50 protein-coding genes and 2 pseudogenes (1 of these 52 cut by a window edge) are annotated in these 56587 nt (G+C 66.8%); 23 read left to right on the top strand and 29 right to left on the bottom strand.

The features are described 5' to 3' along the window. Together OE647_RS15780 and acs are read right to left on the bottom strand one after the other, a co-directional pair. Window positions 1–447: the 5' portion of an adenylate kinase gene (locus OE647_RS15780; RefSeq protein ID WP_263722721.1), read on the bottom strand. 231 nt of this gene lie to the left of the window's left edge; the window shows 447 of its 678 coding nt (coding positions 1–447); it begins with the start codon at window positions 445–447; its stop codon lies off the left edge, out of view. Window positions 448–451: 4 nt separating this feature from the next. Beyond that, entirely contained in the window at window positions 452–2425 is a 1974-nt protein-coding gene (acs, locus tag OE647_RS15775) for an acetate--CoA ligase (protein ID WP_263722720.1), read from the bottom strand. 423 nt (window positions 2426–2848) lie between these two features. Between acs and OE647_RS15770 the strand changes: the two genes are divergently transcribed. Next, complete coding sequence (locus OE647_RS15770) at window positions 2849–3337, top strand: HugZ family pyridoxamine 5'-phosphate oxidase (RefSeq protein ID WP_263722719.1); 489 nt, start codon at window positions 2849–2851, stop codon at window positions 3335–3337. A gap of 60 nt (window positions 3338–3397) precedes the next feature. On the opposite strand, the gene OE647_RS15765 is transcribed toward OE647_RS15770, so the two are convergent. Then, the gene (locus tag OE647_RS15765) at window positions 3398–5695 is read right to left on the bottom strand and encodes a right-handed parallel beta-helix repeat-containing protein (protein WP_263722718.1); all 2298 of its coding nucleotides are present in this window, start codon (window positions 5693–5695) and stop codon (window positions 3398–3400) included. Between the two features lie 280 nt (window positions 5696–5975). Between OE647_RS15765 and OE647_RS15760 the strand changes: the two genes are divergently transcribed. Next, window positions 5976–6854: a CHAD domain-containing protein gene (locus tag OE647_RS15760; protein ID WP_263722717.1), complete on the top strand. Its 879-nt coding sequence runs from the start codon at window positions 5976–5978 to the stop codon at window positions 6852–6854. On the opposite strand, the gene OE647_RS15755 is transcribed toward OE647_RS15760, so the two are convergent. Beyond that, window positions 6851–8431 carry a lysine--tRNA ligase gene (locus OE647_RS15755; protein WP_263722716.1) on the bottom strand — a complete coding sequence of 527 codons (1581 nt, stop codon included), beginning with the start codon at window positions 8429–8431 and terminating at the stop codon, window positions 6851–6853. The genes OE647_RS15760 and OE647_RS15755 overlap by 4 nt on opposite strands. 112 nt (window positions 8432–8543) lie before the next feature. Here OE647_RS15755 and OE647_RS15750 point away from each other — a divergent pair, with 112 nt between their 5' ends. Both OE647_RS15750 and OE647_RS15745 read left to right on the top strand, forming a co-directional pair. Continuing rightward, the gene (locus OE647_RS15750; RefSeq protein ID WP_263722715.1) at window positions 8544–8966 is read left to right on the top strand and encodes a tellurite resistance TerB family protein; all 423 of its coding nucleotides are present in this window, start codon (window positions 8544–8546) and stop codon (window positions 8964–8966) included. Window positions 8967–9067: 101 nt separating this feature from the next. After that, window positions 9068–10336 (top strand): annotated as a pseudogene (locus tag OE647_RS15745) (D-amino acid dehydrogenase); the annotation flags it as partial. Window positions 10337–10340: 4 nt separating this feature from the next. Here OE647_RS15745 and OE647_RS15740 read toward each other — a convergent pair. The 3 genes from OE647_RS15740 to OE647_RS15730 form a co-directional block, all read right to left on the bottom strand. Further along, a complete protein-coding gene (locus OE647_RS15740; protein ID WP_263722713.1) occupies window positions 10341–11804 on the bottom strand; it encodes a D-alanyl-D-alanine carboxypeptidase/D-alanyl-D-alanine-endopeptidase in 1464 nt (487 codons plus the stop codon). Between the two features lie 70 nt (window positions 11805–11874). Next, complete coding sequence (locus OE647_RS15735) at window positions 11875–12483, bottom strand: nicotinate-nucleotide adenylyltransferase (protein ID WP_263722712.1); 609 nt, start codon at window positions 12481–12483, stop codon at window positions 11875–11877. A 106-nt stretch (window positions 12484–12589) separates the two neighbouring features. Further along, window positions 12590–13525 carry a carbon-nitrogen hydrolase family protein gene (locus OE647_RS15730; protein ID WP_263722711.1) on the bottom strand — a complete coding sequence of 312 codons (936 nt, stop codon included), beginning with the start codon at window positions 13523–13525 and terminating at the stop codon, window positions 12590–12592. 143 nt (window positions 13526–13668) lie between these two features. Here OE647_RS15730 and ettA point away from each other — a divergent pair, with 143 nt between their 5' ends. Then, complete coding sequence (gene ettA, locus OE647_RS15725; RefSeq protein ID WP_263722710.1) at window positions 13669–15324, top strand: energy-dependent translational throttle protein EttA; 1656 nt, start codon at window positions 13669–13671, stop codon at window positions 15322–15324. Between the two features lie 60 nt (window positions 15325–15384). On the opposite strand, the gene OE647_RS15720 is transcribed toward ettA, so the two are convergent. Together OE647_RS15720 and OE647_RS15715 are read right to left on the bottom strand one after the other, a co-directional pair. Beyond that, window positions 15385–15642 carry a hypothetical protein gene (locus OE647_RS15720; RefSeq protein ID WP_263722709.1) on the bottom strand — a complete coding sequence of 86 codons (258 nt, stop codon included), beginning with the start codon at window positions 15640–15642 and terminating at the stop codon, window positions 15385–15387. Between the two features lie 331 nt (window positions 15643–15973). Beyond that, complete coding sequence (locus OE647_RS15715; RefSeq protein ID WP_263722708.1) at window positions 15974–18394, bottom strand: GcvT family protein; 2421 nt, start codon at window positions 18392–18394, stop codon at window positions 15974–15976. 99 nt (window positions 18395–18493) lie between these two features. Here OE647_RS15715 and OE647_RS15710 point away from each other — a divergent pair, with 99 nt between their 5' ends. Then, window positions 18494–19507: a LysR family transcriptional regulator gene (locus tag OE647_RS15710; protein ID WP_263722707.1), complete on the top strand. Its 1014-nt coding sequence runs from the start codon at window positions 18494–18496 to the stop codon at window positions 19505–19507. 219 nt (window positions 19508–19726) lie between these two features. Here the strand turns inward: OE647_RS15710 and OE647_RS15705 are convergent, their stop codons facing one another. After that, the gene (locus tag OE647_RS15705) at window positions 19727–20371 is read right to left on the bottom strand and encodes a Crp/Fnr family transcriptional regulator (protein WP_263722706.1); all 645 of its coding nucleotides are present in this window, start codon (window positions 20369–20371) and stop codon (window positions 19727–19729) included. A gap of 258 nt (window positions 20372–20629) precedes the next feature. Between OE647_RS15705 and OE647_RS15700 the strand changes: the two genes are divergently transcribed. Further along, window positions 20630–20836 (top strand): SlyX family protein, encoded by a 207-nt coding sequence (locus OE647_RS15700; RefSeq protein WP_263722705.1) that lies wholly within the window; start codon window positions 20630–20632, stop codon window positions 20834–20836. Window positions 20837–20920: 84 nt separating this feature from the next. Further along, a complete protein-coding gene (locus tag OE647_RS15695) occupies window positions 20921–21997 on the top strand; it encodes an AbrB family transcriptional regulator (protein WP_263722704.1) in 1077 nt (358 codons plus the stop codon). Here the strand turns inward: OE647_RS15695 and OE647_RS15690 are convergent. Genes OE647_RS15690 through OE647_RS15680 form a run of 3 tightly spaced genes read right to left on the bottom strand, consistent with a single transcriptional unit; the run spans window position 21994 to window position 27931 of the window. Further along, window positions 21994–23571 carry a phospholipase D family protein gene (locus OE647_RS15690; protein ID WP_263722703.1) on the bottom strand — a complete coding sequence of 526 codons (1578 nt, stop codon included), beginning with the start codon at window positions 23569–23571 and terminating at the stop codon, window positions 21994–21996. The genes OE647_RS15695 and OE647_RS15690 overlap by 4 nt on opposite strands. Beyond that, a complete protein-coding gene (gene dnaE, locus OE647_RS15685) occupies window positions 23568–27071 on the bottom strand; it encodes a DNA polymerase III subunit alpha (RefSeq protein ID WP_263722702.1) in 3504 nt (1167 codons plus the stop codon). The genes OE647_RS15690 and dnaE overlap by 4 nt, the downstream gene beginning before the upstream one ends. Window positions 27072–27118: 47 nt before the next feature. Then, window positions 27119–27931 carry a DUF6544 family protein gene (locus OE647_RS15680; RefSeq protein ID WP_263722701.1) on the bottom strand — a complete coding sequence of 271 codons (813 nt, stop codon included), beginning with the start codon at window positions 27929–27931 and terminating at the stop codon, window positions 27119–27121. 281 nt (window positions 27932–28212) lie between these two features. Here OE647_RS15680 and xdhA point away from each other — a divergent pair, with 281 nt between their 5' ends. The 7 genes from xdhA to OE647_RS15645 all read left to right on the top strand — a co-directional run bounded on the left by xdhA (window position 28213) and on the right by OE647_RS15645 (window position 37626). Further along, window positions 28213–29577 (top strand): xanthine dehydrogenase small subunit, encoded by a 1365-nt coding sequence (gene xdhA / locus OE647_RS15675; RefSeq protein ID WP_263722700.1) that lies wholly within the window; start codon window positions 28213–28215, stop codon window positions 29575–29577. After that, entirely contained in the window at window positions 29574–31964 is a 2391-nt protein-coding gene (gene xdhB, locus OE647_RS15670) for a xanthine dehydrogenase molybdopterin binding subunit (RefSeq protein ID WP_263722699.1), read from the top strand. Before xdhA ends, xdhB begins: the two co-directional genes overlap by 4 nt. Further along, window positions 31961–32929: a xanthine dehydrogenase accessory protein XdhC gene (gene xdhC, locus OE647_RS15665; RefSeq protein WP_263722698.1), complete on the top strand. Its 969-nt coding sequence runs from the start codon at window positions 31961–31963 to the stop codon at window positions 32927–32929. Before xdhB ends, xdhC begins: the two co-directional genes overlap by 4 nt. Then, window positions 32926–34455: an ABC transporter ATP-binding protein gene (locus tag OE647_RS15660; protein ID WP_263722697.1), complete on the top strand. Its 1530-nt coding sequence runs from the start codon at window positions 32926–32928 to the stop codon at window positions 34453–34455. Before xdhC ends, OE647_RS15660 begins: the two co-directional genes overlap by 4 nt. After that, a complete protein-coding gene (locus tag OE647_RS15655) occupies window positions 34442–35530 on the top strand; it encodes an ABC transporter permease (RefSeq protein WP_263722696.1) in 1089 nt (362 codons plus the stop codon). Before OE647_RS15660 ends, OE647_RS15655 begins: the two co-directional genes overlap by 14 nt. Then, window positions 35530–36462, top strand: a complete 933-nt coding sequence (locus OE647_RS15650; protein WP_263722695.1) for an ABC transporter permease — start codon at window positions 35530–35532, stop codon at window positions 36460–36462. Before OE647_RS15655 ends, OE647_RS15650 begins: the two co-directional genes overlap by 1 nt. 69 nt (window positions 36463–36531) lie before the next feature. Further along, a complete protein-coding gene (locus tag OE647_RS15645) occupies window positions 36532–37626 on the top strand; it encodes a BMP family ABC transporter substrate-binding protein (RefSeq protein WP_263722694.1) in 1095 nt (364 codons plus the stop codon). 245 nt (window positions 37627–37871) lie between these two features. On the opposite strand, the gene OE647_RS15640 is transcribed toward OE647_RS15645, so the two are convergent. From OE647_RS15640 to folK, 10 genes are all read right to left on the bottom strand, one after another. Then, window positions 37872–38213, bottom strand: coding sequence for a DUF1491 family protein (locus tag OE647_RS15640; protein ID WP_263722693.1), 342 nt, complete (start codon window positions 38211–38213; stop codon window positions 37872–37874). Further along, complete coding sequence (era, locus tag OE647_RS15635) at window positions 38203–39114, bottom strand: GTPase Era (RefSeq protein WP_263722692.1); 912 nt, start codon at window positions 39112–39114, stop codon at window positions 38203–38205. The genes OE647_RS15640 and era overlap by 11 nt, the downstream gene beginning before the upstream one ends. A 115-nt stretch (window positions 39115–39229) precedes the next feature. Further along, window positions 39230–39919 carry a ribonuclease III gene (gene rnc / locus OE647_RS15630; protein WP_263722691.1) on the bottom strand — a complete coding sequence of 230 codons (690 nt, stop codon included), beginning with the start codon at window positions 39917–39919 and terminating at the stop codon, window positions 39230–39232. Beyond that, window positions 39916–40698: a signal peptidase I gene (gene lepB / locus OE647_RS15625; protein WP_263722690.1), complete on the bottom strand. Its 783-nt coding sequence runs from the start codon at window positions 40696–40698 to the stop codon at window positions 39916–39918. Before lepB ends, rnc begins: the two co-directional genes overlap by 4 nt. A gap of 52 nt (window positions 40699–40750) precedes the next feature. Further along, window positions 40751–41182 carry a holo-ACP synthase gene (gene acpS / locus OE647_RS15620; protein ID WP_263722689.1) on the bottom strand — a complete coding sequence of 144 codons (432 nt, stop codon included), beginning with the start codon at window positions 41180–41182 and terminating at the stop codon, window positions 40751–40753. Then, window positions 41179–41919 (bottom strand): pyridoxine 5'-phosphate synthase, encoded by a 741-nt coding sequence (locus OE647_RS15615; protein WP_263722688.1) that lies wholly within the window; start codon window positions 41917–41919, stop codon window positions 41179–41181. Before OE647_RS15615 ends, acpS begins: the two co-directional genes overlap by 4 nt. A 91-nt stretch (window positions 41920–42010) precedes the next feature. Continuing rightward, a complete protein-coding gene (locus OE647_RS15610; RefSeq protein ID WP_263722687.1) occupies window positions 42011–42667 on the bottom strand; it encodes a DUF2062 domain-containing protein in 657 nt (218 codons plus the stop codon). Window positions 42668–42692: 25 nt separating this feature from the next. Continuing rightward, window positions 42693–44813, bottom strand: coding sequence for a RelA/SpoT family protein (locus OE647_RS15605; RefSeq protein WP_263722686.1), 2121 nt, complete (start codon window positions 44811–44813; stop codon window positions 42693–42695). A gap of 28 nt (window positions 44814–44841) precedes the next feature. Continuing rightward, window positions 44842–45195 (bottom strand): DNA-directed RNA polymerase subunit omega, encoded by a 354-nt coding sequence (rpoZ, locus tag OE647_RS15600; protein WP_263722685.1) that lies wholly within the window; start codon window positions 45193–45195, stop codon window positions 44842–44844. Between the two features lie 79 nt (window positions 45196–45274). Continuing rightward, a complete protein-coding gene (gene folK, locus OE647_RS15595) occupies window positions 45275–45841 on the bottom strand; it encodes a 2-amino-4-hydroxy-6-hydroxymethyldihydropteridine diphosphokinase (protein ID WP_263722684.1) in 567 nt (188 codons plus the stop codon). Between the two features lie 126 nt (window positions 45842–45967). On the opposite strand from folK, the gene OE647_RS15590 reads away from it, so the two are divergent. The 5 genes from OE647_RS15590 to OE647_RS15570 all read left to right on the top strand — a co-directional run bounded on the left by OE647_RS15590 (window position 45968) and on the right by OE647_RS15570 (window position 49244). Continuing rightward, a complete protein-coding gene (locus OE647_RS15590; protein WP_263722683.1) occupies window positions 45968–46543 on the top strand; it encodes a LabA-like NYN domain-containing protein in 576 nt (191 codons plus the stop codon). Between the two features lie 84 nt (window positions 46544–46627). Continuing rightward, on the top strand, window positions 46628–47575 hold the full coding sequence (gene ispH, locus OE647_RS15585) for a 4-hydroxy-3-methylbut-2-enyl diphosphate reductase (protein ID WP_263722682.1): 948 nt from the start codon (window positions 46628–46630) through the stop codon (window positions 47573–47575). After that, window positions 47572–48165 (top strand): class I SAM-dependent DNA methyltransferase, encoded by a 594-nt coding sequence (locus OE647_RS15580; RefSeq protein ID WP_263722681.1) that lies wholly within the window; start codon window positions 47572–47574, stop codon window positions 48163–48165. The genes ispH and OE647_RS15580 overlap by 4 nt, the downstream gene beginning before the upstream one ends. Next, window positions 48158–48637, top strand: coding sequence for a ribonuclease HI (gene rnhA / locus OE647_RS15575; protein ID WP_263722680.1), 480 nt, complete (start codon window positions 48158–48160; stop codon window positions 48635–48637). Before OE647_RS15580 ends, rnhA begins: the two co-directional genes overlap by 8 nt. Beyond that, a complete protein-coding gene (locus tag OE647_RS15570; protein ID WP_263722679.1) occupies window positions 48624–49244 on the top strand; it encodes a trimeric intracellular cation channel family protein in 621 nt (206 codons plus the stop codon). The genes rnhA and OE647_RS15570 overlap by 14 nt, the downstream gene beginning before the upstream one ends. Here OE647_RS15570 and OE647_RS15565 read toward each other — a convergent pair. From OE647_RS15565 to OE647_RS15550, 4 genes are read right to left on the bottom strand one after another with little or no spacing between them, the layout of a single operon-like run. Continuing rightward, window positions 49241–50752 (bottom strand): malonate--CoA ligase, encoded by a 1512-nt coding sequence (locus OE647_RS15565; RefSeq protein WP_263722678.1) that lies wholly within the window; start codon window positions 50750–50752, stop codon window positions 49241–49243. The genes OE647_RS15570 and OE647_RS15565 overlap by 4 nt on opposite strands. Window positions 50753–50806: 54 nt before the next feature. After that, on the bottom strand, window positions 50807–51592 hold the full coding sequence (locus OE647_RS15560) for a metal ABC transporter permease (protein WP_263722677.1): 786 nt from the start codon (window positions 51590–51592) through the stop codon (window positions 50807–50809). After that, window positions 51585–52382 (bottom strand): metal ABC transporter ATP-binding protein, encoded by a 798-nt coding sequence (locus OE647_RS15555; protein ID WP_263722676.1) that lies wholly within the window; start codon window positions 52380–52382, stop codon window positions 51585–51587. Before OE647_RS15555 ends, OE647_RS15560 begins: the two co-directional genes overlap by 8 nt. Beyond that, the gene (locus OE647_RS15550) at window positions 52373–52876 is read right to left on the bottom strand and encodes a transcriptional repressor (RefSeq protein WP_263722675.1); all 504 of its coding nucleotides are present in this window, start codon (window positions 52874–52876) and stop codon (window positions 52373–52375) included. The genes OE647_RS15555 and OE647_RS15550 overlap by 10 nt, the downstream gene beginning before the upstream one ends. Window positions 52877–52942: 66 nt before the next feature. Between OE647_RS15550 and OE647_RS15545 the strand changes: the two genes are divergently transcribed. Continuing rightward, entirely contained in the window at window positions 52943–53839 is an 897-nt protein-coding gene (locus OE647_RS15545) for a zinc ABC transporter substrate-binding protein (protein WP_263722674.1), read from the top strand. Between the two features lie 28 nt (window positions 53840–53867). On the opposite strand, the gene OE647_RS15540 is transcribed toward OE647_RS15545, so the two are convergent. Beyond that, complete coding sequence (locus tag OE647_RS15540) at window positions 53868–54188, bottom strand: antibiotic biosynthesis monooxygenase family protein (RefSeq protein WP_263722673.1); 321 nt, start codon at window positions 54186–54188, stop codon at window positions 53868–53870. Between the two features lie 70 nt (window positions 54189–54258). Then, window positions 54259–55071, bottom strand: coding sequence for an HTH-type transcriptional regulator BhcR (bhcR, locus tag OE647_RS15535; protein ID WP_263722672.1), 813 nt, complete (start codon window positions 55069–55071; stop codon window positions 54259–54261). A 176-nt stretch (window positions 55072–55247) separates the two neighbouring features. Between bhcR and bhcA the strand changes: the two genes are divergently transcribed. Both bhcA and OE647_RS15525 read left to right on the top strand, forming a co-directional pair. Next, entirely contained in the window at window positions 55248–56438 is a 1191-nt protein-coding gene (bhcA, locus tag OE647_RS15530; RefSeq protein WP_263722671.1) for an L-aspartate--glyoxylate aminotransferase BhcA, read from the top strand. A 16-nt stretch (window positions 56439–56454) separates the two neighbouring features. Next, window positions 56455–56587 (top strand): annotated as a pseudogene (locus OE647_RS15525) (threonine/serine dehydratase); the annotation flags it as partial.

Genomic DNA, 56587 nt, shown 5'->3' with positions numbered 1-56587 from the left:
CTTGAATTCGTCGTGATACCCTTCGCCGCAATCGGCGCAGGTGTAGCGGCCGGAAACCCGGCCCACCATCGCCGCGTCATCGACCTCCAGGCTGATGGCGGCGGTGACGCGGCCCCCGGCCTCGGCCAGCAGGCGGTCGAGCGACTCGGCCTGGCCCGCCGTGCGCGGGAACCCGTCGAGGATGACGCCACGGGATGTGTCGGGCTCGGCCATGCGGTCCTTGAGGATCGCCAGCACGATCTCGTCGCTGACAAGGCCGCCGGCCTCCATCACCGCCTTGGCGGCGAGACCCGCGGGCGTGCCCGCTGCGACGGCCGCGCGCAGCAGGTCCCCGGTGGACAGCTGGACGAGGCCGAATTTCTCTTCCAGCATGCGGGCTTGCGTGCCCTTCCCGGCGCCCGGCGGCCCAAGAAGGATCACGACGGCGGGTGCGTTCGAAGCGCCCATGCCCTCAGCCCCGATTCATGCGGTTGTCGATCAGATCGTCGACGACGGACGGATCAGCCAGCGTCGAGGTATCGCCCAGCGCGCCGAAGTCGTTCTCGGCGATCTTGCGCAGGATGCGGCGCATGATCTTGCCCGAACGGGTCTTGGGCAGGCCCGGCGCCCATTGGATGAGATCCGGCGAGGCGATCGGCCCGATCTCGGTGCGCACCCACTTGACCAGTTCCTTGCGCAGGTCCTCGGTCGGCTCAACCCCGTTCATCAGCGTGACATAGGCGTAGATGCCCTGGCCCTTGATCTCGTGCGGGTAGCCTACGACAGCGGCCTCCGCGACCTTGGCATGGGCGACAAGCGCGCTTTCGACCTCGGCGGTGCCCATACGGTGGCCCGAGACGTTGATGACGTCATCGACGCGGCCGGTGATCCAGTAGTAGCCGTCCTCGTCCCGGCGGCAACCGTCACCGGTGAAGTAGTAGCCCTTGTACTGCTGGAAGTAGGTTTCCTGGAAGCGCTGGTGATCGCCCCAGACGGTGCGCATCTGGCCCGGCCAGCTGTCGCCGATGCACAGCACGCCATCGACGCCGTTGCCTTCGACAACCTGTCCGCCCTCTGCGGTCAGGACCACGGGCTTCACCCCGAAGAAGGGCAGCGTCGCCGCGCCCGGCTTCGTCTCGATCGCGCCGGGCAGCGAGGTGATCATGTGACCACCCGTCTCGGTCTGCCAAAAGGTATCGACGATCGGGCAGCGGCCCTTGCCGACATGCTTGTCATACCAGACCCAGGCTTCCGGGTTGATCGGCTCGCCGACCGACCCCAGCACGCGCAGCGAGGACAGATCGTACTTCTCGACCCACTCCGGTCCCTGGCCCATCAGCGCGCGGATCGCGGTCGGGGCGGTGTAGAACTGGTTGACCTTGTGCTTTTCGCAGACGGCCCAGAAGCGGCCCGCGTCCGGATAGGTCGGCACGCCCTCGAACATGACGGTCGTGGCGCCGTTCGCCAGCGGGCCGTAGACGATATAGCTGTGCCCCGTGACCCAGCCCACGTCCGCCGTGCACCAGAAGATGTCGCCGTCCTTGTAGTCGAAGGTCATCTGCTGGGTCATCGAGGCATAGACGAGGTAGCCGCCCGAGCTATGAACGACGCCCTTCGGCTTGCCGGTCGAGCCGGAGGTGTAGAGGATGAACAGCGGGTCCTCGGCGTTCATGGCCTCTGCGGGGCAATCGGCGGAGGCGGCCCCCATGAGGGCCAGCACGTCGATGTCGCGGCCTTCGGTCCAGGTGGTCTGGTCGCCGGTGTGCTTGACGACCAGGCAACGCACCGAGTCCTTGCAGTGCAACAGCGCGGCATCCGCGTTGGCCTTCAGCGGTGTGCGCCGGCCGCCGCGCGGGGCGGTGTCGGCCGTGATGACCGCCTTGGCTTCGCTGTCGTTGATCCGGTTGGCGAGCGCGTCGGGCGAGAAGCCCGCGAAGACGATGGAGTGGATGGCGCCGATCCGCGCACAGGCCAGCATCGCGTAGGCGGCCTCGGGGATCATCGGCAGGTAGATCACGACGCGATCGCCGCGCTGGATGCCCTGATCTTTCAGGACGTTGGCCATGCGGCACACCTTGTCGTGCAATTCACGGTAGGTGATGTGCTTCGCGGGCGTCTCGGGCCCATCGGGTTCCCAGATGATCGCGACCTGATCGCCGCGGGTCGCCAGATGGCGGTCGATGCAGTTGGCGGCGACGTTCAGTTCGCCATCCTCGAACCACTTGATCGACACTTCGCCGAAGTTGAAGTTGGTGTTCTTCACCTTGGTGTAGGGCTTGATCCAGTCGATCCGCTTGCCCTGCTCACCCCAGAACGCGTCGGGGTCGGCCATCGAGGCTGCGTACATTTCCTTGTAGGCTTCCGGCGAGACCAGTGCATTCTCGAAGCCGGGCGGGATGGGATGCTTTGAAGCCGCCTCGGCCGTACCCTGATCTTTACCCGCCATCGTATGCTCCTTCGCTTAGCGTTCACCTACAGGGACACCCCGCCTCGCCGCTCGCTCGGTGCCGGGCGCGGTGTGTCAGGAGGCATTGTAAACCAATTCTTCGATTTTCCGTAACCCATTTTATTGATTGCATATTTCTGTAAATTATTTCACAAACAGTAACGCGTTTCTGTAAATTTATTGACTGCGCGCGAAAATCTCGTTGGATTTCCCGAAGCATGCCTGTTGCGGCATTGAAGGGATTTCGGCGGATTGCCGCCGGGTCGCGGAATCTTGAGAAGTTTCCGACTCCGAGGGGTCTTGAAAGCACGTCAAAGGTCGCAGCCCCTGTTAGCGATCTCAACGAATCAGTGATTCGCGGCAGGCTGGCGCCCCGTGCAGGTCGCTTGGTCCCGGTGCAGAAAAGGAAGCGAGGTCGCGGCGATGACCGACAAACCCTCTCCGATCCGCGAAACGAACGATGAGGCGCGGGCGCTGGCCGCGGCGCTTCTGCGCGACGCGCGCTTTGCGGCGCTCGCGGTCCTGCATCCCGATACCGGCGCACCCCACGTCACCCGCATCGGCTTCGGCCTGTCGCCCGATGGCGCGCCGGTCACGCTCGTCTCTGACCTGGCGCTCCACACGCGCGCGCTCTCTGCCGATCCTCGGGCGTCGGTGCTGGTGGGCGAGCCCGGGTCGCGCGGTGATCCGCTGACCCATCCGCGGCTGACCCTCTCGGTCGCCGCGCGGTTCGTGGGGCGCGGCACCGCGGAACATGACACGATCCGCGCCCGCTGGCTGGCCGATCATCCGAAGTCCGGGCTTTACGCCGACTTCGCCGACTTTCACTTCGTCCGCTTCGACATTACCCGCGCGGCGCTGAACGCGGGCTTCGGCAAGGCCTTTGCCCTCGGGCCTGAGGACCTCGGATAGCAAAAGGTCCGCGCCCTGGGGCGCGGACCGGGTCTGGTCAATCTTGAAACGGGAAGCGGGTCAGCGCGGGTTGTCCATGCGCACCCGGACATGGGTCCGCCCCTTGGAGATGTTCGCCCAGTTCAGCGTCACCTGCTGCTTCGCGGCCCCCTGCTCGACGTTGACGAAGGGCATGTCGGACCGCCTTTCGCCCAGGTTGCCAGTGATCATCCCCTCGGCGACGACCGAGTCCACATTGCGCGCCCAGCCCCCGAACGGCAGGAAGGCCGAGGGGTCGATGGTCCAGGTCGTGGCCGCCGTCGCCTGGACATGCTCGATCGTCACCGGGTTCGCGATCGGCTGGTTGACCGATCGGAAGGTGTTGCCCTGCACCAGGATATTGACCATCCGCGCATTGTCGAGCGCGGCATAGGTCGTGTCCACCTTGTCCACCCGGTCGATGGAGCCGTTGAAGACCTTGAAGGCGTTCCCGGTCAGGTTCAGGCCCTCGATGAAATGCCCGGCACCGTAGGGTTTGAAAACGATCCAGCTGAACCAGCCCGCTACGTCGGAGGCCACGAAGGTATTCCCGGTGATCGTCAGCCCGCCGAACGAATACTGGTTGGCAAAGCCCGGATCGGCCTCGTACTCATTCGTGATCTCAAGGAAGCAATTGTCGATGTAGTTGCCGGTCAGTGTCGTGGAAAGGTTGCTGCCGGCCAGGACAAGGCCCGCCTGCCGCACGCCATTGGACTGGTTGTCCCCTTGGAAGAAGTGGTTGCCGATGATCAGATTGTTGTTCCCGCCCAGAACCCCGAAGTGGCGGAACCGCACCGCGCGGCATTCGCGAACCTTCACGTCATTGCCGTTGGTGTTGAACAGGATCGAGACGCGGTCAGGGGCGGGCAGCGACACCTCCGCCGACAGGAACTGGCAGCGGTCGATCTCCATCCCCTGGCAGCCGTCCCCGTGGGAGGTGATGCCGCGGTTCTTCGGCTGGTTGATCGCGCAGTCCCGGATCAGGAAGTTCTTGCCCGCGGGTGGCAGCAGGATGCCGTTGGCCTCGGCGTTGCACTGGATCTCCACCTCCGCCAGCGACATCTTGTCGAGCGCCGCGAAGCCCGAGAAATCGAGCACGTACTTGAACCGCGTGAAGGTGAAGGTCTGGGTCCCGAGCGCATCGTGGAGCGGCTTGCTCAGCCGCAGCGTCCCCGCCCCGACGTTGACCGAGGTGACATAGACCTCGCGCCCCACGCCGTTGCCCTCCACCAGCGACCCCGGCAGGATGTTGGCGATGTTTGCAACCGCGGTCAGCGTCGTGTCGCTGGAGGCGGAATAGGTCGCGATCGAGGTCACGACCGTCGGGTCCCAGGCGGGCCCGCTTTCCACCTCGAACTGGCCGTTGCGGATCACCCGGCGGGTATAGAACGTCGTCTTGTTGTTGACGGCGGCCTGCATGTCGATCGGCGCGGTGACGTTCACGCGCCGCCCGCCCATGTCGAGCGAATCATGGTCGGTAAAGTTGATCAGCGCCTGGAACGCCTTGCGGAACCCCTCCTCCTCGTCGCCGAAGGCGTCGATATAGGCGTCGAGCGTATAGTTGCGCGTGATGGCGAGGCGCCGGTTGACGGGCATGGTGAGCGTCCCCTCGAACCGCACCGGCGCTTCAAGGGTCACGTCGGCATTAAGGAAATAGGTCCCGGACGACACCAGAAGCGACCGCCCCGTCGCGGCGGCCGCGGCGTCGGCCGCGTCGAATGCCGCCGCGTCATCGGTCACCCCGTCGCCCTTCGCCCCGTAGTCGCGCACATCCACCCAGTCGATCAGGTCGCGCAGGAAGGCCGAGGTAATATCCTCGACCTCGATATCATCAATCCGCACGACCCCGCCAAGCGCCCCGTTCAGATCGAGCCCGACATGGGCATAGATCGCGGCAGTGCCCCAGGCCATGTCCACGCCCTGCCGCGCCCCGGTGCCGATGATCGCCTGCACCGTCTCGACCTTGCCATAGGCGGTCAGCGCGACGAGAGGGCCGGTTTCGACCACGCCCGCAAGATGCGTGTTGCCCGCAGCCCCGGCCCAGGCCGCGATACGGACCGAAGGCAGGTTGCCGCTGATCGCCTTCACCCGCGCGGTGACGCGCAGGTAGCAGCCCGGCAGGATCGGCGTTTCCCCCATGTAGCGCAGCTTCTGCGTGGCCTCGGTCTTGATCATCTCCAGACAGCTGCCGAAGTCCTGATCCGCCGTGACCAGCGCCGCGTTCGCGGCCCCCTCATAGGTGGCCGAGCCCGGCGTGCCGTCGCCGCTCGACCACATGCCAAGCCCGCTTTCGAAAGCCGCCGGCATCAGCACCAGCCCGTCCGTAATCGCCTTGTTCATTCCGTGAACCCCTTGTGATTGCCAGCCACCCGGCAAGCGCCCGATGTCCCATCACGGGAACTGCGCCCCCTCGAAGACGGGGCGCGGTTGGGTGCTCATGCCGGGTGGCAGGGCCATCGGCCCTCGGGGGAACGGCTATCCCAGAGCTTTGAGCAGCGCGTGAACAGGCCGTGCGCCGCAGCGCGGGGGGCGGCAACACCTTGGCTGTCATGCCCCTGTCATCGAACTGTTGTCTGATGTCACCGCCGCATGACTCGGCGACATTCACGACAGGTACGAAATGCCATTCACTTTCCCGGATCGGGACCAGCCCATCGCCAAATCGGTCCGCAAACTTGCGCGCAACCGCCTGGAGGCGTCCCTTGCCCTGATCGCCGAGGCCGAGCGCCCGCAGGGCGAGCGCGTGCGCGAGCTGCGCAAGAACATCAAGAAGACCCGCGCGCTGATCCGCCTCGTACGGCCGAACTTCAAGGGGTATGAGCGCGAGAACGACGCCCTGCGCACGGCCGGGCGCGTCGTCGCGGATCTCAGGGACCGCGATGCGCTGCGCGACTCCTTCGATGCCCTCGCGCGGCGTGTCTACCTGCCGCTCGATGCGCGCGCGGCGCTGCGCGAGGCGACGCTGACACCGCACGAGCCGCCGGCCGAAGATGCCGCAGCCGCCGCCCTGACCGAACACGGGCGGCTGGTGCAGGAGATCGCCGAGCGCCTGCGTGGCTGGAAGATCGCGGGCTCCGGGTTCGATGCGCTGGCGCCTGGACTCGAACGCACCTGGACCGCCGCGCGCCGCGCGATGCATCAGGCCGCAGCCGACCCGACAGGGGAGGCACTGCACCAATGGCGCAAGCGGACGAAGGATCACTGGTATCACGCCCGCCTGCTGACGCCCATCTGGCCCGAAATGACGGCCCATCACGTCGCCGCCGCCGACGCCCTGGGCGAACGCCTGGGCGAGGCGCGCGACCTGGCCTTCCTGATCGAGGCCCTGGAACGCGCAGGCGAAAGTGCCGGCGGCGGCAAGGATTTCATCGCCGCCGCGCGGGAAGAGAAGGAGCGCCTGCTCTCCGACGCCCGCACCCTTGGTGCGCGTTTCTTCAGCGAGCCCGCCGAGGGGCTGTCGCGCCGCTGGCGCGGCTGGTGGAAGCTCTGGCGGGCCTAGCCCGCCATCTCTCCGGCCAGCGCCCTTTCGATCAGGGCAACGGTTTCACCGACACCGTAAAGCGCGATGAACCCCCCGAAACGCGGCCCTTGGGAGGCCCCCAGAAGCACCTCGTAAAGCGCGGTGAACCAGTCGCGCAGCGGCTCGAACCCGTGCTCCTTGCCGACGGCGAAGACCATGGACTGAAGCGCCTCGGCATCGAGGCCGCCGTCCCAGACCTTCAACCGGGCCACGAGGTCCTCCATCGCCGCGCGCTCCTTCTCGCTTGGCACCCGGAAGCTGCGCGAGGGCGCCACGAAGGCGTTGAAATAGCGCACCGCGAATTCCGCGGCCTGGTCGAGCTGCGGATTGGCCTCGGGCGTCGCCTCGGGCGCGTAGCGCTGGATGAAGCCCCAGAGCCCCGACTTGTCCTTGGCGCCCGCGACGCTCGCAAGGTTCAGAAGCATCGCGAAGGGCACCACCATGTCGGAGGCCGGCGGGTTGCCGTTGTGAATGTGCCAGACCGGGTTGGCGAGCCTGGCCGCTTCGTCCTGATCGGGGAAGGCGCGCAGTTGCTGGTGGTATTCATCGACGGCCTTCGGGATCACGTCCCACCAGAGCCGCTTTGCCGTCTTGGGCTTCTGGTACATGAAGTAGCCTAGGCTCTCGGTCGAGGCATAGGTCAGCCATTCGTCGATCGTCAGCCCGTTGCCCTTCGACTTCGAGATCTTTTGGCCATGTTCGTCCAGGAACAGCTCGTAGGTGAAGTGTTCCGGCGCCTTCGCGCCGAGCGCCTCGCAGATGCCGTCATAGATCGGCGTATTGGTGGAATGATCCTTGCCATACATTTCGAAATCGACGCCAAGGGCCGCCCAGCGCGCGCCGAAGTCGGGCTTCCACTGGAGCTTGACGTTGCCGCCCGTCACCGGAAGCGTCCATTCGCGCCCGTCCTCGTCATCGAAGGTGATCTCGCCCTTCGCCGCATCGACGTTCTTCATCGGAACGTAAAGAACGCGCCCCGTTTCGGGGTGGATCGGGAGGAAGCAGGAATAGGTCTGCTGGCGCTCTTCCCGCAGGGAGGCCAGCATGATCTTCATGATCGCGTCATAACGTTCACAGCAGCGCAGCAGGATTTCGTCGAAACGTCCCGATTTGTAGAAATCGGTCGCGCTGATGAACTCGTACTCGAACCCGAAGGTGTCGAGGAACCGGCGCAACATCGCGTTGTTGTGATGCCCGAAGCTTTCGTATTCCCCAAACGGATCGGGGACCGAGGTCAGCGGACGCTGAAGGTTCTCCTTCAGCATTGCCTGCTCGGGCACGTTTTCGGGAACCTTGCGCATCCCGTCGAGGTCATCCGAGAAGCAGATAAGCTTGGTCGGGATGTCCGAGATCATCTCGAACGCGCGGCGGATCATTGTCGTGCGCTGCACCTCGCCGAAGGTGCCGATATGTGGCAGGCCCGAGGGGCCATAGCCGGTCTCGAACAGAACGTAACCCTTTTCCGGTGCCTTTTTCTCATAACGTTTGAGAACGCGGCGCGCTTCCTCGAAAGGCCAGGCTTTGGAGTTCATCGCGGCATCGCGTAGAGAAGACATGGGTCACACCATCCGAAAGGGCGGCACCCGTCGTGCCGCAAGGCTCGTCTCCTATTGAACGGGGGCAGGATCGTCAATAATTTGCCTGCCAAACGAGACAAGGACCAGGACAGTGCCCCATACCCTTCCCGCCTTCACCCCCCAGGATGCGCTTGTCGCGATCATGGTCACCGTCTCGGTCTCGGACGAGAACATCCGCACCTCGGAACTTGTCGCCATCGAGCGCCAGGTGAACCACCTTCCGATCTTCGCCGACTACGACATCGACGCGGTCAAGGAGGTCGCGCAGACCGTCTACAAGCTGATGGAAGAGGAAGACGGCCTCGACACGCTCTTTGCGATGGTGCGCGATGCGCTGCCCGAGCGGCTTTGGGAGACGGCCTATGCGCTGGCCTGCGACGTGGCGGCGGCAGATGGCTCGCTTGGGCAGGATGAACTGCGCCTGCTGGCCGAAGTGCGCCATGAGTTGAACATCGACCGCCTGCACGCCGCCGCGATCGAACGCGGTGCGCGGGCGCGGCACCTGACGCTCTGATAGCGGCGATCAGGCCAGCCACCTCCGATCGCTAGGTCCAGCGCATCCGCTCGATTGCCGCGATGGTTGTGCTATGCTAGCGGCGGGCAACGCGTGAACAGGACAAAGCCATGAAAATCGTCGTGATGGGCGCCGGTGTTATCGGTGTGACCACTGCCTATTTCCTTGCCAAGGCCGGGGCCGAGGTCATCGTGTTGGACCGCCAGCCGGGCCCGGGCCTTGAGACCAGCTACGCCAACGCGGGCGAGCTGTCCTATGGCATGACCTCGCCCTGGGCCGCGCCCGGCGTTCCGATGAAGGCGCTCAAGTGGCTCTTCATGAAGCGCCGCCCGCTTTTCATCTGGCCGCTCATCAGCCCGCGCATGTGGAAATGGGGCGCGCAGATGCTGATGAACTGCAACGACGCCGCCTATGCGGTCAACAAGTCGCGGATGGTGCGCGTCTCCAACTACTCACGCGACGTGATGCCCGACCTCATCGCCGAGACGGGCATCGACTACGACGGGCGCGCGCAGGGCACGCTCCAGCTTTTCCGTACCGAGAAGCAGATGAAGGCCTCGAAGGCGGATCAGGACATCCTGGCCGAGTTCGACAGCCCGTTCGAAGTTCTCGACCCCGACGGCTGCATCGCCGCCGAACCGGCGCTCGCCCACGTCCGTGACAAATTCGTGGGGGGCCTGCGCCTGACCGCCGACCGCACCGGCGATTGCCGGATGTTCACCATGGCGCTGGCCGAAAAGGCGGCCGCGCTTGGCGCGCGCTTCCACTACGGCCAGAAGATCGAGATGATCCGGATCGAGGGCGACCGGGTGAAAGGCGTCAAGACCGACAAGCTCGGCCTGGTGACGGGCGACGCCTATGTCTGCGCGCTCGGCAGCTTCGGGCCGCGGCTTCTGGACCCGATCGACCTGCGCCTGCCGGTCTACCCGGTCAAGGGATACTCCGTCACGCTCCCGGTCACCGATGACGCGGGTGCCCCGCAATCGACGATCATGGACGAAACCCACAAGGTCGCGATCACCCGTCTGGGGGACCGCATCCGCGTGGCCGGCACGGCCGAGATCGCGGGCTATTCAGACCGGCTTGGTCCCAATGCCACGGCCACGGTGCGCCATGTGATCGGCGACCTTTTTCCCCATGGCGGCGACCTGGAACGGGCCGAGGGCTGGACCGGTCTCCGGCCGATGACGCCCGACGGGACGCCGATCCTTGGCCCGACGCGCTATCCGAACCTGTTTCTGAACACCGGCCACGGCACGCTGGGCTGGACGATGGCCGCAGGCTCCGGCCGCGCGGTGGCCGACCTCGTCCTCGGACGCAAGCCCGAGATCAGTTTCGAGGGCCTGACGGCGGCGCGATACGGGCTCTGACACCTCAGGCGCCATGCACCTTGGACCAGCGCGCGATCAGCTCGTGCTGAAGCGCGCGCGCGCGCTTCACCCAGGCCTTGCCGCCCTTGGGCCGTTCGCGCTCGCCCTCGCTCAGCGCGTCGCGCCGCTTGGTGTCGGCCGACAGGATCGCGAAGACCAGTTCGCGCCCGTTCGGGGCGGTGAAATAGCCCGTGAGGGCGGACACGAAGTTCAGCGTGCCGGTCTTCGCCTTCACCGTCGCGGGCAGCTTCTGGCCGTCCTGCTCGACGCCGACGTCCTTCATCAGCGCAGCAAGCCGCGCGCCCGGCCCTAAACGCGCCAGCGCGCCCGCCATCGCCTCGGCCGAGATGCGCGAGGCGCCGCCCAGACCGGAGTGATCGACAAACCGCGCGCCCTTCACCCCGGAGCGATCCGCGAGCCAGTCCGACATCTCCCGACCCGAGGCGTCGTGCTGCGCCACCCCGCGCCGAAGGGACGCCGACATGCCGACGGCCTCCGCCGTCATGTTCGTGGAATAGCGCATCATCTGGCGCAGGACCTCGGTCAGATCGTCGCTGCCGCTCTCCACAAGAACCGTACCCCTGGGGGCCGTGGCAGTCTGCTCGGGCGCGGGAAGTTTCATGCCGGCCCCTGCGGCCAGAGCGCGGAACACGTCGCCCGCGTAAAGATCGGGGTGACGCACCGGAAGCCAGCGGCTGCCGCCGCCGCCAAGCGCCTGGCGCGACACGCTCCAATCCTCGAACCCACCCTTTTCGTCATAGGCGTAGACCGGCAGATCCCGCTCCGCCAGCCGGACGCGCGCCACCGTCACGGGCGGGACGAAGCGGCGATCCTCGGCGTTCATGCCGACCGAATAGCCCTGCCCCTCGCGCTTCCAGGTGAAATTCACGCGGTTGAAGTTGAGGTTGAGCCCCGCGACCGCCGGGTTATAGCCCAGCCAGTCGGGCTGGTCGGGGTCGATCTCCCTCACATAGGGCAGGGCCCCGCCCCAGACCAGAAACCGCCCCTGAATGCCGCGCACGCCCAGCTTCGCCAGCGCATAGGCCATCTCTGCCAGCCGGTCGGTCGTCAGCGTCGGGTCGCCCCCGCCCGCCAGAACCAGGTCGCCCGCGATTACGCGGTCCTTCAGCGGACCCGTCGCGATCAGCCGGGTCGTGAAGCGATACCCCGCGCCCAGATGCTCCAGCGCGTAAAGCGAGGTGATGGCCTTCGCGGTGCTTGCCGGTGGCATGGGGCGGGCGGGGTCGATCGCCTCGATCACCTGTCCCGATTTCAGGTCCAGAAGCGCATAGGAACTGTGCCCGCCAAGCTTGGCCTTGGTGATCAGATCGGAAGCGTCCCCGACCAGCGTGCCCTGCCGGGCCACCGCCGGCCGCGCGACCGGACGGATCTGCGTCAGCGGCGCGTCGGCCCATCCGCGGGTCGCAAGACCCGAGGCCAGCAGTCCGACGAAATGCCTGCGATCCATGCGCACAGCCCCTCCCCGGCCTAGCGCCCGTTCCACCCTTCCCGCACTATCCCCCCGCCCGCGCCCGCGTTCAAGCCCCCTGCCGCCAATCGCCCCGCTCCCGGATCGCACTGGAGGAGATATCGACCATCGGCACATCCAGAAAACACCAGACCGGCGGATGAAGACCGGGAAGCAGGCGCGCGGCCTCTCCGGGCAGGCGGAAGCGGTCGTATTCCTCGGCCGCGCGGGCGCCACGCGCGGCAAGCCTCGCGCCCGGTCGGGCAAAGACCCCGACGGGCACGTTGCGCATGATCCATTCCCAGTCCTGCCAGCGGTCGAACTGCACCAGGTTATCCGCGCCCATCAGCCAGACGAAGCGCACCCCCGGATAGAGCGCCTTGAGCCGCCGCAGCGTCTGGGCCGTGAACCTTGTCCCAAGCCGCGCCTCGAGATCGCTGATGACGACGCGCGGATCGTCCATCACCGCCCGCGCCTGCGCGATCCGGTCCGCCATCGGCGCCGGCTGGCGCGCCTTCAGCGGATTGCCCGGCGAGACCAGCCACCAGACCCGGTCAAGACCAATGCGCTTGATCGCCTCGCGCGTGATATGGGCATGACCGGCATGGGCCGGGTCGAAGGACCCGCCCAGAAGGCCGATGGTCTGGCCCGCAACGGCTGTTGGAAATCCGGCCCTCATCCCCGCCTCGATTTGCGCGCAACCTTACTGTCGCCCGCCAGTGCCGAGGTCAAGATGCTTGTGCGCCGAGCCAACGGCTGGCGCGCGGGGGCTGCCCACCGCGCGCCTACCCTTCGAAGCGCACCGGCACCTGGCGCGCGCGATGGACCTCAAGCGTGAACACGTCGGGCCGGGCATAATGGCCCGCGACATCAAACTTCCGGCGCGAGGCGCGCGCCTGCGCGACATCGATCTCTGCGGTCAGAAGCCCCTTTTCACGCCGCATAGGTCCCGCAAGACATCCGCCGAAGGGCCGGTAGACCACGGCATCCCCGGGATTGATCCAGCCCTCGGCCTCCTGGAACAGCTCCTCGCGGAACGGCAGGTCGGCCGGAATATCCGACAGTTCCAGCGCGGTGGCGCAACCGACGACCCAGCACCCGCCTTCACGCGCGATGTGCTGCATGGTGGCCAGCCAGGTGTCGCCGCTGTCCCAAGTCGGGGCCAGGTAGATGTCGATGTTCTGCGCATAAAGCGCGAACCGTGCGAGCGGCATGTAGTTTTCCCAGCAGATCAGGGCACCGACCCGGCCCACCGCGGTCTCCACGACATTGAGGGTGGAGCCGTCGCCAAACCCCCAGACCATGCGCTCGGGGTTGGTCGGCATCAGCTTGCGGTGATTGTTGAGGATGCGGCCATCCGCGTCGATGATCGCCACGCTGTTGAACAGCGTGCTGCCGCTGAAGCGCCCGTCGACCTCCTGGTGCCCCATCACCACCACGACGCCATGTTCGGCCGCCGCCTCTCGCAGCGGCGCCAGGTCATCGCGCTCCAGATCGACCGAATTGGCCTGGGATCGCGCGAAGAGCGTGTCCGTGGCCAACATCCCCGCGCCCGGCTTCAGACGCCAGACATAGCTTGGATATCCCGGCAGCCAAACCTCGGGGAAGACGATCATCCGGCAGCCCTCAGCCGCAGCCTGCCCGACAAGCTCCACCGCCCGCTCAAGCGATGCGGCCTTGTCGAGATAGACCGGCGGAACCTGCACCACGGCAAGTTTCATCACCATACCCTCCCTCTGATGGACCCAGTGTAGGGCAAAGGGCGCCCTGCGGCAAAACAAGGGCCAACTTAGCCCCGTTGCGCCGCCCCCTTCGCCCGGATAGAACGCCCCAGACCCGGATTTCAGCGCGACGAGGCACTCTCATGGCATCTTACCAGTTCGTCTATCACATGGATGGCGTTTCCAAGACCTATCCCGGCGGCAAGAAGTGTTTCGAGAACATCCGCCTGAACTTCCTGCCGGGCGTCAAGATCGGCGTCGTCGGCGTCAACGGCGCGGGTAAATCGACGCTTCTGCGCATCATGGCCGGCATCGACAAGGATTTCACCGGCGAGGCTTGGGCCGCCAAGGGCGCGACCGTCGGCTACCTGCCCCAGGAACCCCAGCTTGACGAAAGCCTGACCGTGCGCGGCAACGTGATGGAAGGGGTGAAGGCCAAGCAGGCCAAGCTGGAGCGCTACAACGAACTGGCCATGAACTACTCGGACGAAACCGCCGAGGAGATGGCGCAGCTTCAGGACGAGATCGACGCAGAGAACCTCTGGGATCTCGATAGCCAGGTCGATATCGCGATGGAGGCGCTGCGCTGCCCGCCGGACGACGCGCAGGTCGACAGCCTTTCGGGCGGCGAGAAGCGCCGGGTCGCGCTCTGCAAGCTGCTTCTGGAAGCACCCGACATGCTGCTGCTCGACGAACCGACCAACCACCTGGACGCCGAAACCATCGCCTGGCTGCAAAAGCACCTGATCGAATACAAGGGCACGATCCTGATCGTCACCCACGACCGCTACTTCCTCGATGACATCACCGGCTGGATCCTCGAACTCGACCGGGGCCGGGGCATTCCCTACGAGGGCAACTATTCCGCCTGGCTCGAACAGAAGGCCAAGCGACTCGAGCAGGAAGCGCGCGAGGACAAGGCCCGCCAGAAGGTTCTGGAAAAGGAACTCGAATGGATCCGCGCGGGCGCCAAGGCCCGCCAGGCCAAGCAGAAGGCGCGTATCAACGCCTACGAAGAGATGGCATCGAAGTCCGAACGCGAAAAAATCACCTCCGCCCAGATCGTCATCCCCAACGGCCCGCGCCTTGGCGGCAAGGTGATCGAGGTCGAGGGGCTGAAGAAGCACATGGGCGACAAGCAGTTGATCGAGGACCTCTCGTTCGCGCTGCCCCCCGGCGGCATCGTCGGCGTCATTGGCCCGAACGGCGCGGGGAAAACCACGCTCTTCCGGATGCTCACCGGGCAGGAACAGCCCGACGCGGGCGAAGTCAGCTATGGCGACACGGTGAAACTGTCCTACGTCGACCAGTCGCGCGACGCGCTCGATGCGAACAAGACGGTGTGGGAGGAGATCTCGGGCGGCGCCGAACAGATCGAACTGGGCGACGTGACCGTCAACTCGCGCGCCTACTGCTCCTCCTTCAACTTCAAGGGCGGCGACCAGCAGAAGAAGGTTGGCCTGCTTTCAGGCGGTGAGCGCAACCGCGTCCACATGGCCAAGCTTCTGAAATCCGGTGGCAACGTCCTGCTGCTCGACGAACCGACAAACGACCTGGACGTGGAGACCTTGCAGGCGCTCGAAGCCGCTCTCGACGACTTCGCGGGCTGCGCGGTCATCATCTCGCACGATCGCTTCTTCCTCGACCGCCTCTGCACGCACATCCTGGCGTTTGAGGGCGAGGCCCATGTCGAATGGTTCGAGGGCAACTTCGAAGCCTACGAACAGGACAAGATCCGCCGCCTTGGCCCGGATTCGGTGGAACCGAAGCGGGTAAAATACAAGAAGTTCACCCGCTAGGCAGCGGGCCCGACGCGCATGGAGATGCGACCTGGTCGCACCTCCATGTCGATTGCCGGCCTAAAGGCAAAGGAACAGGTGTTCGGCGGAGTAGTCCGGCAGTTGCCGTGTCGAGGCATATTCAGCCCGCTTGCTGGTGCCCAGAGCACAGATGCGATCCGCCTCTTTCTTGGCCACTTCAATCTGGTCCTTCACGGGAACCAAGTTCGTTGTCTGCACCTTGACACTGGCGCCGTTGTAGTCGCTGACGGTGGCGGTGTTTGCCACGCAGCCCGATAGCAATGTGAAAGCTAGAATAGTTGCGGTCGCAAATTTCATTTCTAATCCTTGTCTAGATTGAGATTAACAAGCCCCTCCGCCGCGCACTCTGGCAGAGATCAAGAGGAGGTCAAGCACATATTATTGAAAGAAAAAATATGATCTCGCGCGGCTGATGCCGCGCGAGTTTCGATCTTCTGCGGATGGTCGCATCCTGCTCGACCCGATGAGACATGAAGCCATTCGCCGCCAGACTTTCGGTGGCGCGAAACCGCAGGCGGCTTCGCCAAGCAGGACGGTAGATGAAGCCTGCAAAACAAGAAAACGGCCGAGGTGGCCGTTTTCCCGGTTATCGCGCAGGTCAAAGGGGGCACCCCGGATCAGGCTGACGTCAACCCCGCAGCCGTTCCCCCGTGGGGTCGAAGGCGGGCTCGGCCAGGATCACGCCCCGGTGGTCCCTGCCAAGGATCGCGACCGACAGTTCGGTTCCGGCTTGCGCATGCACGGTCTTGATGAAGCCGATCGCCAGCGACTTGCCGACCGAGTAGCCGTAGGCGCCGGAGCTGACCCGGCCGACCGGGGTGCCGTCGGGCAGGAAGATCGGCTCACCGCCGGTCGCGTCGGCGATGTCGGCTTCGACCTCGATCATCACCAGCTTCTCGCGCGGGGCCTGTCCGGCCAGCGCGGCATAGGCGTCCTTGCCGAGGAAGTCGGGCTTGTCCATCTTGATCAGGCGGTCGAGGCCAACCTCTTGCGGCCAGTATTCGGGGCTATACTCACGGCCCCAGGAGCCATAGCCCTTCTCGACCCGGAGCGAGAGCAGCGCGCGGCTGCCGACCGGGCAGACGCCAAGGTCGCGCCCGGCCTCAAGGAGGGCGGCGTAAAGCTTCACCTGATCGGCCTCCGCGACATAAAGCTCCCAGCCCAGGTCGCCGGTGAAGGACACACGGATCGCGATCGCCTCGACGCCCGCGATGGTGATCCGGCGCGACCGCATGAAGGGGAAGGCCGCGTTCGACAGGTCTTCCTGCGTCAGCCGCGACAGCAGCCTGCGTGCTTCCGGACCCGCGACATTGACGCCGCAGAGATCGACGGTGAGGCTTCGGAAGGAGACGGTTTCCGGGCGCGGCACCGCGTAGAAGTAGCGCTGGTGATAGCGCTCGGCCATGCCTGAGCCGACCATGAAGAAGTGATCTTCGCCGAGCTTCGTCACCGTGAAGTCGCCCGCGATGCCGCCGCGCTTGCCGATCAGGGGCGTCAGGCAGGACCGCCCCACCTCGGACGGGACCCGGTTCGCGATGATCCGGTCAAGCCAGTCGCCCGCGCCCGCACCCTTGACCTCGTATTTCGCGAAGTTCGAGATGTCGATGACGCCGACACCGCTGCGCAGCGCCTTCACCTCGGCCCCGACATGGTCGAACCAGGGCTGGCGGGTGAAGCCGTAGGTCTCTTTCGGCTCCACGCCTTTCGGCGCGAACCACAGCGGATGTTCCCAGCCGTAGTTGAGGCCGAAGACCGCGCCCAGGTCCTTCTGCATCTGGAAGGCGGGGCGGGTGCGGACCGGGCGCCCGGCCGCCCGCTCTTCATAGGGGAAGTGGATCTTGAAGCGGTTGGCGTATTGATCCTGAACGCGCGCCTTGGTGAAGGCCTTGTCGGCCCAGTCGCCGAAGCGGGCAAGGTCCCAGGCGAACATGTCGTACTGCGGCTCGCCCTGAACGATCCACTGCGCGCTCATCAGGCCCAGACCGCCCGACTGCGAGAAGCCGGGGATGATGCCGGTGCAGCAGAAGTAGTTCCGGAGTTCGGGCACCGGGCCGTAAAGGGCGGCGCTGTCGGGCGACCAGATCATCGGCCCGTTGATGACGCGCTTGATGCCGGCCGAACCCACGGCGGGAACCCGCGCGATGGCGCGCATCATGTTTTCCTCGATGCGCTCAAGGTCGTCGGCGAAAAGCTCATGCCCGAAGCCCTGCGGGGTGCCGTCCTCGGCCCAGAAACGCATGTCCTTCTCGTAGGCGCCGACCAGCAGGCCGTTGCCCTCCTGGCGCAGGTAGTATTCGCCGTCCCGGTCGGCGACCGACGGCAGGCGACGGCCCAGCGCCGCGATCTCCGCGATCGTCTCGGTGACGAAATACTGGTGTTCGGTCGGTTGCAGCGGAAGCTCGATCCCGGCCATGCGCGCCACCTCGCGCCCCCAGAGGCCGGCGGCGTTCACCACCCATTGGGTATGGATATTGCCGTTCGGTGTCTCGACGATCCAGCTCCCGTCGGGTTGCTGGATGGTGGCGGTGACGGGGGTAAAGCGGTGGATCTCCGCCCCCATCTTGCGGGCGCCGGCGGCATAGGCCTGCGTCACGCCAGAGGGGTCCACGTTGCCGCCGTCGGGTTCGTACATGATGCAGCGGATGCCGTCGAAATCGACGAGCGGGTGCAGCCGCTCGGCCTCGTCGCGGCTGATGTTGTGGAAATCGGCCTTGAAATAGCGGGCCTTCGCTTCCTGAAGGCGCAGCTGGTGTTCGCGCGCCTCGGTCTGCGCAAGGTAGAGCGACCCGGGCTGGAACACGCCGCAGCCCTGTCCGGTCTCGGCCTCAAGCTCCTTGTAGAGCTTCATCGTGTAGTACTGGATCTTCGAGATGTTGTTGTTGTCATGCAGGCCGTGGATGTTCGCGGCCGCGTGCCAGGTCGAGCCCGAGGTCAGCTCATCGCGCTCCAGCAGGACGACGTCGGTCCAGCCCAGCTTGGCGAGATGATAGAGGATCGAACAGCCAACCAGACCGCCGCCGATGACGACCGCTTGCGCATGTGTTTTCATGATTTGCCCCAAAGCCGATGTGCGCGGCCAAAATGGCGAGGTTTGCAGACGAATCCATATCTATCTATACTATTGCATCTGCCGATCGGAGGTATTGCGTTGGGCAATGATGGCGCCGCTGAACTGGTCTTGCTGCGAAGCTTTCTGGCGGTCGCGCAGACGCGGAACATCTCGCTTGCGGCCCAGGCGCTTGGCCTTTCGCAGCCGACGGTGACACAGCACATCCAGCGGCTTGAATCGCTCCTCGGGGTTCCGCTTCTGCTGCGTTCCTCGCGACCGCTTGGCCTGACCCAGCCGGCCGAGACCTTGGCGCGGGAGCTTCCGGACAGGATCGCCGCGCTCGACTCCCTGCTCGATCGGGTCAGCGCGTCGCGGCAGGCGCCGCCCGACGTGCTCCGCATCGTGATGCCCGACAGCCTGTCCTGTATCATGGGGGCGGAATTCCTGATCGCGGCGGGCAAGCTCGCCCGGTCGCTGGAACTGCGCTCGGGGATCTCGCCCTGGATCGAGGAATCCCTTCAGGCGCGGCGCTGCGATCTGGCCATCGACTGCCCGCCGTTCAACCCCGAAACCCGCGCCCACCGCCTTGAACTCTTCCACGACCCCTATCTTGTGGTCCGGCCGCGCGCGATGGCGGACCTTCCGTTCGAGCGCCTGTCCACCGAGAAGCCCCAGGTCGCCTTCGGGCGCAACTCGAAGTTCGGAACGACAACGGCGGCAATCGCCTCCGAACTCGGGGCAACGGAGCCACCCCGTTTCAGCTTCGATTCCACCCAAAGTCTGCTGCGCTTCGTTCAGGCCGGATATGGCTGGGCCGTCACATCGGCATTCTGCCTGTTCCAGTCGCCCGGGGCGCTGCGCGATCTGGACATCTGTCCCTGCCCCTCGGATCACCGGCGCGCCTTCTTCCTGCTGGGCGATCAGGATGCGCTGGCGGACCTGCAACCCCGCGTCGCCGAGCGGTTGATCTCGGTCTTCCACCAGCTTCTCGCCGGCCGCTGGACCGCAATTTCGCCAGAGGTCGTCTCGATGGTGATCTCCGCCAACGACCGTGCGACGGGCGGCATGCCGCCAAGCGCGGCGGCGTCGGTGCGCGAACATCCCACCGGCTGAACGATGATGCCGGGCCTGCCCCACGCGATCTTCGCGGTCGCTTGATCGGCGTTGAGATCCTGCGCCAAGAGGGGCACGATTCCGCTCAAGGCGCAGGATCAGGCAAGCAGCGGTGCTGAGCGCAATCATCGGGAATCTCCATCGATACTGACGTGTCGCATACACATCGCGCGATGAGGTCAAGATGAGCGGTTCGTCCCGCCGCTGCTGTTACCCAGGTTACAGCCCGGCAATCTGCGCCCATGGGTCGGAACACCCGGGTAGAGGATCATTCCAGCGCCTCGGCCATCGCGCGCAACGCCGTGCGGAACTCGGGAAGTAGACGGTTGACCCTCGGACGGCTCGCGCCGAGGAACAGGCTGAGGTCGCCTGCGTCAAGTTCAGCGCGAGATGGGGCGCTGCCCCGGTCGGGCTCGCGTGCTGGGTATCCGGCGCGAAAAGGATATAGCGGGCGCGCCGCTCCTGAAGGCTGCGCAGCGCCAGCGCCTCCGGCCTGTCGTTTGTTCCGCGAAGCAACGCCCCGAGGTAGGCGATCATCGCCTCATGCAAGCTGGGATGGCGCGCCGCGATCGCGCGCAGATCCGCGCGTGACAGCACCACGGCGCGCACCGGCTCCATCGCGACTGCATCGGCGCTGCGCAGACCGCCGTCGAAACAGGCGATCTCGCCCGCCAGGTCACCAGGCGCGGCGACGCGGATCGGCAACTCCCGCCCGGCGGGCGATAGGATCGAGAGCTTCAGCCGCCCTTCCAGAACGACAAACAGGTGATTGCCCTTGTCGCCCCGGGCAAACACCATCTCTCGCGCGCGCCAGTTGCGCCAGTTCGCCCGCGCCTCGATGTCGGCCTGGACTTCGTCTTCCAACCCGCCGAACACCGGGACGGACCGCCAGATGGCACGGTCTTGGCGCCCACGACCCGACCCGCTTTCGCAAGGCTCGCCCTGCATTCGCCAAGACCCCACCCGACTACGCTACCGGAAGGGCTTCAGACTTCGGTATCAGGCCGGTTCCGGTCAAGTGATTTCGCGCGGAGATGCGATCTGGTGCGCGGACCTGGAAACCCCGATAAGGGGGTGGGGACACCCCCCCTGCGCGAGACCGGCAAGGAGGCGGACAGAGGCATGAGCGAGAGATTGAACAGGGCCGAGGAAGAGCTTGCCCATCTGCGCCGCATCGTCGATGACCTGTCCGAGGTCGTGGCACGCCAATCGCGGGAACTCGACCTTCTGAACCGCCGCGTCGCCCTGCTGATGGAACGCGCCGCAGAGGCGGAGGCCGAACGCACCGGCACGATCCCCCTTGCCGATCAGAAGCCCCCGCACTGGTAAGCATTTGCCGACGCCCGGCGGCTGACAGGTTGGTGTCAGGCTCGCGGGCAAGATCCTCCTCCGGATATTCTTAGACCAAGCGCGATGACCTCCCGACTGTCCGCCTTTTTCGGCGCACCGCACTGGCCGACCGTGGCCGCGACCTATGCGATCGGCACCCTGGGCGGGGCCGCCGCCATGCTGCTGCACCTGCCGCTGCCCATGCTGCTGGGCTCGCTTCTCGGCGTCGGCGCGGCCGCTCTTCTCGGCCTGCGCCCCCTGGGCAGGCTACCAGAGGCGCCGCAGCGGCTGCGGATGCTCTTCATTCCGGTGGTCGGCGTGGCGATCGGCGGGGCGGTGCAACCGGGGCTTTTGCAGGAGGCGGCGGCCTGGCTACCCTCGCTCGCCATCCTCACGCTTTTCATCCCAGCCGTGCATTACGCCGGCTTCCGCGTGCTTGTGGCCTCCGGCCGTGTCGACCGGGTCACCGCGTTGTTCGCAACGGCGCCGGGTGGGCTGGTCGAGACCGTGCAGATGGGCGAAGAGGCTGGCGCCGACATGCAGATGCTGATCATGCTGCAGTTCCTGCGGCTGATCCTGACGATCATGTTCATTCCGCTCTTCTTCACCTGGATGGTCGGGCACGCGGTCGGATCTGCCAGCGGCGCTGCCGTGGCGGGCAGCGAGATGGGGCTTGTGGACCTGGCGGTCCTGGTCGTCGCGGGCGTGGCGGGCGCGATCTTGGGGCTGAAGCTGAACCTGCCGGCGGGGCATGTGCTGGGACCGATCGTCCTGTCGGGGGCGGCCCATCTCACCGGGCTTACCGCGGCCGTCCCGCCGCAAGCCGCCGTCTGGGCGACCCAGGTCGTGATCGGCACCTCCTTGGGCGTGCGTTTCAGCGGGATGCCGAAGCGGCGCATCCTTGAGGCCCTGCGGCTCTCGTTGATCAGCGTCTCTCTCATGATGGGGGGCGCGGGCCTGATCGCCTGGGGCCTGGCGGGCGCGGTCGGCGAAACCACCCCGGCGGTCTTCCTGGCCTTCGCCCCCGGCGGCCTGGTGGAGATGGGGTTGATCGCGCTCAGCCTGAAGCTGTCGATCCTTTACGTGACGGCGCACCATCTGCTGCGCATCATCCTGGCGGTGTCGGTGGCCCGGATCTTCGCCCGGCGTTTCGCCCGCTAAAGCAGCCACTCGACCGGCAGAAACCCGATCATCCAGACCGCCGTGCGCAAGGGCCAGGTGGTGTTCGGCTCGTGCGTCCAGACAGTTTCCTCGCCCGCGCCGCTGCGATCGATCCAGACCAACCCGCCCGAGGCATCCCGCAGCACGCGGTAGGCGAGCCGGGGCAATTCCCGGTCGAGCCATCCCGAAATCAGCCCCGCAAGCGCGGGACTGTCGATCATCAGGCCCATTTCACAGTTCAGGCGTTTCGAGCGGGGATCGAAGTTGAACGAGCCGACAAAGGCCCGGCGCCCATCGATCTGAAACGTCTTGGCGTGAAGGGCAGTGCGGGAAATGCCGATGATCCCGAAATCATCGACCGACTTGCGCTCGCCACCCTCGCTTTTCAGCTCCCAGACCTCGACCCCCGCATCGACGAGCGCGTCCCGATAGCCGATATAGCCCGAGTGCACCGGCGCCACGTCGGTCGACTCAAGCGCATTGGTGAGCGTCCTGAGCTTGATGCCCCTCTGCGCCATCCCGGCCAGCATCCGCGTCGCCTGCCGACCCGGTACGAAATAGGCCGAAACGCTGTCGAAGCTGTGCGCGGGGCGCTCGATCTCCGCCATCAGCAGGCTAAACATCAGTGCCTCGCCGTTCACCTGCCCGAGCGCCTTGGCCGGATCGTCGCTGAAGAGCCGCACCCTCGTCCATTCGATCGGAAGGCTGCGGTCCCGGATCAGCGCGGACAGACGCGAGGACCGCACCGCCTGGCCGTAGAGTTCGGCCTGCGCCGTCTCGCGAAGGGCCGCATCGCGCGCGGCCAGACGGGTGCCGCCGCCGGGTTCCGGCTTGACCAGAAGTTCCACCGGATAGGCCGAATGGCTGTTCCAGTAGCGGTCGAAATCGGCGCCCACATCGGCGGCGGCGGGGCCGAAGGCCATCACATCGAGGTCGGAGTAGAGATGCCCGCTGCCCGTCTCGAAATAGAGATTGCCGATGTTGCGGCCGCCGACGATGGTCACGACACCGTCCACCGTAAAGGACTTGTTGTGCATCCGTCGGTTCAGCCGGCTGAAGTCGAACATGTAGTTCAACCCGCGCGGCGCACGCAGGACGAAGGGATTGAAGATGCGGACCTCTGCCGAGGGTAGGGCCGAAAGCGCCAGAAGTTCCTGATCAAGCGCGGGCGTGCCGTTGTCATCGACCAGGAGCCGCACGCGCACCCCGCGGGTGGCCGCGGCGGACAGTTCCGACAGAAGCCTGAGGCCGGTCAGGTCGTCCTGCCAGATGTAGTATTGCGCGTCGATCGAATGCTCCGCCGCAAGCGCAAGGGACATGCGCGCGGCAAAGGCGTCGATCCCGTTTTCAAGCGCGAAGACACCTGAAAGCCCCGGATGGCGCGCGGCATCGGGCAGGATCGCCGCGCCAAGCGTGGTTTCGGCAGAGGCGGGTATCGCCGCGCTGACGGTCCGCGCATCAAGCGAAGGGAGGGCGTAGAAGGCGCGCAGGCCCAGAACCGCCGACACGACAAGTGCCCCAAACGCCGCCAGGTTGCGCAGCGCGCGGACCAGCCTGCCGGGCCTCGGCCTCATACCTCTTCGACCAGCACGACGCCGGACATGGCTTTGATCGCGCCCTTGATCTGCGGATTGACCGGGAAGTCGCGGCCGGTCTCGACCTCGACTTCGGTCCCGGTGGCGCGGTCGGCGACAAGGAAGCTGACCGGACCGCGCGACCGGATCTTCGCCTCCTGCTGCATGCGCGCCAGAAGACCCGCGACGGAGGCGACGGCGGCCTCCGTCTCCACATGAATGCGCAGGCCCGCGCCCCCGGCATCGGCGGCCACGCTGTCGACCGGCTGCGCCGCCCGCGCCAGCAGCTTCAGCGTCTCGCCCTCAAGGTTGGCCTCGACCGTCAGGACGACGGCGTTCCCGGGCTCCAGGTGCTGGCGCGCGGTTTCCAGCGTGTCGGAGAACACCGTGACCTCGTAAAGCCCGGTGGGATCGGAAAGCCCGACAAAGGCAAAGCGGTTGCCGCGCGCGGACTTGCGTTCCTGCCGGTTCGACACGGTACCGGCCATCTTCGCGACCAGCGGCCCGCGCTCTGCGGCCTCTGTCACCTCGCTCAGCGTCATCACCTTCTTGCGCTTGAGGGCGGGCATGTAATCGTCCAGCGGGTGGCCCGACAGGTAGAAGCCCACCGCCTGGTGCTCCTCTGCCAGCCGCTCCACCGGCAGCCAGTCATCGACCGGCGCCAGCCGCGGCTCCGGCAGGTCATCACCCGCATCCCCGAAAAGAGAGACCTGGCTGGACGAGGACGCCTCATGCACCGCCGCCGACCAGGCCGAAAGCGCGTCGAGGCTGTCGAAGACCCGGCGGCGGTTGGCGTCCAGCACGTCGAAGGCCCCGGCGCGCGCGAGCATCTCCAACGGCCGCTTGCCGAGCCGCTTCAGGTCCACCCGCCGCGCAAAATCGAAAAGCGAGACGAAGGGCCGATCCCCCCGCGCCGCGACGATCATCCGCATCGCCTCGACGCCGACGTTCTTCAGCGCGCCAAGCGCGTAGACGACCTTGCCGTCCTTGACCGTGAAGGTCGCGAAGGACCGGTTGACGCAGGGCGCCACCGTCGCGATCCCCATGCGGTCGACCTCGCGCTTGTAGATGGCGAGCTTGTCGGTCAGGTGGATATCGCAGTTCATGACCGCCGCCATGAACTCCACCGGGTGGTTGGCCTTCAGCCAGGCGGTCTGGTAGCTGACGACGGCATAGGCGGCCGCGTGCGACTTGTTGAAGCCGTAATTGGCGAATTTCTCCAGAAGATCGAAGACCTCTCCGGCCTTCTTTGCATCGACGTTGTGGGTCTTCTTGGCGCCCTCGATGAACTTCGGGCGTTCCTTATCCATCTCCTCCTTGATCTTCTTGCCCATGGCGCGGCGCAGAAGGTCGGCGCCGCCAAGCGAATAGCCCGCCATGACCTTGGCGATCTCCATCACCTGTTCCTGGTAGACGATGATGCCTTGGGTTTCCTTCAGGATGTGATCGATGGTCGGGTGGATCGACTCGATCTCGCGCAGGCCGTTCTTGACCTCGCAGTAAACGGGGATGTTCTCCATCGGGCCGGGGCGGTATAGCGCCACCAGCGCCACGATGTCCTCGATGCAGGTGGGCTTCATGCGCCGGAGCGCATCCATCATGCCCGTGCTTTCCACCTGGAACACCGCCACCGTCTGGGCGCGGGCGTAAAGTTCGTAGGTGGGCGCGTCCTCCAGCGGGATGGCGTTGATCTGATCGACCGCCCCCTCCGGCGGGGCGTAAAGCTCCCGCCCGTCGGCGGCGATGTGCAGATGCCGCCCGCCATCGCGGATCAGGTCAACCGCGTTCTGGATCACCGTCAGGGTCTTGAGGCCGAGGAAGTCGAACTTCACCAGACCCGCCTGTTCGACCCATTTCATGTTGAACTGGGTCGCGGGCATGGTCGAGCGCGGGTCCTGGTAGAGCGGCACCAACTCGTCCAGCGGACGATCGCCGATCACCACCCCCGCCGCGTGGGTCGAGGCGTTGCGCAAAAGCCCCTCGATCTGCTGGCCGTAATCCAGAAGGCGCTTGACCACCTCCTCGGCGCGGGCGGCCTCACGCAGGCGCGGCTCGTCGGCCAGCGCCTTTTCGATGGAGACGGGCTTGACCCCCTCGACCGGGATCAGCTTCGAGAGCTTGTCCACCTGTCCATAGGGCATCTGCAACACCCGGCCCACGTCGCGCACCGCGGCCTTGGACAAGAGCGCGCCAAAGGTGATGATCTGGGCCACCTTCTCGCGCCCGTAGCGTTGCTGGACGTATTCGATGACCTCTTCGCGGCGATCCATGCAGAAGTCGATGTCGAAGTCCGGCATCGAGACGCGTTCAGGGTTCAGAAAGCGTTCGAAGAGCAGCGAATAGCGCAAGGGGTCAAGGTCGGTGATCGTCAGCGCATAGGCAACGAGCGAGCCCGCGCCCGACCCCCGGCCCGGTCCCACCGGGATATCGTGGTCCTTGCCCCATTTGATGAAGTCGGCAACGATCAGGAAGTAGCCGGGGAAGCCCATCTGCTCGATGATGTCGAGTTCGAATTTCAGCCGCGCCTCGTACTCCTCCACCGGGGCGGAATGGGGGATGACGGCGAGGCGGGCGCGCAGCCCCGCCCAGGCCTGGCGGCGCAGTTCCTCGACCTCGTCGTCGGCGAAGCGCGGCAGGATCGGCTTGCGCTTCGTCGCCTTGAAGGCGCAGCGTCGCGCGATCTCGACGGTGTTTTCCAGCGCTTCGGGCAGGTCGGCGAAAAGCGCCGCCATCTCCTCCGGCGTCTTCAGATAGTGCTGCGGGGTCAAGCGGCGGCGGGATTCCTGCTGATCGACATAGGCGCCCTCCGCGATGCAGATCATCGCGTCATGGGCCTCGTACATGCCGGGCTTGGGGAAATAGACATCGTTTGTTGCGACCAGCGGCAGGCCCAGGTCATAGGCCATCTCGACATGGCCGCGCTCGGTCAGCTGCTCGGCCTCGGTCAGGCGGCCGCCCTCGCCGGGGTGGCGTTGCAGTTCGACATAGGTCCGTGTCGGGAAGGCCATGGCCAGACGTCGCAACAGCGCCTCGGCCTTGGCGCCCTGTCCGGTCTGCAAAAGCCGCCCGATCGGCCCGTCCGGCCCGCCGGTCAGGCAGATCAGGCCGCCGGAATGGGCCTCCACCTCCTCCGGGGTCACATGCGGCAGCGACCCGTCGCCGCGCAGGTAAAGGCAGGAGTTGAGCTTCATCAGGTTCATGTAGCCCGCCTCGGACTGCGCCAGCAGGACGATGGGCGCGGGCGGGCGCGCACGTTCGCCGGGCTGGACGGGGTCGAAGTCCAGCGAGATCTGGCAACCGACGATGGGCTGAAGCCCGGCGCCCGAGGCGCCCACGGAGAACTCCAGCGCCGCGAACATGTTGTTCGTGTCGGTCACGGCGACGGCGGGCATCCCCATCTTCTCGGCCAGGCCGGGAAGCTTCTTTACGGGGACGGCGCCCTCCAGCAGCGAATATTCGGTGTGGACGCGAAGATGGATGAATCGGGGGGCACGGGTCATGCGGCCAGACTAGCGGAGCGGGCGGGAGAGCGGAAGCGGGGCCCGGCTCAGGCCAGGACCTCGTAGCTCAGAATGCGGCCGCGGAAATAGACCTCGTACCCCTCAGGGTAGACATATCCCACCTCTCCCCTTTCCGGCACGCGGCGGTCGCCGATCCGGCGGTAGTCGCGGAAATGCCCCCGCCAGTCGTAAGCCACCGCGCGCCCCTGCGCATCGAAGGCCGGGCGATCCTTCGCCTCGACGGTTACGAAGTCGCCCTGGGCATCGAGGCTGAAGGTAACGCGCGCCATGGCGTTCCCCACGGGCAAGGAGGCCTCGACATGGGTCGCGTCGGTCATCCGCCAGCCGATGTCGGGATTGCCGAGGATCGCATCCGGCGCCCAGGGCAATTCCGCGAGGTAGCGCAGCGCCTCGCCCAGGGCGATGTCTTGCCCCGACCTGGCGGCCAGCGGGACGGCGCCAAGGAAGCGCGCCTCCAGCAGGCCGCCGGTGCCGTCATAGGCATCGATCACCCGAAAGAGGGGAAGCGGCCCGATGGGCCGGACGGCATCCCAGGCGAAACCGGCCTCGCCCAGGGCCACATGCTGGGTCGCAAGGATGGCCTGGAACGGCGCACCCGGCTTCAGGCGCAGGTCCGCCGCCTGGGTGAACCGCGCGGCGCGCCCGCCGGATGCCGCCCCGCAACGCAGGGCAAAGTCGCGCACCGGCGCGGGAAGGTCGGCCCCGCCCGACGCCGCCCGCCCGGCACGAATCCGCGCCACGCGCGCGGCGATCCGCCGCGAAAACGCGGACGCCAGGAAAAGCTGCGCTGCAGCAAGAGCGGCGAGCAGAGCCGCCGAACTCAGCACGATCGCGTTCATTGACATTGCCCCCGGGGTCTCTATCCTGCCACCCAAGCGCTCATTATGCCTTGGTTTTCAGATTTTACAGCGGCCCGCGTCCGGAAAATGCAGTTGCAGCGACGCCGGGTCATTTTATGCACTTTCTTGAAATACCATTCGGGTTATCATGAAACATAGTTCTTGCCTTGCGTGCGTCATGCAGGCTTGATTGCAAACAGAATACGGGGCGTGTCCCGCTTTACGCCGCATCGGGCGGACACGCGCAAACCCGACCGAAGAGAACGCGGCGGGACCACAGGATGAACGACATCGCGTTTCTGTTGAATGGAACGCCTGTCCGCGTGTCGGCCGACAACCCGACGCGGACACTGTTGGATTGGCTGCGCGACGATCGCGGTCTCAAGGGCACAAAGGAGGGTTGCAACGAGGGCGACTGCGGCGCCTGCACCGTGATGGTGACCGACGCCGACGGCACCCGGGCACTGAATGCCTGCATCCTGTTCCTGCCGCAGTTGCACGGCAAGGCGGTGCGCACGGTCGAGGGGCTGACCGGCCCCAAGGGCGAGCTGCACCCGGTCCAGAAGGCGATGATCGACAAGCACGGCAGCCAGTGCGGCTTCTGCACCCCGGGCTTCGTGATGTCGATGGCCACTGCGCACCGCAACGGGGCCACCGATCACGACGGCTACCTGGCGGGGAACCTCTGCCGCTGCACCGGCTACGCCCCGATCGTGCGCGCGGCGGAAGCCGTGGCGGGCGAGCCCGTTCCTGCCTGGGTACAGGACCGGCCGACGTCGCTTGATGGTCCCGCCCCCTGCGCCCCGGCAACGGCGGACGAGCTCGCAACCTGGTATGAAGCGCATCCCGAAGCCACGCTGATCGCAGGCGCCACCGACGTGGGCCTATGGGTCAACAAGGATCTGCGCGACCTGCCCGAGGTCGCGTTCCTGCATGCCTGCGAGGACCTTCAGCAGATCGAGGCGGTGCAGGGCGGGCTGCGCGTCGGCGCGGGTGTCACGATTGCCGCGCTACGCGAGGCCGTCGCCCCCTTCCACCCCGCACTGGCCGAACTTCTGCGCCGCTTTGCCTCGGAACAGGTGCGCGGGGCCGCGACCCTTGGCGGCAACATCGCCAACGGCTCGCCCATCGGGGATACGCCGCCAGCGCTGATCGCGATGGGCGCGACCCTGCACCTGCGCAAGGGCAATGCCCGGCGCGACCTGCCGTTGGAGGCCTTCTTCCTCGATTACCGCAAGCAGGACCGCCAGCCCGGCGAATTCGTCGAGGCCGTGACGATCCCCGCCGGCGTGCCGGACCTCGCCTGCTACAAGCTGTCCAAGCGCTTCGACCAGGACATCTCGGCCGTCTGCGGCTGTTTCAACATCATGCGGGAGGGCGGCCGGGTGACGGCTGCGCGGATCGCCTTCGGCGGCATGGCGGGCATCCCCAAGCGCGCGGCGGCGGTCGAGGCCGCGCTGAGCGGTCGCGACTGGACGCTGGCGACGGTCGAGGCGGCATTGCCCGCCTTCGCGCAGGACTTCACCCCCATGACCGACATGCGCGCCTCGGCGGCCTACCGGCTGGAAACGGCACGGAACATGCTGGTCCGTTATTTCCACGAAAGCCAGGGGGCCGTCGCCTCAGTGCTGGAGGTGCAGGCATGAGCGTCGCGAAACCCGTCCCCCACGACAGCGCCGAACTGCATGTAACCGGCGCGGCCCGCTACATCGACGACGTGGCGCTGCCGGCGAACGCGCTGCACCTGGCCTTCGGGCTTTCCTCCGCCGCGCATGGCGACATCACCGCGATGGACCTGTCGGCGGTGAAGGCCGCGCCGGGCGTGGTCGCGGTCTGGACCGCCGAGGACCTGCCGTTTGCCAACGATGTCTCCCCCTCGGCCCATGATGAGCCGCTTCTGGCGACGGGCACGGTGCACTACGTCGGCCAGCCGATCTTCCTTGTCGTGGCCGAAAGCCACCTTCAGGCGCGCAAGGCCGCACGCAAGGCACGGATCGACTACCGCGAGAAGCCCGCGATCCTGACGGTGGACCAGGCGCTGGCGGCGGACAGCCGCTTCGAGGGCGGGCCGGTGGTCTGGTCCAAGGGCGATGCGGCCACGGCCATCGCGGGCGCACCCCAGGTGATCGAGGGATCCTTCACCATGGGCGGGCAGGAACATTTCTACCTGGAGGGCCAGGCGGCGCTGGCGCTGCCCGCCGAGGGCGGCGTGATCGTCCAGTCCTCGACCCAGCACCCGACCGAGATCCAGCACAAGGTGGCCGAGGCGTTGGGCTTGCCGATGAATGCCGTGCGCGTCGAGATCCGCCGCATGGGCGGCGGCTTTGGCGGCAAGGAAAGCCAGGGCAACGCGCTGGCGGTGTCCTGCGCGCTGGTGGCGCGTCTGCTGGGGCGCCCGGCAAAGATGCGCTACGACCGCGACGACGACATGACGATCACCGGAAAGCGCCATGATTTCCGGATCGACTACCGCGTGGGCGTCGATGCCGGGGGGAAGATCCAGGGGATCGAGTTCCTGCAACTGGCCCGCTGCGGCTGGTCGATGGATCTGAGCCTGCCGGTCGCGGACCGGGCGATGCTGCATGCCGACAACGCCTACAACCTCGACCACGTCCGGATCGAGAGCCACCGGCTGAGGACCAACACCCAGTCCGCGACAGCCTACCGCGGCTTCGGCGGCCCGCAGGGGATGATCGGGATCGAGCGGGTGATGGACCACATCGCCCATGCTATGGGCCTTGCCCCGACCGAGGTGCGCAAGCGCAATTTCTATGCGGAGATGCCGGGGGCTCTGCCCCCGGACCCCCGGAGTACTTCGGCCAGAATGAAGGGCGGACGGGTCGATCTGACCTCGGAAGGGGCGGAGGGGTTCGTGCCGGACGGGTCCGCGGGCCTCACGCAGACGACGCCCTACCACATGCCGGTCGAGGATTTCATCCTGAACGGCCTTGTCGCGCGGCTTGAGGCCGAGGCGGGGCTGGCCGCGCGCCGTGATGAGATCACGGCCTGGAACCGGCAGAGCCCGATCCTGAAGCGTGGGATCGCGTTGACCCCGGTCAAGTTCGGCATCTCCTTCACGCTGACGCATCTGAACCAGGCGGGCGCGCTGGTCCATGTCTACCAGGACGGGTCGATCCATCTGAACCATGGCGGGACCGAGATGGGACAGGGTCTGTTCCGCAAGGTCAGCCAGGTCGCGGCGGCCGCCTTCGGGGTCGACGTGGACGCCGTGATGATCACCGCGACCGACACCGCGAAGGTCCCGAACACCTCGGCCACGGCGGCGTCCTCGGGGTCGGACCTGAACGGGATGGCGGTCAAGGATGCCTGCGACCGCATCCGGGCCCGGATGGCGGAATACCTGGCCCAGCAACATCAGAGCGCGCCCGCCGCGGTGCGTTTCGAGGGGGGCCGCGTGTTGGTCGGCGGCGAGGACATGAGCTTCGCCGAGGCCGCCGCGCGCTGCTACATGGGACGGGTCAGCCTGTCGCAGACCGGGTTTTACGCCACGCCCAAGATCACCTGGGACCGCAAGGCCGGGCGCGGGCGGCCGTTCTACTACTTCTCCTACGGGGCCTCCGTCTCCGAGGTCGTGATCGACACGCTGACGGGCGAGAACCGCATCCTGCGCACCGACATCCTGCACGACGCGGGCGCCAGCCTGAACCCGGCGATCGACATCGGGCAGGTCGAGGGCGCCTATGTCCAGGGCGCGGGGTGGCTGACGACCGAGGAACTGGTCTGGGACGAGAAGGGGCGGCTCAGGACACACGCGCCCTCGACCTACAAGATCCCGGCCTGTTCGGACCGGCCGCGCGTCTTCAACGTCGCCCTTTACGACGGCGCGAACCGGGAGGAGACGATCTACCGCTCGAAAGCCGTGGGCGAGCCGCCGTTCATGCATGGCATCTCGGTCTTCATGGCGCTGTCACAGGCTTGCGCGGCCTGCGGGCCGCACTACCCCGACCTTCAGGCACCCGCGACCGCCGAGGCGGTCCTGGCCGCCGTCAAGCGCGCACGGGGGCTGGCATGAGCTTCGATCGGGAAGACCTGGCCCGCGTGATCGCGGCTCATGGGCCGGTGGTCCGGGTCGTTGTGGCCGAGGTCGCCGGATCGGCCCCGCGCGAGGTGGGCGCGGCGATGCTGGTCTGGGCCGGCGGGCAGGCGGGAACGGTCGGCGGCGGCGCGCTGGAGTTCGAGGCCGCCGCACGGGCCCGCGCGATGCTGGCCGAGAGCAAGGTGGCGCGGCTGGACCGGATGCCGCTTGGCCCGGCACTGAACCAGTGTTGCGGCGGGGCCGTCACGCTTTTGTCCGAGCGCTGGGATGCGTCCCGGCTGGCGCACACAGCCGGTGAAAGCGTCATCGCCCGGCCCTTGCCCGGGACCGAGGGCGTCCTGCACATGGCGGTCGCGCGCATCCTGAAGCGCGCGCGCGGCGAGGGCTTCACCCCCGTCCCGCGCATCGTGCAGGGTTGGTTCGTGGAGCCCGTAACGCGCCCGCTGCGCGAGATCTGGATCTGGGGCGCAGGCCATGTCGGCCGCGCCATCGTGGAGGTCATGCGCCCCCTGCCGGGGTTCCGGCTAACCTGGATCGACACCGATGCCAGCCGGTTTCCCGACCTGCCCGGGGGCGTGGTGCAGAGGATCGCGACCAACCCCGCCGAGCTTGTGGCGGAGGCGCCTGAGGACGCCGACCATCTGGTCCTAACATTCTCGCACACGCTCGATCTCGACCTTTGCCACCGGCTGCTGGCCCATGGGTTCGCGAGCCTGGGCCTGATCGGGTCGGAGACGAAATGGGCGCGCTTCCGCTCCCGTCTTTCGGCTCTGGGCCATACGCCGCAACGGATCGCAGATATCCGCTGCCCGATCGGCGACCCGCGGCTTGGCAAGCATCCGCAGGCCATCGCCCTGGGGGTCGCCGCCGAACTGATCACACTGAAAACCGCCAAGGCCCGAACAGAGAAGGCCGGAACCGGGAAGGATAGCGCGGGATGACAAGGGAAACGCTTTTGAAGATCGACGGGATAAGCAAGTCCTATCCCGGCGTGAAAGCCAACGAGGACGTGTCGTTCTCGATCGGCGTGGGCGAGGTGCACGCGCTGCTGGGGGAAAACGGCGCGGGCAAGTCGACGCTGGTCAAGATGATCTACGGGCTCGTCAAACCCGACGAGGGCACGCTGACCTTCCGCGGAAAGCCCTTCGCGCCGTCGGAACCGTCCGAGGCGCGGGCGGCGGGCGTGGCGATGGTGTTCCAGCACTTCTCGCTGTTCGAAGCGCTGAACGTCGCGGAAAACGTGGCGCTTGGCATGGAAAACCCGCCACCGATGCGGGAACTGGCCGCGCGCATCCGCGCCGTGTCCGAGGAATACGGCCTGCCGCTTGATCCCGCGCGCATGGTGGGGGACCTGTCAGCGGGCGAACGCCAGCGGGTGGAGATCATCCGCTGCCTGCTTCAAGACCCGAAGCTGCTGATCATGGACGAGCCGACCAGCGTGCTCACCCCGCAAGAGGTGGAGATCCTCTTCAAGACGCTGCGCCAGCTTTCATCCGAGGGGACGGCGATCCTCTACATCTCCCACAAGCTTGAGGAGATCCGCACGCTCTGCGACGGGGCCACGATCCTCAGGCGCGGCAAGGTGGTGGGCAGTTGCGTGCCCCGCGAAACCACGGCGCGGGAGATGGCGGAACTGATGGTCGGCGCGACCCTGACGCCCCCGGAACGCCGCGCGGGCGCCAAGGGCGAGGTGGTGCTGGGGGTGACGGACCTGTCGGCCGCCTCGCCCATTCCCTTCGGCACGACGCTCAAGGGCATCTCCTTCACCGTGGCGCGGGGCGAGGTCCTGGGCATCGCGGGTGTCGCGGGCAACGGGCAGGACGAACTGCTGCTGGCCCTGTCAGGTGAATTGCGCGTGGCCTCGGACAAGATCCGCATCAATGGCCGCGCTGCGGGCGACCTTGGACCGGGCGAACGCCGCCGGGCGGGCTTGGTCGCCGCTCCCGAGGATCGCTACGGCCATGCCGCGGCCCCGGACATGTCACTGGTGGAAAACGCGCTTCTGACCGGCGCGATCCGGCGGAACCTGACGCACAGGGGCTTCATCGACTGGGCCGCCACGCGCGGCTTCGCCGAGGAGGTGATCCAGACCTACGACGTGCGCACCCCCGGCAGCCACGTCGCCGCGCGGGCGCTCTCCGGCGGCAACCTGCAAAAGTTCCTGATCGGGCGCGAGCTTGACCAGAGCCCCGAGGTCATCGTGATCAACCAGCCCACCTGGGGCGTGGATGCGGCGGCGGCGGCGGCGATCCGGCAGGCGATCCTGAACCGCGCGGCCGAGGGCGCCGGGGTGGTGGTGATCAGCCAGGACCTCGACGAACTGCTGGAGATCGCGGACATGTTCGCGGTCCTGAACGAGGGCCGCCTGACCAAGCCCCGCCCGGTCGAGGGCCTGACCATAGACCAGATCGGACTGATGATGGGCGGTGCCCACGGGATGGAGGTGGCGCATCATGTTGAGGCTTGAAAAACGACCCATCCCCTCGCGCTTCTGGCTTTATGCGACCCCGGTCGTTGCCGTTCTGCTGACGATGATCGCAGGTGGCCTGCTGTTTGCACTTCTGGGCAAGAACCCGGCCACGGTGATCAAGACGATCTTCTGGGACCCACTTTTCGGTGAATTCGCCTGGTATCTGCGCGGTCAGCTTCTTGTGAAGGCGGGGCCGCTGATCCTGATCGCGATCGGCCTGTCGCTGGGCTTCCGCGCCGGGATCTGGAACATCGGCGCCGAGGGCCAGTACATCATGGGCGCCATCTGCGGCGCGGGGGTGGGCCTGGCGCTCTACCCGACCGAAAGCCGCCTGATCTTCCCGGTGATGATCCTCGCGGGTGCGCTCGGTGGCTGGGCCTGGGCGATGATCCCCGCGATCCTGAAGACGCGCTTCAACACGAATGAGATCCTCGTGTCGCTGATGCTGGTCTATGTGGCCGAAACGATCCTGGCGAAGGCCTCGACCGGGTTCCTGAGGAACCCTGAAGGCGCGGGCTTCCCCGGAAGCCGCAGCTTTTCGGGTTCTTCCTTCCCGGCGGCGTCGAACCCCGAGCTGATCGCGGGCAGCGGGCTGCACTGGGGCGGCGTCTTCGCCCTGCTGATGGGTGTTGCCGCCTATATCCTGCTGCAACGGCACATCCTGGGCTTCCAGATCAAGCTGGCCGGACAAGCGCCGCGCGCCGCCCGCTTCCACGGGGTGAAGCCCGAGCGTCTGGTCTTGCTGTGCATGGGGCTTTCGGGGGCGCTCGCGGGCCTCGCTGGAATGTTCGAGGTAACGGGCCCGGCGGGCAAGATCTCCATCGACTTCAACGTGGGCTACGGCTTCACCGCGATCATCGTGGCCTTCCTCGGGCGCCTCAATCCGCTGGGCATCGTGCTGGCGGGCTTCATCATGGCGCTGACCTATGTCGGCGGCGAGATGGCGGCAACCAACCTCGGCCTGCCCTCGGCTGCCATCCAGGTCTTCCAGGGCATGCTTCTGTTCTTCCTGCTGGGCGTTGACGTTCTGACGAACTTCCGCATCCGCACCACATTGCTGGGGGTCAAGTGATGGATATCGGCGGCATCAATCCTGTCATCCTCGTCGCGTCGCTGATGGTGGCGGCGGTTCCGATCATGCTCGCAGCACTCGGCGAACTGGTGGTGGAGAAATCGGGCGTCCTGAACCTCGGGGTCGAGGGGATGATGATCGTCGGCGCAATCTGCGGCTTCATCGCCGCGGTGGGCACCCAAAGCCCGGTCGCGGGTTTCGCCGCGGGGGCGGCGGGGGGCGCGGTGCTGAGCCTGGTCTTCGCCTTCCTGACCCAGGTCATGCTGGCCAACCAGGTGGCGACCGGGCTTGCGCTGACGCTCTTCGGGCTTGGCCTCTCCTCGCTCATGGGGCAGGGCTACAACGGCATCAAGCCGCCGGTCACGGCCAAGGTTCCCTTCGGCCCGCTCGCCGAGATTCCGGTCCTGGGCCCGATCGTCTTCGGCCATGACTGGATGGTCTATGCCTCGATCGCGCTGGTCGCTTGCGTTTGGTGGGTGCTGCGCGCGACCCGGCTTGGCCTGATCATCCGCGCGGTCGGCGAAAGCCACGAGGCTGCCCATGCGCTGGGCTACAAGGTCAACCGCATCCGCCTGGGCTGCATCGCCTTCGGCGGCGCGATGGCGGGCCTTGGCGGCGCCTATGTGAGCCTGGTGCGCGTCCCGCAATGGGTCGACGGCATCACGGCCGGTGCCGGCTGGATCGCGCTCGCGATCGTCGTCTTCGCCAGCTGGCGCCCCTGGCGCGTGCTGATCGGTGCCTACCTGTTCGGCGGCATCTCGGTCCTGCAACTCAACCTGCAGGCGGCGGGCTCCGGCATTCCGGTGGAGTACTTGTCGATGTCGCCGTATCTGGTAACGATCGTCGTGCTGGTGATCATGTCGTCCGGCCGCGGCCGGGCAAGCCTGAACGCACCCGCATCTCTCGGTCAGAATTTCCACGCCGCCCGTTAGGGCGGCGCAAACCCAAAGCCCGAAACGGGTACCTCAACGGGGCCACCGCCCCACCAACAGGAGATGAGAATGATCAGAAGAACCCTCATGACCACGGCCGCCGCCGGCTTCGCGCTTGCCCTGGGCGGCACCGCCATGGCCGGAGAGCCGATGGACCACGTCAAGGCATGCTTCGTCTATGTCGGCCCGATCGGCGACGGCGGCTGGACCTTCCAGCACCACCAGGGCGCGCTGGCCGTGCAGGAAACCTATGGCGACAAGGTCGAGATCCAGTGGCAGGAGAGCGTACCCGAAGGCGCGGACGCCGAACGCGTCCTGACCCAGATGGCGCTCGGTGGCTGCAACATCATCTTCACGACCTCCTTCGGCTACATGGACGCGACCAATGCCGTCGCGGCGAAGTTCTCCAACGTGATGTTCGAACATGCGACCGGCTTCAAACGCGACAGCGCCAATGTCTCGACCTACAACGCCCGCTTCTACGAGGGGCGTGCGATCGAGGGCCTGATCGCTGGCCGCATGACCAAGTCGAACAAGATCGGCTACATCGCATCCTTCCCGATCCCGGAAGTGGTGATGGGCATCAACTCCTACTTCCACCACGCCAAGCAGGTGAACCCGGATGTCGAACTGACCGTGATCTGGGCCTATACTTGGTTCGACCCGGCGAAAGAGGCCGACGCCGCCAAGGCCATGATCGAACAGGGCGTGGATGTCGTCGCCTCCCACACCGATTCGACCGCACCGCTCGCGGAAGCGGCGAAGTCGAACGGCGCGGTGATCGGCTTCGGGCAGGCCTCCGACATGGCCGAGTACAAGCCCTCGCCGCGGGTGGCCTCGATCATCGACAACTGGGCACCCTACTACGTGAAGCGCGTTGGGGCCCTGCTGGACGGCAGCTATGAACAGGTCGACGCCTGGGAAGGCATCTCCGGCGGCGAAGTCCTGATCGGAGAAATCACCGAGGCCGTCCCCGCCGAGGTGAAGGCCGAGGCCGAGGCGCTACGCGACGCCATTGCGGCGGGCAGCTATCACCCGTTCACCGGCCCGATCAACAAGCAGGACGGCTCTCCCTGGCTGGCCGAAGGCCAGACCGCGCCCGACGGCGACCTGCTGGGCATGGGCTTCTACATCGAAGGCGTCACCGGCGACATTCCGCAATAAGCGCACCGCGCTTTAAGGGCCCCGCCGTCCGCGGGGCCCTTCCCGTTCTCAGTTGCGTGCCCGCGCCATGGCGCGCGCACAAGCCTTCTGGCACTTCGTGCGGCCTGCCTCCGGCGGAAGTATTTGGGCCAGAATGAACGGACATTTCTTCATTGCCCAAATACCCATGACCCCGAGTGACGCCTGCCGTGCAGGCGGCGCGAGAGATCGCTTGCGCGGTCCCTTGGGACCGCGCACCGCTTCGATCATCCCGCCAGCCCCTCCTCGTCGAGGAGTGTGCGCCCCTCGCGGCTTTCGACCTCGATCACCCAGAGGTCGGGGTCCATCTGGCGCTGGCGGCGGGCCGCTGCATCGACCTCCGCCTCGGCCCCCTCGGCCAGCGTGACCCAGGCACGGGCACCCGTCATCAGATCGAAACTGCGCTGATAGAGCCGCGCCGCGCCGTCGAGCGTGGCAAGCTTGACCAGCACCGCCCCGGCCGTGGGGTCGCCCCGACAGGTCACATAGGCCGGGATCGCGGCGCTTTGCAGGCGCGCAAGATAGGCCCGCACCCAGAAATCCGCCGTCAGGCGCGGCTCAGTCGCCATCCCGGAATTCGAGCCCCATCTCGGAATAGCGTTCGCTTTCCTCAAGCCAGTTCGGCCGCACCTTCACGTTCAGGAACAGGTGCACCGGCCGGCCAAGAAACTCCGTCAGCTCTTCGCGCGCCGCCTTGCCGACGGCCTTGATGGTCTCGCCCCGGTTGCCGAGCACGATGCCCTTGTGGCCGTCACGCGCGACATAGACGATCTGGTCGATCCGGGCCGATCCGTCCTTGCGCTCTTCCCAGCGTTCGGTCTCAACCGTCAGCTGATAGGGCAATTCCTCGTGCAGGCGCAGCGTCAGCTTTTCACGCGTGACCTCCGCTGCGATCATGCGCATGGGCAAGTCTGCGATCTGATCCTCCGGATAGAACCAGGGGCCTTCGGGCAGTTCGGCGGCAAGCCATTCCTTCAGGTCCTGGACCCCATAGCCCTTTTCGGCCGAGATCATGAAGGTCCGCTCGAACGCATAGGCCTCGTTCATGGTCTGCGAAAGCCCCAGGAGTTCCTCGGCCTTCACGCGATCGATCTTGTTGATCGCGAGCGCCACCCGCGTCGCCGCGGGAAGCTTGTCGCGCAGCGCCTCGATGATGCCCTTGACGCCCTCGGTCAGGCCGCGGTGCGCCTCGACCAGCAGGACGACGATGTCGGCATCCGCGGCCCCGCCCCAGGCGGCGGCGACCATCGCCCGGTCCAGCCTGCGGCGCGGGCGGAAGAGACCCGGCGTATCCACGAAGACGATCTGCGCCGCGCCCTCCATCGCGATGCCGCGAATGCGGGCGCGCGTGGTTTGCACCTTGTGCGTGACGATCGAGACCTTGGCCCCGACCATCTGGTTCAGAAGCGTCGACTTGCCGGCGTTGGGCTCTCCGATCAGGGCGACGAAGCCCGCGCGCGTCTCAGCCATGGATGGGTCCTCATTGCAGAACGCATGTGCAATAGACGAAGCGCGTCCAAAACACCAGTTGACTTGTCGAAGGGTGCGGTGCCCGCGCCAGACTGGCGCAGCAGCCCTGTCGCACCTAGGCCGCGCCGGTTTCCATCCGTTCCAGCAGCGCCTTGGCGGCGGCCTGTTCGGCCTGGCGCTTGGCGCCGGCCCTGGCCTGCGCCGCCTCGCCCGTGGCGATGCGCGCCTCGACCGTGAAGACCGGCTGGTGGGGCGGGCCTTCGCGGGCGATCTCGACATAGGCGGGGGGCGGCATGCCGCGGGCCTGCGCCCATTCCTGAAGCGCGGTCTTGGCGTCGCGTGCGTCCTCGGCGACCTCGCCGATGCGCCCGCCCCAGAGCCGGAGCACCATCGCCTTGGCCGCCTCGAAGCCCGCGTCGAGATAGACGGCGGCGATCACCGCCTCCATCGCATCGCCAAGCAGCGCCTGCTTGCGGCGCCCACCCGTCATCATCTCCGACCGGCCAAGCTTGAGCACATCGCCCAGGGAAACGCTGGCCGCGACCTCGGCGCAGGTTTCCTTGCGCACCAGGGCGTTGAAACGGGGGGCAAGCTGGCCCTCGCTCGCGCCCTTGTCGGCGGCCAGCAGCGCCTCGGCCATCACGAGGCCCAGCACCCGGTCGCCCAGGAATTCGAGCCGCTGGTTGTCGGGCCGCGTGGGCGTCGCGATCGATCCATGCGTCAGCGCGCGCAACAGCAGCTCGGGACGGCGGAAGTCGTGCCCGATCCTGGCCGCGAAGGCCTGAAGATCGGCCGCCAGCTTCACTCGATCGCCTTGAAGAAACGATCCCCGCGCCAGGTCCAGAACGCGAAGAGCGAACGCCCCGCGGAGGAGAACATGATCCGTTCCGCCCGCCCGATCAGGTATTCGGCCGGCACCAGACCGACGCCGCCGGACTGCACGGCGATGCGGCTGTCCTGGCTGTTGTCGCGGTTGTCGCCCATGAAGAAGTAGTGACCCGCCGGGACCGAGAAGATCGGCGTGTTGTCTGCCCCCCAGTTGTCGGTGATGTTGAGCACGTCGTGGCTGACGCCGTTCGGCAGCGTCTCGGTGAAACGCTGCTTTTCGCAGATGCCGCCCTTGCCGACCGGATCATTGGAGCAGCGCGGCACCAGCCCTTCGGAGCCCTGCGGTTCCTTGATCTCCTCGAACGTGGTCGCAGGAACCTGGGGCGCGACAGTACCGTTGATGTAAAGCACGCCGTCCAGCACCTGGATCGTGTCGCCGGGAAGGCCGATCAGACGCTTGATGAAGTCGCGCCCGTTGGCCGGGTGGCGGAAGACCACGACATCACCACGCTCGGGCTCCGAGCCCAGGATACGGCCAGAGATCGGGCAGATGGCGAAGGGGCAGGAATAGCGCGAATAGCCATAGGCCATCTTGTTGACGAAGAGGAAGTCGCCGATCAGCAGCGTGTCCTTCATCGACCCCGAGGGGATCCAGAACGGCTGGAAGAAGAGCGTGCGGAACACCCCGGCGATCAGAAGGGCGTAGACGATCGTCTTGAAGGTTTCGACGATACCGTCGCTGGCTTTGCTCGACATGATCCGTCCTGTCATCATTGCGCCCGCTTCATGGGCCTGCATGCCGCAAGTGTCAAGTTTCCTTGGGCAAAGACCCGTTGGCGTCGGCAACGGGGCGGGCCTCGATCACCACGAAGGCCTGCGCCCAGGGGTGATCGTCGGTCAGTGTGACATGCACGATCGCCTCGTGCCCCGGGGGCGTCATCTGCGCCAGCCGGTCGGCGGCCCAGCCCGTGAGGTGCATGACCGGCTGACCGGAGGGCAGGTTCGCCACCGCCATGTCCTTCCAGGATATCCCCATGCTGAGCCCGGTGCCCAGCGCCTTGGAACAGGCCTCCTTCGCCGCCCAGCGCTTGGCGTAGGTGCCGGCGACGTCCTTGCGGCGTTCGGCCTTGGCCTGCTCGACCTCGGTGAAGACCCGTTGGCGGAACCGGTCCCCGAAGCGGTCGAGCGTCGCGGCGATACGCTCGATATTCGCAAGGTCGGTTCCGATGCCGAGGATCATGCCCGCGCCGCATCCATCCGCTGGCGCATCTCGTCGATCGCGGGACCGAGGCCGGTGAAGATCGCCTCCGCGATCAGGAAATGCCCGATGTTGAGTTCCCGGACCCCCGGCAGGACAGCGATCAGGGCCACGGTCTCATAGGTCAGGCCATGGCCCGCATGGACCTCCAGTCCCAGCGAATGGGCCAGCCGCGCGCCTTCGACGAGCGCCGCGAGTTCCGCGTCGCGTTCGGCGATGCGCCCTTCGTAGTGAAGGTCGCAGTAATGCCCGGTGTGCAGTTCAACGACCGCCGCGCCGATCCGGGCAGAGGCCTCGATCTGGCGCGCATCGTGGCCGATGAACATCGAGACGCGGCAGCCGCCTTCGCGCAGGGGGGCGATGTAGTCGGTCAGCCGCGCGATGTCGCCCGCCACGTCGAGACCGCCTTCGGTCGTGCGCTCCTCGCGCTTCTCGGGGACGATGCAGACGGCGTGGGGGCGGTGGCGCAGCGCGATCGCCTGCATCTCGGCGGTCGCCGCCATCTCGAAGTTCAGCGGCGTCGAGAGCGCGGCCATCAACCGCTCGATATCGGCATCGACGATGTGACGGCGGTCCTCGCGAAGATGCGCGGTGATCCCGTCGGCGCCGGCCTTCTCGGCAAGCAGGGCCGCGCGCACCGGATCGGGATAGGCCGAGCCGCGCGCGTTGCGGACGGTCGCGACATGGTCGATGTTCACGCCAAGCCTGAGTCTGGTCACCTGGAAAGCTCCGTTCTTCTGCTGTTGGGTGAAACTTAGACCGGGCGGGCGGGCGCTGTGAACGGCGGAATCGTCACCGGCACAATTCCCCTCAGCCTTTTTCGCGCCGTTCCTCGGCGCGGGCATGAAGCTTGGCCTTGAGTTTCTCAAGCCGCTCCTTCAGCCGCTTGCGCCGCCGTTTCTGGTAAGCCGCGATCACCGGCTCCGAGAGCCAGTAGCTGACCACCGCCGCGATAAGGCCGGGGGCGATCCCCCCCACGAGGTAAGGGAGGAAGACACGCTTGAAGAAGCCGATGAGATTGCCCCAATGCGTGACCTCATCGGTGAAAAGCGCAAAGAGATTGTGCTTGAGGTCGTGGCCCGCGCCCACGAATTCGCTGACAAGCGTGGAATGGCCGGCAAGGTCGAAATGCGTCCCCAGGATGAAGTGCCCGATCTGAAGCGAACTGAAGGCGATGATCGGGAAGCTCACGGGATTGCCGAAGAAGGTCCCCAAGAGCGCCGCCAGCACGTTGCCGCGCACGATGCGGGCCGCGATGAAGGCGGAGATGAAATGCAGGCCGAAGAGCGGCGTGAAACTGACGAAGACCCCGGCGGCCACGCCGCGCGCGATGCTCTTGGGGTTATCGGGCAGGCGGCGGATGCGGTGCTTGACGTAATGGAAAGCGCGGGTCCATCCACCGCGCGGCCAGAACGCCTCTGCGATGATCTGGAGGTAGGTCCGCGGGTTACGCCGCTTGAAGACCAAGGGTCCGCTTCCTTCCTGCCCCTCCTCAGGGCTTGCGGTTGAGGTCCCGGTAGCGCTCCACCTGGGCGACATCCGGTTCCGCTTCGAGCGCGGTCAGCAGGGCATGCAAATGCTCCGCGTCCCGCAAATCGACCTCGACGATCAGCCGGTAGAAATCCGGTTTGCGGTCAACGAAAGTCAGATCGGAGATATTGGCCTTCTGCACGCCGATCAAGGTGCAGATTCGTCCCAGCACACCCGCATCGTTCGAGATCGTGAGGTTCAGGCTGATCGTGTAGACGGCGGGGTGGCGGCCGGAATGCCAATGCAGGTCGATCCAGCGCCCGGGCTGTTCCTCGAACTCGGCCAGGGCGGGGCAATCGATGGCGTGAACGACCACGCCCTGACCGCGATAGGTGATGCCGACGATGCGTTCGCCCGGCACCGGCTGGCAGCAGTTGGCGCGGCGGAAGTTCTGATCCGCGGTCAGCCCCACGACGGCGCGGCGCGAATCGACCTCTTCGGCCGCCTGCTGCGCCAGTTCGGGATAGATCGCGGCCAGCACCTCGCTCGCCGTCAGCTCCGCGGAACCGACCCGCGCCAGGACTTCCTTTTCGTCGGCCAGCGCCAAGTTCTTCGCCGCGATCTTCAGCGCCTTTTCCGTCACCTTGCGCCCGACATGCTCGAAGGCCACGCGCGCCAGTTCCTGGCCGAGCTTGACGAAGCGTTCGCGGTCCTCTTCGCGCAGGCTGCGCCGGATCGCGGACTTCGCCCGGCCGGTCACGACGATGTCGATCCAGGTCGCCTGCGGGCGCTGGCCGGTGGCGGTGATCACCTCCACCGACTGACCGTTCTTGAGCCGTGTCCAGAGCGGTACGCGAATCCCGTCGACCTTGGCGCCGACGCAGGAGTTGCCGATTCGCGTATGGATCGCATAGGCGAAGTCGATCGGCGTCGCCCCCTTGGGCAACTGCACCACATCGCCCTTGGGCGTGAAGCAGAAGACCTGGTCCGAATACATCTCGAGCTTCACGTTCTCGAGGAACTCGTCATGGTCGTCGCCGCTTTCGAACCGCTCCGTCAGCGTGGCGATCCACCTCGCCGGATCGACGGCGAAGGGGTTCTGCGCCCGTTCGCCATCGCGGTATGACCAATGCGCGGCAACCCCGGCCTCGGCGACCTCATGCATCTGGCGGGTGCGGATCTGCACCTCGACGCGCTTGCCGTCGCGGCCCGACACGGTCGTGTGGATCGAGCGGTAGCCGTTCGATTTCGGCTGGCTGATGTAGTCCTTGAACCGCCCCGGCACGGCGCGCCAGCGGCGATGGATCGCGCCCAGGATGCGGTAGCAGTCCTGCTCCGTCTGGCAGATGACGCGAAAGCCGTAGATGTCCGACAGGCGCGAGAAGGCAAGCCGCTTTTCCTGCATCTTGCGCCAGATCGAGTAGGGCTTCTTCGCCCGCCCGAAGACGTCGGCCTCGACCGATTCCGCCTCCAGTTCCAGGCGGATGTCGGCGGTGATCTTCTGGATCACGTCGCCGGTTTCCTTCTGAAGCGTGATGAAGCGGCGGATGATCGAGGATCGCGCCTCCGGGTTCAGGACGCGGAAGGACAGGTCCTCAAGCTCCTCGCGCATCCACTGCATGCCCATGCGGCCGGCAAGCGGGGCGAAGATGTCCATCGTCTCGCGCGCCTTGCGGGCCTGCTTGTCATACGGCAACGACTTGATCGTGCGCATGTTGTGCAGCCGGTCGGCGAGCTTCACGAGGATCACCCGCAGGTCCTTCGACATCGCCATGAAGAGCTTGCGGAAGTTTTCCGACTGCTTGGAGGCGGTGGAGGACAGTTGCAGGTTGGTCAGCTTGGTGACGCCATCGACCAGTTCCGCGATCTCTGCTCCGAACTGGCGCGTCACCTCGGAATAGGTGGACTTCGTGTCTTCGATCGTATCGTGCAGGAGCGCGGTCACGATCGAGGCATCGTCCAGCCGCTGCTCGGTCAGGATCGCGGCGACGGCGACGGGATGGGTGAAGTAGTCCTCCCCCGAGTGCCGCTTCTGCCCGTCATGCATCTGGCGCCCATAGGCATAGGCGCGCCGGATCAGGTCAGCGTTGGTTCGGGGGTTGTAGTTGCGGACCAGCGCGATCAGGTCTTCGACTTCGATCATGGTGATCCGCTCGCCTCAGGGCTCGTCCTTAACCCTGACCCTGGGCTTCCATGAGCTGGCGCAGCAGGCGTTCCTCGTCCATGTCGTCTTGCGCAGGACGATCGACCTCGCCACCCATGAGAAGCGCCATGGCGTCGTCCTCGGGCTCGTCCACCTCGATCTGGGTCTGGTTGCTTTCGATCATGCGTTCGCGCAGATCGGCCGCGGTCTGGGTTTCGTCCGCGATTTCGCGCAGGGCAACGACGGCGTTCTTGTCGTTGTCGCGGTCGATCGTCAGCGGCGAGCCCGACGCGATTTCGCGCGCACGATGCGACGCGAGCATCACGAGCTCGAACCGGTTCGGAACCTTGTCAACGCAATCTTCGACCGTCACGCGGGCCATCGGCAACTCCAATCCGAATGGGAAGGTGGAAGTCGCTATGTATGCCCTATGTCCGGGCTTGACAAGCGCGGAATCCCGGTCAGAGCGGCCGGATCGCCGCTTTGTCCTCCTCCGGCAGGGCCTGGACCATCGCCGCGACCGTATTCCCGGTCCGGGGATGGGTCCAGAGCGGTGCCACATCCATCAGCGGGACCAGGACGAATCCCCGGTCCTGAAGCCGGGGATGGGGCAGGATCAGCCGGTCGGGCGCAAGCGCCTGCTGCGCCTCGGGCGCGAGCGCGCGCCAGTGGTCCTGCGTCTGCGCGTCCGGCAGCACGGTATCGCCCACCGCCAGAAGGTCGAGGTCAAGCGTGCGCGCGCCCCAGCGCTGCAACCGTTCGCGCCCGTGCCGCGCCTCGATCTCGTGCAGCAGGTCCAGCAACGCCCCGGGCGCGAGGTCCGAGGAAACCACCGCCGCCGCATTGACGAAATCGGGGCCGGAGCCCGGCGGGTAGGCCGGTGTCGCGAAAAACCGGCTGACCGCCACCAGCACGCAGCCCGCCGCCGCCATGTCGCGAAGCGCCGCGCGCAGCAGTTCGGCGGGGTCTCCGGCCTCCGTGGGCAGGTTGCCACCCAGCGCAATCAGAGCAAACTTATACTTTTGCATATGTGCAGATACCATTGTTGCCGTTGCCAAATCTGCGCTCTCGCCTATTTTTGAGCCAAGTCGTCCGGTCTTACCAGTCGTGTGTTCGACTTCGTTGACGCATTGTATTCTCGAAGGGAGCTATTGATGTTCTACAAGGATGAACGGCTCGCACTTTTCATCGATGGCTCCAACCTCTACGCGGCGGCCAAGGCGCTCGGGTTCGACATCGACTACAAGCTGTTGCGTCAGGAATTCGAGCGTCGCGGCAAGTTGCTGCGCGCTTTCTACTACACCGCACTTCTGGAAAACGACGAATATTCCCCCATCCGGCCACTGGTCGACTGGCTGCACTACAACGGCTTCTGCATGGTGACGAAGCCCGCCAAGGAATACACCGACAGCCAGGGGCGCCGGAAGGTCAAGGGCAACATGGACATCGAGCTGACCGTGGACGCGATGGAGCTTGCGCCCCGGGTCGATCACATTGTCCTGTTCTCGGGCGACGGGGATTTCCGGCCGCTGGTCGAAAGCCTGCAGCGGCAGGGCGTGCGGGTTTCGGTGGTCTCGACCATCCGTTCTCAGCCGCCGATGATCGCCGACGAGCTGCGCCGCCAGGCCGACAACTTCATTGAGCTTGACGCGCTGCGCGAAGTGATCGGGCGCCCGCCGCGCGAACCCCGCTTCGAGCGCGAGGAAGAGACCGTCGGCGGCGGCCGCTAGATCCGGCGCGACGCGGCGCGGGGCGGGCACGGTTGTGTCGTCCCCCGCGCTGGCATAATGTCCCGGCGCACTGCCGAGGATGCGATGACCCAGGAACTAACGCTATATCTCGCCGCCCCGCGCGGCTTCTGCGCGGGCGTGGACCGCGCGATCCGCATCGTGGAACTCGCGCTCGAAAAATGGGGGGCGCCGGTCTATGTGCGCCACGAGATCGTCCACAACCGCTATGTCGTCGACGGGCTGCGCGCCAAGGGCGCCGTCTTCGTCGAGGAACTGGCCGACTGTCCCGACGATCGGCCGGTGATCTTTTCCGCCCATGGCGTGCCGAAATCCGTCCCCGCCGAGGCCGCGCGGCGCGAGATGGTCTATGTGGATGCCACCTGCCCCCTCGTCTCCAAGGTGCATATCGAGGCCGAGCGCCATCACGAGAACGGGCTGCAAATGGTGATGATCGGCCATGCCGGCCACCCGGAGACGCTGGGCACCATGGGCCAGCTGCCGGAGGGCGAGGTCATCCTGGTCGAGACGGTGGAGGATGTCGCGCGCATCGCCCCCCGCAATCCCGAACGGCTGGCCTTCATCACCCAGACGACCCTGTCGGTCGATGACACCGCCGGCATCGTCGCGGCGCTGAAGGCCCGTTTCCCGGCGATCATCGGCCCGCACAAGGAAGACATCTGTTACGCCACCACCAACCGCCAGGAGGCGGTCAAGGCGATCGCCCCCCGCATTGGCGCGCTGCTGGTGATCGGGGCGCCAAACTCGTCGAACTCCCGCCGGTTGGTCGAAGTGGGCCGGGCCGCCGGATGCGCGCACGCGCAGCTGGTCGAGCGCGCGGCCGATATCGACTGGCGGGCGCTGGAAGGTGTGCGCGCGATCGGGCTGACGGCCGGGGCCTCTGCCCCCGAGGTGCTGGTCAACGAGGTGATCGACGCCTTCCGCGCCCGCTACGCCGTTACCGTCGAGATGGTCGAGACCGCGCGCGAGCGGGTCGAATTCAAGGTGCCCCGCGTACTGCGAGAGCCTGCATGAGCGCCGACCCGCGCACCATCGCCGTCTATGACGCGAAGGCGGGCGATTACGCCGACCGCTTCGCCGCGGACCTGCCGGACCGGCATCTGGCGGCCTTCATCGCCGCCCTGCCCGAAGGCGCCCGCGTGCTCGATCTCGGCTGCGGGCCGGGAACCGCCTCGGCCTTCCTGCGCGCGGCGGGGCACCGGCCGGACCCGGTCGACGCGTCCGCCGCGATGGTGGCGCTTGCCAACGCCCGCCATGACATCGGCGCGCGGATCGGCACCTTCGACGACATCGCCGCCGTTGCCGAATACGACGGCGTCTGGGCGAACTTCGCGCTGCTTCACGCACCCCGCGCGGACCTGCCCCGCCACCTTGCGGCCCTTCACCGGGCGCTCAAGCCCGGCGGGCTGCTTCATCTCGGGATGAAGACCGGCGCGGGCGAGGCGCGCGACCCGCTCGACCGTTACTACAGCTACTACAGCGTGGCAGAGCTTCGCGCCCTTCTGACCGGGGCGGGCTTCACCGTCGCTTCCTGTTTCGTAGGCCAAGAGCGTGGCCTTGCCGGCACCGATGACCCCTTCGCGATCCTGACCGCCCGTGCCTGAGCTGTTCGCCTATACCGACGGGGCATGCTCCGGCAATCCCGGCCCGGGCGGCTGGGGCGTCCTCATGATCGCGCGCGAGGGCGAGGCGGTCGTCAAGACGCGCGAGCTCAACGGCGGCGAGCCGGAGACCACCAACAACCGGATGGAGCTTCTGGCGGCGATCTCGGCGCTGGAGGCGCTGAGCCGCCCTTCGCGGATCACCGTCGTCACCGACAGCGCCTATGTGAAGAACGGCGTGACCGCCTGGATCTACGGCTGGAAGCGCAACGGCTGGCGCACTGCGGACAAGAAACCGGTCAAGAACGTGGATTTCTGGCAGCGGCTCGAAGCGGCACAGGCGCGTCACGAGGTGAACTGGGAATGGATCAAGGGCCATGCCGGGCACCCCGAGAATGAGCGCGCCGACGAGCTGGCGAGGGCTGGGATGAAACCCTTCAAGCCAAAGAAGGCGCGACCCGATGACCCTGCTTGAGCTGCTCGACTACGCCTCGGTCTTCGTCTTCGCGCTGACCGGGGCGCTGGTCGCGAGCCGCGCGCAGCTTGACATCGTGGGCTTTGCCTTCGTCGCGGCGCTGACCGCGACGGGCGGGGGCACGGTGCGCGACGTGATCCTCGACCGCAACCCGGTGTTCTGGGTGGCCGAGCCCGGGTTCATCGCCGTGGCGGTGGCCGCGTCGGCGGTCGTCTTCTTCTCCGCCCATCTGCTTGAGAGCCGGCTCAGGGTCCTGACCTGGCTCGATGCGCTGGCGCTGGCCGTGGCGGTTCCGGCGGGAACCGGCGTCGCGATGACGCTCGGTCACGGCGCGGCGGTCGTGTTGCTGATGGGGGTGGCGACCGGTTGCCTGGGTGGGCTCATGCGCGATGTGGTCTGCAACGAGGTGCCCCTGGTCCTGAAACAGGGGGAGCTTTACGTGACGGCGGCGTTTGCCGGCGCCGCGGCCGCGCTTGTGGCGGCGCAGGTGATGCCGCAGGGGGCCGCGCTTCTGGTCTGTGCCGCGGTGACGCTGGTGCTGCGCGCGGGCAGCCTGCTGTTCGGCTGGCAGCTTCCGGTCTACCGGTCGCGCCCGCCGCGCCGCTAGGCGCGGAACAGGTCTGCGTAGCTGTTGCGCAGCAGGTTCTTCTGCACCTTGCCCATGGTATTGCGCGGCAGTTCCGCGACCACGGCGATGTGCTTCGGCCGTTTGAAGGCGGCGAGCTCCGCGGCGATCCCTTGCCGGAGCCGCTCGGGGTCAAGCGCCGCACCCTTTTCGGCCACGACCACGGCCACCACGCCCTCGCCGAAATCGGGATGGTGCACCCCGATCACGGCGCTTTCGAGGACACCCGGCTGGTCGTCCAGCGCCATTTCCACCTCTTTCGGGTAGACGTTGAACCCGCCCGAGATGATCAGGTCCTTGGCGCGCCCGACGATGGTCACGTAGCCCTCGGCGTCGATCCGGCCAAGGTCGCCGGTGATGAAGAACCCGTCCTCCCTCAACTCCTCGCGGGTCTTTTCAGGCATCTGCCAGTAGCCCTTGAAGACATTGGGGCCGCGCACCTCGATCACGCCGATCTCGCCTTGGGCGACCTCCGCGCCTTCGGTGTCCCGGATCTTCAGCTCCACCCCCGGCAGGGGGAAGCCCACGGTGCCCGCGCGCCGCGCGCCCTCGTAGGGGTTGGAGGTGTTCATGTTGGTCTCTGTCATGCCATAGCGTTCAAGGATGCGGTGGCCGGTCCACTCCTCCCAGGCGACGTGGGTCTCAGCCAATAGCGGCGCCGAGCCGGAGATGAAGAGCCGCATTCCGGCGACCAGGTCACGGGTCAGGCGCGGATCGTCCAGCAGCCGGGTGTAGAATGTCGGCACCCCCATCATCGCGGTGGCGCGTGGCAGCAACCCAATGACTGCCTCGGCGTCGAACTTCGGCAGGAAGATCATCGGGCAGCCCGCCAGAAGCGCCACGTTGGTGGCCACGAAAAGCCCGTGCGTGTGGAAAATCGGCAGCGCATGAAGCAGCACGTCCTCGGCGGTGAACCGCCAGTAATCCACCAGCACCCGCGCGTTCGACAGAAGGTTGTCATGCGTCATCATGGCCCCCTTCGACCGCCCGGTGGTCCCGGAGGTGTAAAGGAAGGCCGCGAGCGTATCGGGCCCGCAGGCCTCGGTCGGATAGTCATCGTTCTGCCCCGCCGCCGCATCGGCGAAGCTGCCGGTGCCGTCCGCGTTCAGGGTTTGCAGCGTCGCGCCGCAATCGCGGGCGACGGGGCCAAGCGCCTCGGCCCGCGCGCCATCGGCCAGAAGCAGCTTCGCACCCGAGTTCGCGACGAAATACGCCACCTCGGCCGCCGTGTAGGCGGTGTTGAGCGGCAGAAAGACGATCCCGGCACGGATCGCGCCGGCGATCACCGCCAGCATGGCCGGGCTTTTTTCAAGCTGCATCGCCACGCGATCGCCGGGGGCAAGTCCCGCCGCGCGCAGGGCATGGGCATAGCGGGCCGCCTCGGCCAGGAAGGCGCGATACGCCAGGCTTTGCCCGTCGGGAAGGATGAGGAAGGTCGCCTCGCTGTCCGCATGGCGTCCGAAAAGCGCGTCGTAAAGGTGGTTCGTCATCTCCGCCCCCTGTCCCGGTCTTGGAACGGACATAGCCGCGGCCCGGAGGGAAATCTACCCGGCGCGGCGGGGGAGGAGGCTGAGCGCGAAGATCGCCGCGGCCGTCGCCACGATGGAGGGGCCGGCCGGCGTGTCGAGCCGCAGCGAAAGCGCGAGCCCGCCGAGGACCGAAAGCGCCCCGAAAAGCACGGCAAAGCCCGCCATCGCCTCGGGTGAGCGCGACGGCCCCCGCGCGGCGGCGGCCGGAATGATCAGCATCGCCGCGATCAGCAGCGCACCTACGATCTTGACCGCGACCGCGACAACCAAGGCCAGCGCCAGCGTCAGGACCAGCCTTTCGCGGCGCGGATCGATGCCGGACGCCTGGGCCAGCGCCTCGTCCACCGTCGCGGTCAAAAGCGCCTGCCAGCGCCAGGCGATCAGCGCCAGCACCAGAGCCGCCCCGGCCCAGATCCAGACCAGGTCGCCCCCGGTCACGGCCAGGATGTCTCCGAAGAGGTAGGCCGAAAGGTCCGCCCGGACACCCGGCAGGAACGACACCGCGATCAGCCCCAGCGCCAGCGCCGAATGGGCAAGCACCCCCAGCGCCGAATCCGCCGCTTGCCCGCGCCCGGCCAGCGCCGAGACCGCGAGCCCCATGGCCAGCGCGACCGCCAGCGTCCCGGCATAGACCGGCAAGTCCGTCGCCAGCGCCAGCGCCACGCCCAGGATCGCCGCATGGGCCGTCGCATCGCCGAAGAAGGCCATCCGCCGCCAGACCACGAAAGCCCCCAAGGGGCCCGTCGCGAGCGTCAGGCCAAGCCCCGCAAGTGCTGCCCGGATCAGGAAATCCTCAGGCATCGGTGCCCTCGTGATGGTGGTGATGGGCGTGCCCTGAATGGCCGTGGCCATGACCGGGGGCGTGCCCGGTAGCCTGATCGTGATCGTGGCCGTGGTCGTGGACGTGCTGGTAAAGCGCGAGCGCACCGCCCGTGCCCAGCCCGAAAAGCGCGCGGTACTCTGGCGCCTCGGAGACCACGCGGGGCGCGCCTTCGCAGCAGACATGGCCGTTCAGGCAGATCACCCGGTCGGTCGCGCTCATCACCACATGCAGGTCATGGCTGACCATCAGGACGGCCACGCCGGTTTCGGCGCGCACCTCCTCGATCAGGCGGTAGAAGGCGGCGACGCCGGGCTGGTCCAGCCCCTGCGTCGGTTCGTCGAGGATCAGGATCTCCGGCCGGGCCAGAAGCGCGCGCGCCAGAAGGACCCGCTGGAACTGCCCGCCCGAAAGCGCCGACATCGGGCGCGGGCCGATCCCCGCCACGCCGGTGCGTGCAAGCTCGGCCTCGGCCGCCGCGTCGGCGACCCGGCGCGGGAGCGACAGGAACCGCCGCACAGTCATCGGAATCCGCGCGTCCATGTGCAGGCGTTGCGGAACATAGCCGATGCTGAGCCCCGCCGCCCGTGTGATTTGCCCCTCGACCGAATGCTCAAGCCCGATCAGGGCCTTCAGAAGCGTCGACTTGCCCGACCCGTTGGGGCCGACAACGGTGACGATTTCCCCCTTGGCGATCGTGAAATCGACCCCCGCAAGGACGACCTGCCCGCCATGCCTGACGGTCAGCCCCCGCGCGGTGATCAGCTGCATCGCGCGGCCTCCGCACAGGCGGAGCACAGGCCCACCGCTTCCGCGTTCATCCGTTCGATGGTGAAACCCGCGGCCCGCGCAGCCGTTTCCATCGCCGCGCGCACGGCCTCTGCCGGGGCCTCGGCCACGCCGCCGCAGGCGGTGCAGATGAAGAACGCGGGCGCGTGGGCCTCGCCCGGATGCATGCAGGCCGCAAAGGCGTTGAGGCGCCGGATACGGTGCGCGAGCCCCTGCTCCACCAGGAACTCCAGCGCGCGGTAAGCGACGGGGGGCTTGTTGCCGAAGCCTTCGGCGGCAAGACGGTCCAGCACCTCGTAGGCGCCCATCGCGCGATGCGCCTCCAGCAGGATTTCGAGCACACGCCGCCGGACGGGGGTCAGGCGTGCGCCCCGTTCATCGGCCAGCGCCTCGGCCCGGGCCAGCACGTCACCGGCACAATGGCCGTGGTCGTGCTCGGCAAAGGCCAGCGCGGCCCCCTCTTTCGCATCGGTCATGATTCGCCCCTTGACTGTTATGGTATAACATAAGATATGCCCTCAGACCGAGCAAGCGGAGTTCCCATGCGCGCCCTTCCTTTCCTTGTCGCCCTGCTGGCCCAGCCCGCGCTTGCCGATGTGCCCCGCGTTGTCGCCGATACGCCGTTGGTCCAGTCGCTCGCCGCGGCGGTCATGGGGGACCTCGGCGCGCCCGGATTGCTCTTGGACCCGGGCGCGGATGCCCATGACTTCCAGCTTCGCCCCTCGCAACGGGCGGCGCTGGGTGATGCGGAGATCGTGTTCTGGGTCGGGCCGGAATTCACGCCCTGGCTGGAGCGGGCGCTGCAGGCCGCGACGCCCGACCAGACCGTGGCCCTGCTGGCGGTCGCGGGCACCCGGCTACGCGAATGGGACGGGACGGAGGGCGACAGCCACGCCGATAGCCATGACCACGGCGCAATCGACCCGCATGCCTGGCTCGACCCCGACAATGCCGTGGTCTGGCTCGACGCCATTGCGGAGGCGCTGACCCGGCAGGACGGTGCAAATTCCGGCGCCTACCTTGCCAATGCCGCGGCGGCCAAGGTGGCGATCCAAGGCCTTGCCGCAGAGATCGCGGCAGAGCTGGACGGCGCGCCGCGCGCCCCCATCGTGGTCGCCCATGACGCTTTGGGGTATTTCGCCGACCGTTTCGGGCTGATCATCGCGGCGAGCGTGGCGACCGGGGACGCCGCCGCGCCCGGCGCTGGCCATCTGTCGGAGGTCCGCGCGCGCCTGCAAGCCGGAGAGGCGGCCTGCGTCTTCCCCGAGGCCGGGACCGACCCAAAGACCATCGAGACGCTGGCCCAAGGCACCCCGGCCCGTATCGGCGGCGCGCTCGACCCCGAAGGGCGCGCGATGGAGCCGGGCCCGGAGCTTTACGTCCAAGTGCTGCGCCATACGGCCGAAACCATCCGCGACTGTCTAAACGCAGCGCCCTGACGGGGGCGCGCCAAACGACGGGGGCGCGTCAGTCGTAGCTGGCCATCACCTCGTACATCACCGGCTCGAACCGGGAACAGAGCGCAGAAAGGCGGCGGTTGCGTTCCCGCATCTCGGGCGTGCGCAGCATGGCCTGGAAATCTTCCCGCCGCTGCCATTTCGAATAGTTGGCGATGCGCGTCTGAGCGTCGTTCATGTGCAATCCGGCGCCGAGGAACCCCGGCTGGCGCGAGATGAACTGGTCGTAGGCGTCACGAAGCTCATCCATCAGGTCTTGCGCCGTGCCCGGGGTCATCTCGAAGGTCGTGATGACGGTCTGGCCGGAAAATTCCTTGGAAATCGTGGGCATGGCTTCCTCCTTGGCGCGCGTCCTGAGACGACTATCGCGCCCCGGGGCGGCGGTGTAAACGGCTTTCCGCCTAGGCTGGAAGACGTCCGCCGGTCGCCTGCGTCACCTCATCTGCCGCCGCCTTGACGCGAGCGCCCAGCTGCGGGGCATCCTCCAGCGACATGCGGAAGGCGGGGCCGGAGACGGAGAGGCCCGCCACGGGTTCGCCATGCGCGTTGAAGATCGGGGCGGCAACACAGCGCATGCCCTCTGCCCGTTCCTGGTCGTCGATGGCGAAGCCGCGCGCGCGGGTCGCCGCGAGGTCCGCCATCAGCGCGGGCTCGGTCGCCAGCGACCGAGCGGTCAGCGCCTGCAACCCCTGCGCGGCGATCCGGCGCACCCGCGCCTCCGGATACCAGGCCAGAAGCGCCTTGCCGATCCCGGAAATATGCATGTCCGACAGCGTGCCGGGCGGGAAGAAGGCGCGGATCGCCTCATGCGTTTCGACCTGGCTGAGAAACAACACCCTGTCGCGGTGTTCCACGCCGAGGTTCGAGGTCTCCCCCGTCGCGCGCATCAGCTGGTCCATCGGCTGGCGCGCACGTTCGACAACCTTGGTCCGGCGCAGGAATTCGGAGCCCACGCGGAAGGCGCCGCCGCCGACGTGCCAAAGCTGCCCCGGCTCCTCGACCTCGACGAAGCCGTGGGACTGGAAGGTGGTCAGGACGCGGTAGACCGTGGGGGCGGATTGCCCGCTGCGCGCCGCAAGCTCCGACAGGGTAAGGCCGCCGGCCTCGCTGACCACCTTGAGGATCATGAGCGCCCGATCCAGCGACTGGATCGTGTTCTGATCCGTTCGGTCATGAAAGCTCCGGGGACGCCCCCGCAGTCTTGGCTCGGCCATGTGAAACCTCCGAATATTTTCTATTCTGAAAATCAATTCCGCTCAATGAAAATAAAATATTTATTATTATTCAGCTCCTTGTCATATTTTTTCGCCATTTGAAATTTGATTTCGAAAAAATTGCACCGAAGGCACCCCCAAGCTACCGTCATGTCATTCCGAATTTGGGGGAAGTCATGTCCTATCAGAACCCGGTCTTCATACCTGGCCCGACCAATATCCCGGAGGTCATCCGCAAGGCTTGCGACATGCCGACGATCGACCATCGCTCGCCCGCCTTCGCGCGGATCTTCAAGCCGGCGGTGGCGGGCGTGAAGACCGTCCTGGGAACGCGGGAGGGCGAGGTCATCCTGTTTCCCTCGACCGGCACCGGTGGCTGGGAAGCGGCGATCACCAACACGCTGTCGCCGGGCGACACGGTCCTGGTCGGGCGGTTCGGGATGTTCAGCCACCGCTGGATCGACCTCTGCCAGCGCCACGGCCTGAACGTCCAGATCATCGAGACCCCCTGGGGGGAGGGCGCGCCTCTCGCGGCCATCGAGGCCGCTCTGGCCGCCGATGCCTCGCATCGCATCCGCGCGGTTCTGTCCACGCACAATGAAACCGCGACGGGCGTCAGAAGCGACATCGCTGGCATCCGCCGCGCGATGGAGCGGACGCGCCACCCCGCGATGCTGTTCGTCGATGGCGTCTCCTCGATCGGGTCGATGCCGTTCGAAATGGACCGCTGGGGCGTCGATATCGCCGTCGCGGGCAGCCAGAAGGGCTTCATGCTGCCGGCGGGCCTGGCGATCCTGGGCCTGTCGCCCCGGGCGCTTGCGGCGATGGAGACCGCCACCCTGCCCCGCACCTTCTTCGACTTCCGCGACATGCAGAAAAGCTACGCGGGCGGCGGCTATCCCTATACGCCGGCGGCCGGGCTGATCAACGGGCTCGCCACCGCGGTCGAGATGCTTCAGGACGAGGGGCTGGAGAATGTCTATGCCCGCCACCACCGCATCGCCGAGGGCGTGCGCCGCGCGGTTGCCGCCTGGGGCATGCGGCCCTGCGCGGCCTCGCCCGAGCTTTACTCCGACACGGTCACGGCCGTCGTCGTTCCCGAGGGGTTCAACGGCACCGACATCGTCACCCTCGCGGCGCAGAAATACGGCATGGCCTTCGGCGTCGGCCTGGGCGAGGTCGCGGGCAAGGTCTTCCGCATCGGCCATCTGGGCAGCCTGACGGATGCGATGATGCTGTCGGGATTGGCCACGGCAGAGATGTGCATGGCTGACCTCGGCTATCCGATCACGCTCGGGTCCGGTGTCGCGGCGGCGCAGGACTACTACCGGAAAACCGCCGGTATCGCCGCGAAGGCGGCGGCGTAGGGTGAGGGGCGATGTGATGTATATCCCGAGCTATGAGGACATGCTTTTGGCGCATGATCGGATTGTGCCGCACATTCGTCGGACGCCGGTTCGGACGTCGGATTATCTGAACGAGCTGGCGGGCTGTCAGCTGTTCTTCAAGTGCGAGA

Origin of the sequence: Albidovulum sediminicola, assembly GCF_025751575.1 — a bacterium.
Taxonomy (GTDB): Bacteria; Pseudomonadota; Alphaproteobacteria; order Rhodobacterales; family Rhodobacteraceae; genus Albidovulum; species Albidovulum sediminicola.
Note: the sequence above shows the minus strand (reverse complement) of the source record. Positions and strands in the feature narration are given on the sequence as shown.

Coding starts and splice junctions, on each gene's coding strand:
- OE647_RS15560 (WP_263722677.1), bottom strand. CDS start 51,592: ATGCCTGAGGATTTCCTGATCCGGGCAGCACTTGCGGGGCTTGGCCTG.
- OE647_RS15740 (WP_263722713.1), bottom strand. CDS start 11,804: ATGGATCGCAGGCATTTCGTCGGACTGCTGGCCTCGGGTCTTGCGACC.
- OE647_RS15655 (WP_263722696.1), top strand. CDS start 34,442: ATGTTGAGGCTTGAAAAACGACCCATCCCCTCGCGCTTCTGGCTTTAT.
- OE647_RS15545 (WP_263722674.1), top strand. CDS start 52,943: ATGCGCGCCCTTCCTTTCCTTGTCGCCCTGCTGGCCCAGCCCGCGCTT.
- ettA (WP_263722710.1), top strand. CDS start 13,669: ATGGCATCTTACCAGTTCGTCTATCACATGGATGGCGTTTCCAAGACC.
- OE647_RS15700 (WP_263722705.1), top strand. CDS start 20,630: ATGAGCGAGAGATTGAACAGGGCCGAGGAAGAGCTTGCCCATCTGCGC.
- OE647_RS15550 (WP_263722675.1), bottom strand. CDS start 52,876: ATGACCGATGCGAAAGAGGGGGCCGCGCTGGCCTTTGCCGAGCACGAC.
- OE647_RS15640 (WP_263722693.1), bottom strand. CDS start 38,213: ATGGCGACTGAGCCGCGCCTGACGGCGGATTTCTGGGTGCGGGCCTAT.
- xdhC (WP_263722698.1), top strand. CDS start 31,961: ATGAGCTTCGATCGGGAAGACCTGGCCCGCGTGATCGCGGCTCATGGG.
- rpoZ (WP_263722685.1), bottom strand. CDS start 45,195: ATGGCCCGCGTGACGGTCGAAGATTGCGTTGACAAGGTTCCGAACCGG.
- OE647_RS15765 (WP_263722718.1), bottom strand. CDS start 5,695: ATGAACAAGGCGATTACGGACGGGCTGGTGCTGATGCCGGCGGCTTTC.
- OE647_RS15755 (WP_263722716.1), bottom strand. CDS start 8,431: ATGTCTTCTCTACGCGATGCCGCGATGAACTCCAAAGCCTGGCCTTTC.
- xdhB (WP_263722699.1), top strand. CDS start 29,574: ATGAGCGTCGCGAAACCCGTCCCCCACGACAGCGCCGAACTGCATGTA.
- era (WP_263722692.1), bottom strand. CDS start 39,114: ATGGCTGAGACGCGCGCGGGCTTCGTCGCCCTGATCGGAGAGCCCAAC.
- OE647_RS15695 (WP_263722704.1), top strand. CDS start 20,921: ATGACCTCCCGACTGTCCGCCTTTTTCGGCGCACCGCACTGGCCGACC.
- OE647_RS15760 (WP_263722717.1), top strand. CDS start 5,976: ATGCCATTCACTTTCCCGGATCGGGACCAGCCCATCGCCAAATCGGTC.
- OE647_RS15580 (WP_263722681.1), top strand. CDS start 47,572: ATGAGCGCCGACCCGCGCACCATCGCCGTCTATGACGCGAAGGCGGGC.
- bhcA (WP_263722671.1), top strand. CDS start 55,248: ATGTCCTATCAGAACCCGGTCTTCATACCTGGCCCGACCAATATCCCG.
- OE647_RS15570 (WP_263722679.1), top strand. CDS start 48,624: ATGACCCTGCTTGAGCTGCTCGACTACGCCTCGGTCTTCGTCTTCGCG.
- OE647_RS15650 (WP_263722695.1), top strand. CDS start 35,530: ATGGATATCGGCGGCATCAATCCTGTCATCCTCGTCGCGTCGCTGATG.
- OE647_RS15770 (WP_263722719.1), top strand. CDS start 2,849: ATGACCGACAAACCCTCTCCGATCCGCGAAACGAACGATGAGGCGCGG.
- ispH (WP_263722682.1), top strand. CDS start 46,628: ATGACCCAGGAACTAACGCTATATCTCGCCGCCCCGCGCGGCTTCTGC.
- OE647_RS15605 (WP_263722686.1), bottom strand. CDS start 44,813: ATGATCGAAGTCGAAGACCTGATCGCGCTGGTCCGCAACTACAACCCC.
- OE647_RS15720 (WP_263722709.1), bottom strand. CDS start 15,642: ATGAAATTTGCGACCGCAACTATTCTAGCTTTCACATTGCTATCGGGC.
- xdhA (WP_263722700.1), top strand. CDS start 28,213: ATGAACGACATCGCGTTTCTGTTGAATGGAACGCCTGTCCGCGTGTCG.
- OE647_RS15555 (WP_263722676.1), bottom strand. CDS start 52,382: ATGCAGCTGATCACCGCGCGGGGGCTGACCGTCAGGCATGGCGGGCAG.
- OE647_RS15735 (WP_263722712.1), bottom strand. CDS start 12,483: ATGAGGGCCGGATTTCCAACAGCCGTTGCGGGCCAGACCATCGGCCTT.
- OE647_RS15680 (WP_263722701.1), bottom strand. CDS start 27,931: ATGAACGCGATCGTGCTGAGTTCGGCGGCTCTGCTCGCCGCTCTTGCT.
- bhcR (WP_263722672.1), bottom strand. CDS start 55,071: ATGGCCGAGCCAAGACTGCGGGGGCGTCCCCGGAGCTTTCATGACCGA.
- OE647_RS15565 (WP_263722678.1), bottom strand. CDS start 50,752: ATGACGAACCACCTTTACGACGCGCTTTTCGGACGCCATGCGGACAGC.
- dnaE (WP_263722702.1), bottom strand. CDS start 27,071: ATGACCCGTGCCCCCCGATTCATCCATCTTCGCGTCCACACCGAATAT.
- OE647_RS15730 (WP_263722711.1), bottom strand. CDS start 13,525: ATGAAACTTGCCGTGGTGCAGGTTCCGCCGGTCTATCTCGACAAGGCC.
- acs (WP_263722720.1), bottom strand. CDS start 2,425: ATGGCGGGTAAAGATCAGGGTACGGCCGAGGCGGCTTCAAAGCATCCC.
- OE647_RS15540 (WP_263722673.1), bottom strand. CDS start 54,188: ATGCCCACGATTTCCAAGGAATTTTCCGGCCAGACCGTCATCACGACC.
- OE647_RS15690 (WP_263722703.1), bottom strand. CDS start 23,571: ATGAGGCCGAGGCCCGGCAGGCTGGTCCGCGCGCTGCGCAACCTGGCG.
- acpS (WP_263722689.1), bottom strand. CDS start 41,182: ATGATCCTCGGCATCGGAACCGACCTTGCGAATATCGAGCGTATCGCC.
- lepB (WP_263722690.1), bottom strand. CDS start 40,698: ATGTCGAGCAAAGCCAGCGACGGTATCGTCGAAACCTTCAAGACGATC.
- folK (WP_263722684.1), bottom strand. CDS start 45,841: ATGCAAAAGTATAAGTTTGCTCTGATTGCGCTGGGTGGCAACCTGCCC.
- OE647_RS15715 (WP_263722708.1), bottom strand. CDS start 18,394: ATGAAAACACATGCGCAAGCGGTCGTCATCGGCGGCGGTCTGGTTGGC.
- OE647_RS15645 (WP_263722694.1), top strand. CDS start 36,532: ATGATCAGAAGAACCCTCATGACCACGGCCGCCGCCGGCTTCGCGCTT.
- OE647_RS15590 (WP_263722683.1), top strand. CDS start 45,968: ATGTTCTACAAGGATGAACGGCTCGCACTTTTCATCGATGGCTCCAAC.
- OE647_RS15660 (WP_263722697.1), top strand. CDS start 32,926: ATGACAAGGGAAACGCTTTTGAAGATCGACGGGATAAGCAAGTCCTAT.